Raw genomic sequence first — 57390 nt, 5'->3', positions numbered from 1 at the left:
GCAGTAAATACCCGTAGGAAAACACCCACTGTGGGCCGCTTGCGCTTCAGGGTTCTGCACCGGCGGTGTCCCGTTCTGGTTGGGTTTGTCAAACCAGATAATCGCCCCAAAAAACCGGGTTCAAACCGTGAACAAAATCTGACATGGTGCGGCCATGCCTATCATCTCACCTCTACCCCTTAACCCGCTGATCGACGGTCGCCAGTCGGAGCGTGCCATGCTGGTCAGGCGTGGCGTGCAGCGGCTGCTCAAGCAGATGGGCGCGCATGTCTTGCCCGAACTGTCGCTGGCCACCGGGCGCCGCGCCGATCTCGTAGCGCTGACCCGCCAGGGCGATATCTGGATCATCGAGATCAAATCCTCGATCGAGGATTTCAGGGTCGACCGCAAATGGCCGGACTACCGGCTGCATTCCGACCGCTTCTTCTTCGCCACCCATCCCGGCGTGCCCGCGGAGATCTTTCCGGAAGAGTGCGGCTTCATTCTCTCCGACGGCTATGGTGCCGAGGTCCTGCGCGATGCGCCCGAGCACCGGATGGCGGCGGCGACGCGCAAGGCGCTGATGCTGAGGATCGCGCGCGCCGGTGCCGCGCGGTTGCTGGCGGCGGAGCTTGCCGGGGTGTCGGTGCCGGCGCTGGAGGGTGAGAGTGAGTAGGGGGTTTCCCTCTCCGTAGTCATGGAGGCTTGCGCTGCCCCGGCTGCCGCCACCTTGCATAAGAGACGATGTATGACTGCGGTGTTCCGCAAGGAACGCCAACAGCCGGCTGTAGCCTTCGTCTTCCCAGTGCAGGTCGAGATTGGAAATGAAACCCGGCACGAAGACGAGATCGAGCGATCCCTGGCCGACCACCTGATAGGCGATCCGCACGTCGCCGCTGAGCGCGTAGCGAGTTTCGATCGGCCTCACGAGGTTTGTCCGCCCGACCCGACGATTTCTTATCGCCGGATCATAGCAGAGCCGCGAGACTTGCGGCAGATGAAACCTTAGAGGGTGTGAATGTAGGCCCGCGGCGCCTACTTCTGTGACGCAGCCGTAGTCTCGGTGCTCGCTCCGCCGACGCTAAAACCTGCGCCCTCCGGCGCGCCCGGCCGCTTGATGTGTGGGGCGGCCGCGACGACAAGCTCGTTGAAGCCTTCGCCGCCGCTGTCGAGCATCTCGAACAATTGCCGGCGCATCCTCGGCTCCCAGAACTTGTTGATGTGCTCGGCGACGCCGGCAATGCCTTGCTCGCGCGGCTTGGAGTGGAAAAAGGCAGCGATCTGGTTGGCCATGCGAACCAGCTTTTCGCTGGTGCTCATGAGGTGGCCTTCGTCATGCGACATGCTTGGCAACTCCGGAAACCACGCGGTCAGGATGGGTGAAAATATCGAAATCATCGCCGCGCACCAGCGCCACCAGCGTCATGCCGGCGTCGTCTGCGGTGCGGATGGCAAGTGCCGTCGGCGCCGAGACGGCGATGATGAAGGCAGCACCGATCGCCGCGGTCTTCTGCACCATCTCGACCGAAACGCGCGACGTCACGACGACGGCCCCCGACCTGCCGTCGATACCGGCTTTGGCCAGCGCGCCGGCCAGCTTGTCCAGCGCATTGTGACGGCCGACATCCTCGCGCGCCATGACGATGCCCTTGCCGGGGAGGTAAAAACCGGCGGCGTGGACCGCGCCGGTCTCGGCGTGCAGCGGCTGCACCTTCGACAAAAGCTTGACCGAGCGGACGATGTCATCGGCCTGAAGTGTAAGTTTCGACGCACCGACCGGATCGACCGAGCGCATCGCTTCCTCGATCGATTCGATGCCGCACAGCCCGCAGCCGACCGGGCCGGCGAGCCGTCTGCGACGCGCCTCGAAACGGGTGTTGGCCTGGTCCTTCAGCCGGATCTGGATATCGATGCCGGCGCCGTGATCCTCGACCTCGATGGCTTCGATTTCGTCTGGCGAGGCAATGATGCCTTCGGTCAGCGAGAAGCCGAGCGCGAAATCCTCGAAATCGGCCGGGCTTGCCATCATCACCGCATGCGTGGTGCCGGCAAAGGAGAATGCTACCGGCGTCTCTTCCGGCACCATGCGGTTGGCGGCCGCGGTGCCGCCGGCGCGGCGCGCGAGGCGGCTGATCTGGGTGACAGCACGACGTTTGGGCATCACGCGGCACCCCCCTCTGGCCTACCGGCCATCTCCCCCTCAAGGGGGGAGATTGGCAGTTCAGACGTAAGGCACCCTTCGACGCTGGTGATTGGCGAAAGCCGAGATGACATCCAATCTCCTCCCTTGAGGGGGAGATGGCCGGTAGGCCAGAGGGGGGTGCTCCGGCACGACGCCAAAACGCTACTCCGCTGCTTGCAGCGAGGCGATGCGGCGGCTTTGCTTTGCCTGCTCGTCATAGTCGCGCTGCCATTCCGACGGGCCGTTGGATGCACCCACCTGCACCGCGGTCACCTTGTATTCCGGGCAGTTGGTCGCCCAGTCGGAGAAGTCGGTGGTGATGACGTTGGCCTGGGTATCGGGATGGTGGAAGGTCGTATAGACGACGCCCGGCGACACCCGGTCGGTGATCAGCGCGCGCAGCGTCGTCTCGCCCGAGCGGCTGGTCAGCCGCACCCAGTCGCCATCGCGCAGGCCGCGATTTTCGGCATCATGCGGATGGATCTCCAGCCGATCCTCGCTGTGCCACACGACGTTGTCGGTGCGCCTGGTCTGCGCGCCGACATTATACTGCGACAGGATGCGGCCGGTGGTCAGCAGCAGCGGGAAGCGCGGCCCGGTCCTCTCGTCGGTCGCGACATATTCGGTGCGGATGAACTTGCCCTTGCCGCGCACGAAGCCGCCAATATGCATGATCGGCGTGCCTTCCGGCGACTTCTCGTTGCAGGGCCACTGCACCGAGCCCACCCGGTCGAGAAGGTCGAAGGAAACGCCGGAGAAGCTCGGCGTCGTCTTGGCGATCTCGTCCATGATCTCGGAGGGATGCGTGTAGTTCCAGCCGAGGCCGAGCGCCTTGGCGAGCTCCTGCGTCGTCTCCCAGTCGGCATAGCCGCATTTCGGCTCCATCACCTTGCGCACCATGTTGATGCGGCGCTCGGCATTGGTGAAGGTGCCGTCCTTCTCGAGGAAGGTCGAGCCGGGCAGGAACACATGCGCGTAGTTGGCCGTCTCGTTGAGGAAGAGGTCGTGCACGACGACACATTCCATCGCGGCGAGACCCGCGGCGACATGCTTGGTGTCGGGGTCCGACTGCAGGATGTCCTCGCCCTGTACATAGAGCCCCTTGAACGAGCCGTCGACGGCCGCGTCCAGCATATTGGGGATGCGCAGGCCGGGCTCGTCGTCGAGCTTGACGCCCCACAGGCTCTCATAGATGGCGCGCACCGCGTCGCCCGAAATGTGGCGGTAGCCGGGAAGTTCGTGCGGGAACGAACCCATGTCGCAGGAGCCCTGCACATTGTTCTGGCCGCGCAGCGGATTCACGCCGACGCCCGGCCGGCCGATATTGCCGGTCGCCATGGCGAGGTTGGCAATGGCGATGACGGTGGTCGAGCCCTGGCTGTGCTCGGTCACGCCGAGGCCGTAATAGATCGCGCCGTTGCCGCCGCGCGCATAGAGCCGCGCCGCGCCGCGTATGTCGTCGGGATCGACATTGGCGAGCTGACCGACGACCTCCGGGCTGTTTTCCGGCAGTGCCACGAACGATGCCCAGTCCTGGAACTCGTCCCAGTCGCAGCGCTCGCGGATGAACGCCTCGTCGAACAGGCCTTCGGTGACGATGACATGGGCAAGTGCGGTCAGCATGGCGACGTTGGTGCCCGGCTTCAGCGGCAGATGGAACTGCGCTTCGACATGGGCCGAGCGCACGATATCGGTGCGGCGCGGATCGAGCACGATCAGCTTGGCGCCCTGGCGCATGCGCTTTTTCATACGCGAGGCGAACACCGGATGCGCATCGGTCGGATTGGCGCCGATCAGCAGGATGACGTCCGTCTGCTCGATCGAATCGAAATCCTGCGTGCCGGCGGAGGTACCGAAGGTCTGGCCCAGGCCATAGCCGGTCGGCGAATGGCAGACGCGGGCGCAGGTATCGACATTGTTGTTGCGGAAGCCCTGCCGGACCAGCTTCTGGACGAGGTAGGTCTCCTCGTTGGTGCAGCGCGACGAGGTGATGCCGCCGATCGACGTGCGGCCGTACTGGTACTGGATGCGGCGGAATTCATTCGCCGTATGGGTGAGCGCCTCTTCCCACGACACTTCGCGCCACGGATCGCTGACCCGCTCGCGGATCATCGGCTTCAGGATACGGTCCTTGTGTGTCGCATAGCCATAGGCGAAGCGGCCCTTGACGCAGGAGTGGCCGTGGTTGGCCTTGCCTGCCTTGTAGGGCATCATGCGAATGACCTCGTCGCCCTTGACCTCGGCCTTGAATGAGCAGCCGACGCCGCAATAGGCGCAGGTGGTGACGGTCGAGCGCTCGGGCAGGCCTTTCGCCAGCACGGTTTTCTCCCTCAGCGCATCGGTCGGGCAGGCCTGCACGCAGGCCCCGCACGACACGCATTCGGAATCGACGAACGCCTCGTGCATGCCGGCCGAGACCCTGGATTCGAAGCCGCGGCCCTCGATGGTCAGCGCGAACGTGCCTTGCACCTCTTCGCAGGCGCGCACGCAGCGCGAGCAGACGATGCATTGCGCCGGATCATAGGTGAAATAGGGGTTCGATTCATCGCGGGCGATGTAGTCGATGGTCAGCGAGCCATGGCCGGGCGCCACGCCGTTTTCTTGCTCGACGTGGTTGCGGCCGTCCACGCCATAGCGGTTCTCGGTCAGGCCGACCGTCCTGACGACCTTGTCGAACTCGCTGGCGCCGGTGCCGGCCGTCTCGCCCCACGCAGCCGGATGGTCAGAGACATAGAGCTCCATCACGCCGCGACGAATGGCGTTCAGCCGGTCGCTCTGGGTATGCACGACCATGCCTTCGCCAACCGGCGTCGTGCACGAGGCCGGCGTGCCGCCGCGCCCGTCGATCTCGACGAGGCAGACCCGGCAGGAGCCGAACGAGTCCAGCATGTCGGTTGCGCACAGTTTCGGGATTTCGACGCCCGCTTCCATCGAAGCGCGCATGATCGACGTACCCGCCGGCACCGTCACCGGCTTGCCGTCGACGGTCAGCGTCACCTGCTGTTCCGCTTCGGAGGCGGGTGTGCCGTAGTCGATTTCCTGGACCAGCGATTTGATGTCTAATGCCGCGTTCATGCCTGTCCGCTCCTATTCCGCTGCTTCGGCGACCGGCGTCGGCCGAAAGTCGTCCGGAAAATGGTTGAGTGCACTCATCACCGGATATGGGGTGAAGCCGCCGAGAGCGCAAAGCGAGCCGAACTTCATCGTGTTGCAAAGGTCGGTGACCAGCGCGATCTGCTTTTCCGGTTCGATGTTCTCAGCGAGCCGGTCCAGCACCTCGACGCCGCGCGTCGAGCCGATGCGGCAGGGCGTGCACTTGCCGCAGCTCTCGATGGCGCAGAATTCCATGGCGAAGCGCGCCTGCTTCAGCATGTCGGCGCTGTCGTCGAAAACGACGATGCCGGCGTGGCCGATCAGCCCGTCCTTGGCCGCGAACGCCTCGTAGTCGAACGGCGTGTCGAACAGGGCGCGCGGGAAATAGGCGCCGAGTGGGCCACCCACCTGCACCGCTTTGACTGGGCGACCCGTTGCCGTGCCGCCACCGATATCGTCGACGATCTCGCCCACAGTCATGCCGAACGCCGCCTCGTAGAGACCAGCATATTTGACGTTGCCGGCGATCTGGATCGGGATGGTGCCGCGCGAACGGCCCATGCCGAAATCCTTGTAGAAGGCGGCACCCTTGTCCATGATCACCGGTACCGAGGCCAGCGAAATGACGTTGTTGATCACCGTCGGCTTGCCGAACAGGCCCTTATGCGCCGGCAGCGGCGGCTTGGCCCGCACCTGTCCGCGCTTGCCTTCGAGGCTGTCGAGCAGGGCGGTCTCCTCGCCGCAGACATAGGCGCCGGCGCCGACGCGCACTTCCATGTCGAATGAATTGGGTGACCCGAGCACATTGACGCCGAGCACGCCGGCCCTGCGGGCGATCTCGACGGCCTTCTGCATCACCGCCACCGCATGCGGATATTCCGAGCGGATATAGATGAAGCCCTTGGTCGCGCCGGTGGCGATGCCGGCGATCGCCATGCCTTCGATCAGCACGAAGGGGTCGCCTTCCATGATCATGCGGTCGGCGAACGTACCGGAATCGCCTTCATCGGCATTGCAGACGATGTATTTGCGGTCGGCCGACGTATCGAGGACCGTCTTCCATTTGATGCCGGTCGGGAAGCCGGCGCCGCCACGACCGCGCAGCCCGGACTCGGTCACCTGCTTGACGATGTCGGCCGGTGTCATCGCCACCGCATTCTGCAGGCCGTTCAGCCCGCCATGCGCCTTGTAGTGATCGAGCGACAGCGGATCGGTGACGCCGCAACGTGCAAAGGTCAGCCGCGTCTGTTTGGCCAGGAACGGGATCTTGTCCGGTGCGCCCAGCCAGCGCTTGTGATGGCCACCGGTGAGGAAGCCGCAGTCGAACAGGCTTTTGACGTCGGATGGCTTCACCGGCCCATAGGCGACGCGGCCATTGGCCGTCGCCACTTCGACCATCGGCTCGAGGAAATAGGCGCCGCGCGAGCCGTTGCGCACGATCTTGGCCTCGATGCCGCGCTCGGCCAACTCCGCCCGAACCGCCTTGGCGACCCTTTCCGCACCCAGCGCCAGCGCGCCGGAATCGCCGGGAATATAGATACGCGGGATCATGAGCGCACCTCGGCAACGATTTCATTGAGCTTTTCGTCGTCGAGCCGCCCGATCACCTCGCCGTCCAGCATCGCCGATGGCGAGCAGGCGCAAAGGCCAAGGCAATAGACCGGCTCCAGCGTCACCGAACCGTCGCGGCTTGTCTCGTGGAAACCGATGCCCAGCATTGATTTGAGCTTGGCGGCAATCGCATCCGAGCCCATCGACTGGCAGGCTTCCGCCTGGCAGAGCTTCAGCACATGCCGGCCGGCCGGCTGGCTGCGATAATCGTGATAGAAGGTGACGACGCCATGCACCTCGGCCCTGGAGATGTTCAGCGCCTCGGCAATCACCGGCAGCGCGTCCTGCGGCACATAGCCGAACTCTTCCTGTATGCCGTGCAGGATCGGCAGCAGCGGGCCTTCGAGGCCTTTCAGCTCGTGGATGATCGCCGCCGTGCGCGATGCGATCTCGGTACTTGCAGGCTGCATCGTCATGCAGCGCCCTCCCTGGTCGTGGCGGTCTTCCGCTAAGTGCTTAGGAAATCAGAGGAAACCCGCTAAATCAATAAAGCCGATCCGTTGCTCGATAGAAATTTTCTATCGATCTCGATCACCAGCATTGTCTAGCCTAGCGGCGGGCGCGGAAATCGTCCGCCAGCGCCATTGCCTCGTCCAACAGCGCCGAGACCAGCGGCGTGTGCGGTTCGCGCGGCGCCGCCACCAGCCCGACGGTGTGGCTGGCATCCGGCTCGACGATCGGGATAGCCCGGATCGGCTCGGAAAAGCCGAACGTTTCCGCAAGGTTAAGCGGCATGATCGACGACCATTTGCCGGTGCGGATATGCGAGAACAGCACGATCATCGAGTTGGATTCCAGTGTCGGCCGCACCTGCACGCCGGCTTCGGCCAGATGCTGGTCGATGATGCGGCGGTTCTGCATGTCCGGCGTCAGCAGGCAGAGCGGCAGCTGGGAGAGTTCCGCCCATGTCACTTTGTCGCGGTCGAAATAGGGGTTCCCGACAGCGGTGATCAACTGGTAGCGCTCGTCGTAGAGCGGCACGCTGGTGACGCGTCCGAGCGGCTCGTTGTCGAGATAGGTGATGCCGGCGTCGATGTCGAAATTGCCGAGCAGCGACAGCACCTCGATCGATGTCCGCGACAGCACCGAGAAGGTGACGCCGGGATGCTTTGCCCGAAACGGCGTCGTCAATCGCGCCACCATGGCGAGGGCCGTCGGGATCGCGGCGATGCGGATGCGTCCTGACAGGCCGTGGCGTGCCGCCCGCATCTCCTCGCGCATGGTCCTGCTATCGCCGACGATGCGGCGCGCCCACACCAGCACCTGCTTGCCTTCCGGCGTCAGCCCCTGGAAGCGCGAGCCGCGCAGCACCAGCATCACGCCGAGCTGGCCCTCCAGCTGCTTGATGCCGGCCGAAAGCGTCGGTTGGGTGACGCCGCACACCTCCGCCGCGCGGCCGAAATGTTCTTCCCTGGCGAGTGCTATGAAGAATTCCAGCTTGTCGATCATGCCGTCGGGAGCCTGTCACGGACGCTATGTCCGATCTTAGCGCGCAAGGTCGGGGAAATCGCCTTCGGCCGCAAGCCGCCTGTGCAAATCGCCCGCATCCACATCTTTCAGCCGGCTTACTGTTTCCCGCGATGGAACGCGGCGCTATGTGGATGGGACGGGGTCGTGGACTGGACACGACGGGAGACCGAAACATGCTGGGCTGGTTCCGCAAGCTTTTGCCGCGCGAAGATCGCTTCTTCGACCTGTTCGAGCGGCATTCCCGCACTGTGGTCGGCGGCGCTGAGGCACTGCAGCAGCTTTTGCAGGGCAACGACATCGACCGCTGGTGTCAGACGATCATCGATCTCGAGGACGAAGCCGATCAGATCACCGCGGAAGTTCTGCTGGCCGTGCGCCGCTCCTTCATCACGCCCTTCGATCGCGGCGACATCAAGGACCTGATCCAGTCGATGGATGATGCCATCGACATGATGCACAAGACCGTCAAGACGGTAAGGTTGTTCGAAAAGAAGGAATTCGACCCGCTGATGCAGGAAATGGGGGCCGTCATCGTCGAGGCCGCCAAGTTGGTGGCCGAGGCGATCCCACTGCTCGGCAAGGTCGGGGCGCATACGGTGCGCCTCAACGCCATCGCCGAGGAGGTCATGCGCGCCGAAGGCCGGGCCGACGACCTGCACGAACAGGGCCTGAAGGACCTGTTCAAGCGGCACGGCCGCAGCGATCCGATGGCCTATCTGATCGGCAGCGAGATCTACGGCCAGCTGGAAAAGGTGGTCGACCGCTTCGAGGACGTCGCCAACGAAATCAGCGGCATCGTCATCGAGAACGTATAGTGGAAGCCGCGATAGCCTTTCCGGTGCTGGTCGGCCTTGTCGCCGTCGCACTGTTCTTCGATTTCCTCAACGGCCTGCACGATGCCGCCAACTCCATCGCGACAATCGTCTCCACCCGGGTGCTGAGGCCGCATTATGCGGTTTTCTGGGCGGCTTTCTTCAATTTCATCGCCTTCATGTTCTTCGGTCTTCACGTGGCGGAGACGCTGGGAACCGGCATCATCGACGCCAGCATCGTCACGCCGGCAGTGATCTTCGCAGCACTTGTCGGCGCCATCGTCTGGAATATCGTCACCTGGCTCGTCGGTATCCCGTCCAGCAGCTCGCACGCGCTGATCGGCGGTTTGGTCGGCGCCGGCGTTGCCAAGGCCGGCACCGGCGCCATCGTCTGGGCCGGATTGGGCAAGACGACGGCGGCCATCGTGCTGTCGCCGGCGGCAGGCTTTCTGCTGGCGCTCGTCTTGATCCTCGCGGTCTCCTGGCTGTTCGTGCGGCAGACGCCGTTCGCCGTCGACAGCACCTTCCGCGTCATGCAGTTCTTTTCCGCCTCGCTCTATTCGCTCGGCCATGGCGGCAACGACGCGCAGAAGACCATGGGCATCATCGCCGTGCTGCTCTATTCGCAAGGCATGCTCGGCGCGAATTTTTACGTGCCGCTGTGGGTCGTCATCACCTGTCAGTCGGCGCTGGCGCTGGGCACGTTGCTCGGCGGCTGGCGCATCGTCCACACAATGGGATCGAAGATCACCCGGCTGAACCCGATGCAGGGTTTCTGCGCCGAGACCGGCGGTGCGATCACCCTGTTCGCCGCCACCTGGCTCGGTATTCCCGTATCGACCACGCACACGATCACCGGCGCCATCATTGGCGTCGGCGCCGCCCGCCGCGTCTCAGCCGTTCGCTGGGGCATTGCCGGCAACATCGTGGTTGCCTGGATTATCACCCTGCCGGCGACCGCGGCGATTGCGGCTCTCACCTACCTCGCGGTCGGCCTGGCAAGGTGACAGCACCGCTGCGCGGCGGTGCGTGAACGCCGTATCTACCTGTCCACAAGGTTCAGGATGTTGCCGTCCGGATCCTTGAACCATGCGACCTTCATGCCCTGACCGACATGAACGTCACCCTCCAGCGTCAGGCCGGGCATGTCGTAATGCTCGAAGGCCACGCCCTTCGATTTCAACGCCTCAACGATTTTGCCGAGCTCGTCGCCGACCGTCCAGGTCACTGCCGTCGCCTTGTTGGTCCCAGCGAAATTCGAACGGTACACGTTGATGCTGGTATCGCCGCTTTTATAGACGATCAGTTCGCCACCTTCATTGTGCACCTCTTTCAGGCCGAGCGTCCCTTCGTAGAAAGCCCTGGCCCTGGCCAGGTCCTTCACTGCGAGATTGGCCGTTGCGTTGCTGTTTGCGAGCATGATCGTCTCCTTCCCTTGATGTCGTGCTCATGCTGCTCCCTCAGATAGGTCGTAACGGATGGTTGGCGACCGTCGATCAGGCAAATCCGACTGCGTCGGTCCGTTTTCCGGGGCACACCAGGCCGGCTGTTGCTCCACGACTTGGTTCTCTCCGGAAACTGCACTATCTCAGGCGCGAGCTTGCATAAGGAAGATCTGATGTCCGTCACCAAGGAAATCGTCATCGAACGCCTGAAGACGGTCAACGGGCCGGATTTCACCGGCAATATCGTCGACCTCGGCATGGTTTCCGAGATTTTCATTGCCGATGCCAAGGTGTTCTTCTCGATCACCGTTCCCGCCGCCCGTGCCCAGGAGATGGAGCCGCTGCGTGCGGCCGCCGAGCGTGTCGTCAAGGCGATCCCCGGTGTCGCCGGCGCCGTGGTCGCGCTGACGGCGGAAAAGAAGGGCGGCGGCATGGAGGCGCCGGTTCCGCAAAGACCGGCTCAGAGGCCCGCTCCGCCGGCCGCACCTGCTCGTCCCGCGCCGCAGGCGCCCGCCTCGCACAGCCATGGCAAGCGCGGCGTACCAGGCATCGACGCCATCATCGCTGTTGCTTCCGGCAAGGGCGGCGTCGGCAAGTCGACCACCGCCGTCAATATCGCCCTTGGCCTGGCCGCCAACGGGTTGCGGGTCGGCGTGCTCGATGCCGATATTTATGGCCCGTCCATGCCACGTCTGCTCAACATTCATGGCCGGCCGCAGACCGTCGACGGCAAGATCCTGAAGCCGATGCAGAACTATGGCCTCAAGGTCATGTCGATGGGCTTCCTCGTCGATGAGGAGACGCCGATGATCTGGCGCGGGCCGATGGTGATGTCGGCATTGACGCAAATGCTGCGCGAGGTCGAATGGGGACCGCTCGACGTGCTCGTCGTCGACATGCCGCCCGGCACCGGCGACGCCCAGCTGACCATGGCCCAACAGGTGCCGCTGGCCGGCGCCGTCATCGTCTCGACGCCACAGGACCTGGCCCTGATCGATGCGCGCAAAGGCCTCAACATGTTCAGAAAGGTCGACGTGCCGCTTTTGGGCATCGTCGAAAACATGAGCTATTTTCTCGCCCCCGATACGGGGAAACGCTACGACATCTTCGGCCATGGCGGCGCGCGCCGTGAGGCAGAGCGCCTCGGCGTCACCTTCCTTGGCGAAGTGCCGCTCGAGATGGGCATCCGCGAAAGCTCCGATGCCGGCACGCCGGTGGTGGTCTCCAAGCCCGATAGCGCCGAGGCGAAAATCTATCGCGACATCGCCGCCAAGGTCTGGCACCGCGTCAATGAAGAGCGCGGCGCGGCCGAGGCTGCAGTGCCGAGCATCGTGTTCGAGTGATGCGGATATCCCTCCCCTTTGAGCGGAGGGTGGCCCGAAGGACCGGGCGGGGTCCGCGGCGACACGCTCCAACTTTTCCGGGATAGCGGACTGACAAACCACGATCCCGTCTAGCGCGGAGGCAGATGTGTGTCTATCGCACCAAAGTGCGGATTCGGATGGCGCGTGCCCCTTGCCTGCTCCCGCGCGTTGTCATATCGATTTGTCATACAAATACGGAGACCACGATGGCAGGCGCCCCCACCAGCAAGAAAAAATTTCGCTCGCAAGAGTGGTTCGACAATCCCGACAATCCGGGCATGACAGCACTTTATCTGGAGCGCTACCTGAATTACGGGCTGACGCGGGCCGAACTGATGTCCGGCAAGCCGCTGATCGGCATCGCCCAGACCGGCTCGGACCTGTCGCCCTGCAACCGCCATCACATCGAACTGGCCAAGCGCGTGCGCGAGGGCATCGTCTCGATGGGCGGCATTCCTTTCGAGTTTCCTTGCCACCCGATCCAGGAAACCGGCAAGCGGCCGACAGCTGCGCTCGACCGCAACCTTGCCTATCTCAGCCTGGTCGAGGTGCTCTACGGCTATCCGCTCGACGGCGTGGTGCTCACCATCGGCTGCGACAAGACGACGCCGGCCATGCTGATGGCCGCGGCTACCGTCAACATTCCGGCTATCGCGCTTTCGGTCGGCCCGATGCTCAACGGCTGGCACAAGGGCAAGCGCACCGGCTCCGGCACCATCGTCTGGGAATCGCGCCAGCGCCTGTCGGCCGGCGAGATCGGCTATGACGAGTTCATGGACATCGTCGCCTCCTCGGCGCCGTCGACCGGCTATTGCAACACGATGGGCACCGCTACCACGATGAATTCGCTGGCCGAGGCGCTCGGCATGCAATTGCCGGGCTCGGCCGCAATCCCCGCCCCCTATCGCGAACGCGGCCAGATCGCCTATGACACTGGAAAGCGCATCGTCGACATGGTGCATGAGGATCTGAAGCCCTCCGACATCATGACCCGCAAGGCCTTCGAGAACGCCATCGTCGTCAATTCGGCGATCGGCGGGTCGACCAATGCGCCGATCCACCTCAACGCCATCGCCCGCCACCTCGGCGTGCCGCTCGACAACAACGATTGGCAGAAGGTTGGCCTCAACATTCCGCTCATCGTCAATCTGCAGCCGACCGGCGAATATCTCGGCGAGGACTATCACCATGCCGGCGGCGTGCCGGCTGTGATCGCCGAACTGATGAAGGGCGGCATGCTGCCCTATCCGGAAGCCATGACCGCTAACGGCAAGACCATCGGCCACAATTGCGGCGGCGCCGTGAACGAGAACCTCGACGTCATCCGCACGGTTGCCGAGCCGCTGAAAGCCAATGCCGGCTTCATCAACCTCAAGGGCAATCTGTTCGATTCGGCGATCATGAAGACCAGCGGCATCTCGCCTGAATTCCGCGAACGCTATCTGTCGAACCCGAAGGACCCGGAAGCGTTCGAGGGCAACGCCATGGTCTTCGACGGCCCCGAGGATTATCACGCCCGTATCGACGACCCGGCACAGGGCATCGACGAGCACACCATCCTGTTCATGCGCGGCGCCGGCCCGATCGGCTATCCCGGCGGCGCCGAAGTCGTCAACATGCAGCCGCCTGCCTATCTGATCAAAAAGGGCATCCACGCGCTGGCCTGTATCGGCGACGGGCGTCAGTCAGGCACGTCGGGCTCGCCGTCGATCCTCAACGCCTCGCCGGAAGCCGCCATCGGCGGCGGCTTGGCGCTGCTGAAGACCGGCGATCGCGTCCGCATCGACCTGCGCAAGGGTACCGCCGACATCCTCGTCAGCGACGACGAGATCACGCGGCGCCGCGCCGAGCTGCAGAACAATGGCGGCTATCATTATCCGAAGCACCAGACGCCGTGGCAGGAAATCCAGCGCGGCATGGTCGACCAGTTTTCCGAAGGCATGGTGCTGAAGCCGGCGGTGAAGTACCAGGATGTGGCTCATACAAGCGGCGTGCCGAGGGACAATCACTGACCAGGGTCCGTCGCACGAGCCGTCAGGTCGCCAGCGTTACGGTCACCTCATTTCTCCCCGTTAACAGCCCGCTAACGGGGAGAAATGCCCGCCACAGAGTTGGACGCGGTCATTTGTCAAAAGCGATTGCTCCCGCGAGAACGGGAATGCTTGACAAGCGGGCGTGACAAATCCACGATCATCGTAAGGGGTGCATCGCGACGACCCCGTGAGGCGTCAGCCCAACGTTCGCGTCCAAGCTTCTCTTTCAAGGAGGTGGACGCCATGCCGTCAACAACCGCTATCACTGTATCGCAACTGTCTCGTCTGATTGGGCTGCCGGGTGCGCCCGCAATCATCGATGTCCGCATCAATGATGACTACAACGCCGATCCGCGCCTGTTGCCGGGCTCAATCCGGTGTGACTTCAAGACTGTGGCCACCTGGGCTGGCGAATTCACTGGCCAGCAAGTGACGGTGGTCTGCCAACAGGGAAAAAAGCTCTCGCAAGGCGTGGCCGCATGGCTGCGGCACGAGGGCATTGCCGCCGAATCGCTCGAAGGCGGGTTTGAGGCATGGCGCGATGCCAAGGGGCTTTTGGTTCACACCGGCAAGATACCGCCCGCCGATGCCAAGGGCCGCACCGTTTGGGTGACGCGTACGCGCCCGAAGGTCGACCGCATCGCCTGCCCCTGGCTGATTCGGCGCTTCATCGATCCTCACGCGGTCTTTCTCTTCGTCGAGCCGGCCGAAGTGGCGGCGGTCGCCGATCGCTTTCAGGCCGTGCCTTTCGACATCGAGAACGTGTTCTGGAGCCACCGCGGCGAACGCTGCACCTTCGACACCATGATCGAGGAGTTCGGACTAAAATCCGAAGCGCTCGATCGTCTCGCCACGATCATACGCGCCGCCGATACTGCGAGCCTCGATCTTGTCCCACAGGCGGCCGGGTTCCTGGCCGCCTCGCTTGGCCTGTCGCGGATGTTTCGCGACGACCTGGAACAGCTCGAGGCCGGCATGCTGCTCTACGATGCGTTCTTCCGCTGGTGCCGCGATGCCACCGAGGAGACGCATAACTGGCCGGCCGCCGGTACGGGCAATCTCGGCGCGGGCAAACCTTCGTGAGCGCCGTCCTTTCGAAAAAGCCGCCGGAGATCCAAGAGCCGGTTGTGCCGAGCTTCCGGCAGGCCGTGAAAGTCTGGGCGAAAATCGGCGTGCTCAGCTTTGGCGGCCCGGCCGGGCAGATCGCACTCATGCACAAGGAATTGGTCGAGGAACGGCGCTGGATCGGCGAACAGCGTTTCCTGCATGCGTTGAACTACTGCATGCTGCTGCCTGGCCCCGAGGCCCAGCAACTTGCCATCTATATCGGCTGGTTGCTGCACAAAACGGTCGGCGGCCTTGTTGCCGGCATTCTCTTCGTCGTGCCGGGCGCGCTTGTCATGCTCGTCCTGAGCAGCCTCTATGCGCTCTATGGCGATGTACCACTCGTCGCGGCGCTGTTTTTCGGGGTGAAGGCGACCGTGCTCGCCATTGTCATCGAGGCGGTGATCCGGATCGGCAGACGCGCGCTGAAAAACCCCGTCATGGTGTCGATCGCACTCGCCGCCTTCATCGCCATCTACGCGTTGAACGTGCCGTTTCCGCTGATCGTCCTGCTTGCCGGCCTGGCAGGCTGGATCGGCAACCGTAGTGCGCCGGCATTTTTTTCCGGCGCTTCGCATGGCAAGGGCGATGTTCCCGAGATCAAGGGCGCGGTCGATCTGATGTTCGAGCGCGGTGAACTGACCCACGTCAGGCCGACGCGATGGCACGCGCCGCGCATCTTGGCGATCTGGCTGCCGATCTGGCTCGGGCCTGTTCTGCTGGTCTGGGCTGTCACCGGCTCGGCCAGCGTCTGGACGCAAATCGGTGGCTTCTTCAGTGTCATGGCGGTCGTTACCTTCGGCGGCGCCTACGCGGCCCTTGCCTATGTGGCGCAGGCAGCGGTCGAGTACTTCGGCTGGCTGGCACCCGGTGAAATGGTCGACGGCCTCGGACTTGCCGAAACCACGCCGGGCCCGCTCATCCTGGTCTTGCAGTTCGTCGGCTTCGTCGCCGCCTTCCGCCAGTCGGGCTCGCTGGCGCCGCTGCTTGCCGGGTTGTTTGGCGGGCTGTTCACGCTGTGGGCGACGTTTACCCCATGTTTCCTGTGGATATTCCTTGGCGCGCCTTACATCGAAGCGCTGCGCGGCAACAAGGCGCTGTCGGCGGCGCTCGGCGCAATCACCGCCGCCGTCGTCGGCGTCATCATGAATCTCGCTCTATGGTTCGGCTTGCACGTCATCTTCGGCGAAGTGCGCAATGTCGGGCTTGGAATGGACGTGCCGGTGCTTTCATCGATAGACTGGCGCGCGGCGCTGCTTTCCTGTGCCTCGATGATCGCCATTCTGAAGCTGAAAATCGGCATGCTGCCGACGCTTGCCGGATCGGCGCTGGCCGGCGTCTTGTTGCTGGCGGCGAGCGGCTAACGCTCAGCCGCCCATTCTGCCGCGCGGCAGCTTGATCATATCGCCGAAACGGGCGCGCAATTTGTCGTCGACGGGCTTCGGCACATGGCGCGGGAAGCGTTCGGCAAGCACGCGTTTCTTCTCGATGATCGCCCGCTGCAAGATGTCGGGCCTGCCTTTCTCATTCCATTCCTTCGGCGAAAAGCGGTCGCCGACGGCCGGATAGAAATATTCGGTCTGCATCAGCCGCAGCGTCTGCTCGTTGCCGAGATAATGGCCCGGGCCCTTCAGGCAGACATCGGCGATGGTGTCGATGGACAGCGACTCGTCCGTCACCTCGATGCCGCGCACGCAGCGCAGGCAGTGGCCGAGCATGTCGTTGTCGATGATCAGGCTCTCAAGGCAAAAGCCGAGCAGCGAGGCGTGCATGCCGGCCGATTCGTAAACCAGGTTGAGGCCGGCAAGACCGGCCATCACGTCGGTTATGCCCTTTTCGTAGCCTGACTGAATGTCAGGCAGTTTCGAATCCGTCATGCCGGCGGCCGAACCGCCCGGCAGGTCGTAAAATTGTGCCATCTGCGCGCAGGCCGCGGTCAGCACCGCCTGCTCGGCCGAACCGCCCGACATGGCGCCGGTCCGGAGGTCCGAGACGAACGGCCAGGTGCCGAAGATTGCCGGGTGGCCCGGCTTGATGGCGTTGACATAGATTAGGCCGACCAGCACTTCGGCGACCGCCTGCACCACGGCACCGGCAATCGCCGCCGGTGCCGTCGCACCTGCCTGGCCTGCCGACAGCAGCAGGATCGGAATGCCGCCCTCGACACAGGCTTCGAGCACGCCGCAGGCGTCCTCGGCAAACTTCATCGGCGGCACGACGAAACAGTTCGAATTGGAGACGAAAGGCCGCGCGCGAAAATTCTCTTCGCCGCCGGCGATGGCATAGAGCATGTCGAGCGCCGGCTTGACGTTCTCACGCACGGTAAACGAGGTGCCGACATGCTTCGACGTGCCCATGACACAGGCGTAGAGCGTGTTGAAATCCATATCGAGCGGGTCGGGGATGTCGCGTGGCACCATCGGCCGCTGGAAGAAATGGATGTTGTCGAGCCCCTCGACCAGACGCGCCGCATCGTAAATGTCCTGCAGCAGCGACTCGCGATACTCACGCTTTTCGACATCGACAAGATGCACCGCAGCACCAGCCGTGCCGTAATGCACACGCTTGCCCTGGATCACCATGTCGTGCTTCGGATCCTGGCCGTGCAGGGTGAAATGCCGCGCCGCTTTCTTGATCGTTTCGACCACCAGACCGCGAGGAAAGCGCAGGCGGCCGTCCTCGCCAAGCGTTGCGCCGGCCTTGGTCAGTACCTCAATGCAAGAGGGGATGGCGTTGGCGAAACCGACCGTCTCCAAAAGGGTAAGCACGGCCTCGTGGATACGTTCGCAATCATTGCCGCTGAGCGGGCTGTAGCTTCCGCCTTCGAGGCCGGCGCGCACCGGCTTGACGTCGTCGGCGAGCGGTGCCGCCCGCATGGCGCGGCGCGCCTCGCGCCCGCCGGACCGCCGCGAACGCTGGTCTGCGGACACGTCCTGCTTCTCATGGGCCATTGGCATGAAGGCACTCCAACTTTAGCTGCGGAGCGGGCGCGGCGGTTGGTCCACCATCGGCCTGCTTCGTCCCCTTTATACAGCGACTATGCCGCCGGCATTGGCACAGCCTATGTGCCAGCCGGTCCCGTCGCATATGCCAAGGAGCTAAAGAACCGGAGCCGCACTACATGCGCCAGGCTCCGGTCGGGGAAGGGAGATCAGGCCGCTGCCGGCCTGCGTCCAGCTGCCGTCGCCAGTTCGCGGATGCCGGGTTCGATGTGCTGCAACGCGATCGAGGAAATGCCCAAGCGCATGAAACGCGATGGCTTTTCGGTGCGGTCGAAGAAGCGGTCGCCAGGCTCGATGATGACGCTGCGCGAGGCCGCGGCCTCCGCCAGCCCGCGCGAATCGGTGCCGCGCGGTCCCTCGAGCCAGAGCGACGTGCCGCCGGCCGAATCGGTCGAGCGCCACTCCGGCAGGAAGGCGGAAATCGCATGGACCAGACGCTTGCGCCTCTCGTCGAAGGCGCTCGACAGCCGCCGCACCAGCGCCTCGTGATGGCCGAGCGACAGGAACAATGCGACGGCGCGCTGGTTGTTTGCCGGCGGGTGGCGCAGCATGAAGCGGCGCAGCGCCCGAAGCTCGGAGATCAGCCCGGCCGAGGCGACGATGTAGCCGAGCCTGAGGCCGGGAGCCAGCGTCTTCGACATCGAGCCGACATAGACGACGCGGCCGGACCGATCGAGGCTCTTCAGCGCCTGCTGCGGCGCCTCGTCCAGGAGCTGGCTGTCATATCCGTCCTCGATGATGATCTGGTTGTAGCGGTTGGCGCGCGCCAAAAGATCCTGCCGCCGCTCTGCCGACAGCGGCACCATGGTCGGGCAATGGTGGCTGGGCGTGACGAAGACGAAGCCGGAATCATTGGGAATGGCCGAGGTTACGATGCCGGAGTGGTCGACCGGAACCGGCTGGATGTCGGCGCCGGCCAGCCGGAAGATCGAACGTGCATCGGGATAGCCCGGGTCCTCCATCGCCACCTTCGAGCCCTTGGTCATCAACAGCGTCGCCAGCATGTAAAGCGCGTTCTGCGCGCCCAGCGTCACGATGATCTCGTCCGGATTGGCGAAGATGCCGCGCCGCGGCAACAGCCGTGCCTGGATCTGCTCGATCAGGAGGGGATCGTCGCGGTCGACCATGTCGGACGCCCAGTTGCGGATTTCGAGCACCGCCAGCGCCATGCGGTTGCACTCGCGCCATTCGGCGGTCGGGAACAGCGCCGGGTCGAACTGGCCATAGACGAAGGGGTAGGACGATTTGATCCAGTTGTCGTGCTTGGCCGGCGGTGGCATGTCGCTCGCCGCGATCTGCCGGCGGGCCTTCCAGTCGATCTCGTTGGCTTGGTCGGGCGCCTTCTGGTGCGGTTTGGCCGGCGTCGCCAGCACTTCGGGATTGACGAAGTGGCCGCGGCGCTCGCGCGCCACCAGGAAGCCCTGGTCGACCAGCTGCTGGAAGGCCAGCACCACGGTGCCACGCGCTACGCCGAGTTTTTCGGCGAGAATCCGGCAGGACGGAAGCGGCATGGAAGCCGCGATCTGCCGGTCGAGGATGGCGGCGACGATCGCCTGACGGATCTGCGCCTGCAGGGTCTGACCGGATTCCGCCGAAATCCGGAACAGGCCGGACCATATGGCCGTGTCGTTTCTCTGTGGCATGGGAGATGTTCCTCGATGGCCAGCTTTTTTCACTTGGCTGGACCAGTCGAATGTACCGGTGGCACAAGGTGTTGCGCCAATCAATTTTTCTGATCGCTGGGATTTATGCCAGTGATCCTTTGCGCCGGCCCACGCTGCTCTGCGGCATCGCTGCGCATTGAAACGGATGGAATTCGACCCGATAGTTTGCCGCGACGACACGCGCCGGAAACATCCGGCCTGATAAGATGCATCTCAAGAGACCGGAGCGAAGCAGTGGATCAATCGTCCTTTCAAAAGCAGCTCGACTTGTTGCGCGATCATCGTGCGGCCAAATCGGGCTCGATGCGCGAGGCTTTCGCTGCCGATCCGCAGCGCTTCGAGAAATTCTCCGCCAGCGACGGCGACCTGCTGCTCGACTGGTCGAAATGCGCGGTCGATGCGCGGACGATGGAGTTGCTGGAGAACCTAGCTGAGGCCGCCGACCTCGAAGGCCGGCGCGACGCGATGTTTGCTGGCAAGAAGATCAACGTCACCGAAGGCCGCGCCGTGCTGCATACCGCGCTGCGTAACCTTACCGGCAAAGGCATCGTGCTCGACGAGGGCCAGGACGTGAAGGCGGAAGTCCTCGGCGTACTCGACGCGATGGGCGCCTTCGCCGACGCGGTGCGTTCCGGTAAGGCGGCCGGCGCGACCGGCAAGAAGATCACCGACATCGTCAACATCGGCATCGGCGGCTCCGATCTCGGCCCGGCCATGGCGACCTTGGCGCTGGCGCCCTATCATGACGGGCCGCGCGCGCATTACGTGTCCAATATCGACGGTGCCCATATCCACGACACGTTGAAGGGTCTTTCCGCCGAAACCACCCTGTTCATCATCGCCTCCAAGACCTTCACCACGGTTGAGACGATGACCAATGCCGAGACGGCACGCAGATGGGTCGAGAAGGCGCTCGGCAAGGAAGCGGTCGGCAAGCATTTCGCCGCCGTCTCGACGGCGCTCGACCTGGTCGCCAAATTCGGCATCGCAGCCGACCGCGTCTTCGGCTTCTGGGACTGGGTCGGCGGCCGCTATTCCGTCTGGGGTGCGATCGGCCTGCCGGTGATGATCGCCATTGGCCCGAAGGATTTTCGCGCCTTTCTCGACGGCGCCCATGAGATGGACGAGCATTTCCGCACCGCGCCGCTGGCGAAGAACCTGCCGGCGCTGATGGGGCTGATCGGCTGGTGGCATCGCGTGATCTGCAAATATCCGGCTCGCGCCGTCATCCCCTACGATCAGCGTCTGTCCAGGCTGCCGGCCTATCTGCAGCAGCTCGACATGGAATCGAACGGCAAGAGCGTCACCCTGGATGGCGGCGCTGTAACGACGCCGACCGGCCCGCTGGTCTGGGGCGAGCCCGGCACCAACGGCCAGCACGCCTTCTTCCAGCTTCTGCATCAGGGCACCGATTTCATTCCGGTCGAATTCCTCGCCGCTGCCGTCGGCCACGAGCCGGAACTGAAGCATCACCACGACCTTCTGCTTGCCAATTGCCTGGCGCAGTCGGAAGCCTTCATGAAGGGCCGCACGCTGGAGGAAGCCCGCGCGCAGATGCTGGCGAAAGGCATGAAGCCCGCCGATGTCGACAGGATTGCTCCGCACCGCGTCTTCTCCGGCGACCGCCCCTCAGTGACGATCCTCTACAGGAAGCTCGACCCACATACATTCGGACGGCTGATTGCGCTTTACGAACATCGCGTCTTCGTCGAAGGCACGCTGTTCAACATCAACTCCTTCGACCAGTGGGGCGTCGAGCTCGGCAAGGAACTGGCGACCGGGCTGCTGCCCGTCGTTGAAGGCAAGGAGAATGCCGCAAAGCGGGATGCCTCGACTGCCGGACTGGTGGAATACATTCACCGCTTGCGCGGCCCGGAGTGAAAAGCTTGGCGGACATCAAGGGAATATTGTTCGACAAGGACGGCACGCTCGTGGATTTCAACGCGACATGGCTGGGCATCGCCGACTTCATGGCGATGGATGCGGCCGAAGGCGATCGCTGGAAGGCAGACAGGCTGCTTGCGGCGGCGGGCTTCGACTTCGCCACCAGGCGCTTCAAGCCGGATTCTATCTTTGCCTCCGGGACCAACATGGACGTCGTCGAACTGTGGTTTCCGCGGCTGTCCGACGAGGACCAGATGCTTGCCGTCGCCCGCTTCAATGCCATCACCTCGGCGCAAGGATCGGCGATGGCCGTGGCGCTGCCGGGTGTGGTCGAGACGCTTGGGCTGCTTCACAGAAAATCCTACCGGCTTGGCGTCGCCACCAACGACTCGACCAGCGGCGCGGAAAAGACCTTGGTCACGCTGGGCGTCGCGCAGCTTTTCGAAGCCGCCTATGGTTACGACGCGGTGGCCAATCCAAAACCGGCGCCGGATACGATCCTTGCCTTTTCGGATCTGACAGGGCTCAGGCCGGCGACGATCGCAATGGTCGGCGACAATCGTCACGATCTGGAGATGGCGCGCGCCGGCGGCTGCGGCCTGGCGATCGGCGTGCTGTCCGGCACCGGCACACGTGAATCGCTGTCACAGATCGCCGACGTCATCCTGGATTCGGTGGCTGATCTGCCCGATTTTCTTGCGGCCCGGGTCAGCGAGACGGTCTAGACTCGTAGTTATCTGGTCCGAACGAGAACACGCCGCTCGGTTTCATCGCCGCATTCCTGCCCTCGCCGACATCCGGCACCTCGTATTCGGCCAGCAGGCGAAGCCGCGAGCGCGGCAGATAGGCGCGGCCCGGATCGCCGATCAGCACGGCGATGCCGGCAGCAAGGCAGCGGTCGAGGAAGGGAACGACCCGGCCGGCAAGATCGCGGGCGTAAAACAGGTCGCCGACCACCACGATGTCCACCGGTGGCGGCGGACCGCCGGTGATGTCGTCGCCAACGATCATGATAGCGACGCCGTTCGCAGTCGCATTGAGGCTGAGCGCAACCACACCATTACGATCGATCTCGGCCGCGACGACCGCGCTGGCTCCGGCTTTCGCCGCAGCGATGCCGACGAGGCCCGAGCCGGCGCCGAGGTCGAGCACGCGACGCCCGGCCACGGTCTCCGGCCGGTCGATTATGTAGCGGGCAAGCACCGCGCCGCCGGCCCAGACATAGGCCCAGTACGGTGGCTCCGGTTCAGGTTCGTCTTCTTCGGTCCCATGTTGGTTCCATTCGAGAAGCCGCCTGAGGCCGCTTCCCGGATGGGCGGTGTAAAGCCGGATTTCGGGAAGCGCGGGCACGGGGGCGATCCGCATGTGCGCCCGGATGAACTCTGCCGGGTCTGGCCGCGAACCTATATCCACGGCGTTAGAGCCGACGATGCAATCGCTCAAGCTGCGCCTAGCCCCGCAACGCTCGTCGCAGGATCTTGCCGACCGGTGTCTTCGGCAGTTCGGTGCGGAACTCGATATATCTGGGGCGCTTGTAGCCGGTCAGGTTCTCGCGGCAATAAGCCGTCAGCATCTCGGCGGTCAGTGCCGGGTCCTTTTTGACGACGAACAGCTTTGGCACTTCACCCGAATGCTCGTCCGGCACGCCGATCGCCGCCACCTCGAGTACGCCCGGATGCTGCGCCACCACCTCCTCGAGTTCGTTCGGGTAGACGTTGAAGCCGGAAACCAGGATCATGTCCTTCTTGCGGTCGACGATCTTGGTGTAGCCGCGCTCGTCCATGAAGCCCATGTCGCCCGATTTGAAGAAGCCGTCCTCGGTCATCACCTTGGCGGTCTCGTCCGGCCGGTTCCAGTAGCCGGCCATCACCTGCGGTCCGCGGATGCAGATTTCGCCGACCTCGCCGAGCGGCAAATTGTTGCCATCGTCGTCGCGGATGGCGATCTCGGTCGAGGGCAGCGGCAGCCCGATCGTGCCGGTGTAGACTCCGTCGCTGAATTTGTTGGCGGTCGCCCCCGGCGAGGTTTCGGAGAGTCCGTAGGCCTCGCTGATCGGGCAGCCGGTCAGCGCCTTCCAGCGCTCTGCGATGCCCTTCTGCACTGCCATGCCGCCACCCAGCGTCAGGATCAGCGGCTTGAAGTCGAGCCTGCGAAAATCCTCATTATTGAGCAGCGCATTGAACAGCGTGTTGAGGCCAGGAAAGATGTGGATCGGGTATTTCTGCAGCTCCTTGACGAAGCCGGGAATGTCGCGCGGATTGGGGATGAGCACGTTCTGCGCGCCCTGCTGCATTCCCATCATCGCGTTCACTGTGAGCGCAAAGATATGATAGAGGGGCAGCGCGCAGAGGAAGTTCATATGCGCCGGTTTCGGCTTGACCGTGTAGGCGTCTTCGACCCAGAGCGCGTTCTGCGCGACGTTCGCCAAGACATTGCTGTGCAAAAGCATCGCGCCCTTGGAGATGCCGGTCGTACCGCCCGTATATTGCAGGAAGGCGATGTCGCCGGCCACGACCTCGGCGGATTTGAAGGTCACGCCGGCGCCGGCCTTCAATGCGGCGTTGAATTTGACATGGCCGGGCAGCGACCATGCCGGCACCATCTTCTTGACGCGGCGCACGACGAAGTTGACGATCGTTCCCTTGAGCCCGCCGAGCATGTCGCCCATCGTGGCGACCACGACATGCTTGACCGCGGTCCTGGCGATCACCGCCTGCAAGGTGCAGGCGAAATTTTCGAGGATGACAATGGCTTGAGCGCCGGAATCCTTGAGCTGGTGCTCAAGCTCGCGCGGCGTGTAGAGCGGATTGATGTTCACCACGACATAGCCGGCGCGAAGCACCGCCATCATCGCCACCGGATATTGCAGCACGTTCGGCATCATCAGCGCGACACGTGCACCCTTCTGCAACCCCTTTGATTGCAGATAGGCGCCAAACGCAGCCGACTGTCGCTCGAGATCGGCATAGGTGATCGATTTGCCCATGCAGACGAAGGCCGGCCGGTTCGCAAACTGCTTGCAGGCGGCGACGAGAAAGTCACCGATCGAGCTGGAGGGCAGGGCGCCGATCTCGGCCGGCACGATCTTTGGGTAACTCTGGAGCCACGGTTTTTCGGGCAGGCCGGCGGTCAGCGAGGTGATCGCCTTCGGCAATCTTCTGGCTGAAGCTGCCGCCTGTTTGGGCGCTGGCACTGCCTTCGCCGCCGGCTTGACGGTGGGGTACTTTGCGGCAGGCGCCGCCTTGCCGGCTGCCGGCTTGGCAGTCTTTCCAGCCGTGATCTTCGTCGCCGGCTTCGCACTTGCCTTCGCGGTAGTCTTCGGCTTGGCGGCGGCCGCTTTTGGCTTGACCGCTTTCGATATTGCCTCGGCCTTTGCTTTCGCCGCGGTTGTTGTCTTTGCCGGTTTCGCCACCTGTCGCTCCCTCAATCATTCTTATTGTTCGGCACGCTTGAGTGCCACCGCCGCCCCTGACAAACAAAGGTATCCCACGCTTGCCGCAATGTCCGGAGCCTGGGGAATCCACCACGCTGTCCATCTATCTATGTATTGCCACTAGCAGCGGCCGTGCAAGCCTCGCCCACCTGGCAGTGCGGGAAGACTTGCCATCAAAGCTCTCGGCCGCGACCGGTTTTCGGACGCGCATCTCTTGAACCGAACGGCTCGATTCCCCGAATTGGCGGCATCGCCGATCAACAAAAAATTGAAGTCGCTAATCATGTCGTGATCTGCGGATTTGGCTCGTTTTTTCCACAATTCGCCGCATGCCGGATTTTTTTTCTGCTTCCCGTGGGTTAGGCAAACAAGCAGTTCCAAAGCCAGAAAAACGGTGCTTATATGCGGCCTTCGCGAGCCTGATAGAGGGGCTTGGAAGAACATCAGGGAGTGCTCAATGAAAAAGAAACTGACTTTTGCAGCCGCGTTGCTGGCTGCAAGCGTCCTCGGCGGCATGGCCAATGCAAAACAACTGGTCTATTGCTCGGAGGCATCGCCGGCCGGCTTCGACCCGTCGCCATGGAGCGGCGGCAACGACTTCGACGCTTCGTCGCGCACCATCTATTCGCGCCTGGTCGAGTTCGAGCATGGCAAGACCACCATCTCGCCCGGCCTGGCGGAGAGCTGGACGGTTTCCGACGACGGTCTCGAATACACCTTCAAGCTTCGCCCGGGTGTGAAATTCCAGACGACGGATTATTTCACGCCCACGCGCGACCTCAACGCCGACGACGTGATCTTTTCCTTCGAACGCCAGTGGAAGAAAGAAAGCCCATGGTACAGCTACCTGGAAGGCACCGGCTGGGAGTATTTCACCGGCATGGGCTTCCCCGATCTGCTGAAGGAAATCGTCAAGGTCGACGATCTGACGGTGAAGTTCGTGCTGAACAAGCCTGAAGTCGCCTTCCTGCCGGACCTCGGCATGGATTTCGCTTCGATCGTTTCCAAGGAATATGCCGACCAGCTCGACAAGGCCGGCACCAGGCAGCAGTTCACCCAGAAGCCGGTCGGCACTGGTCCGTTCCAATTTGTCGACTATCAGGTCGATGCGGTCGTACGCTATGCGGCATGGGACGGCTACTTTGGCGGCCGCCAGAAGATCGACGATCTGATCTTCGCCATCACGCCCGATCCGGCCGTGCGCGCGCAGAAGCTGAAGGCAGGCGAGTGCGATATCATGTCATACCCGGCGCCGGCCGACATTGCCGGGCTGCAGGGTGACGCGAACCTGAAAGTCGACGAGCAGGAAGGCCTGAACATCGGCTATCTCGCCTACAACACGACGCTGCCGCCCTTCGACAAAGTCGAGGTCCGCAAGGCCCTCAACATGGCGGTAAACAAGAAGGCGATCATCGACGCGGTCTATCAGGGCGCCGGCGCGCCGGCCATCAACCCGATCCCGCCGACCATGTGGTCCTATAACAAGGACATCAAGGACGATCCCTACGATCCGGAGGCGGCCAAGAAGATGCTGGCCGATGCAGGCGTCAAGGATCTGTCGATGAAGATCTGGGCTATGCCGGTCAGCCGCCCCTACAACCCGAACGCCCAGCGCGTCGCCGAGTTGATCCAGGCCGACTATGCCGCCGTCGACGTCAAGGCGGAGATCGTCAGCTACGAATGGACGGAGTATCGCCAGCGCGGCAAAGCTAAGGATCGCGACGGCGCCTTCCAACTGGGCTGGACCGGGGACAATGGCGATCCGGACAACTTCTTTTTCCTGCTCGGTTGCGATGCCATCGGCCAGTCCAATTATGCGATCTGGTGCAACCAGGAATTCGAAGCCCTGCTGAAAAAAGGCAAGGCGACGACGGACGTCGCCGAGCGCACCAAGATCTACGAGGAAGCTCAGGTGGTGTTCAAGCGTGAGGCTCCGTGGCTGACCATCGCCCACTCCAAGGTCTTCATGCCGATGAACAAGAAGGTGTCGGGCTTCGTTATGGACCCGCTCGGCATTCATCGGTTTGACGGCGTCGACGTCACCGAATAAGTCCTGAGAAATTGAACGGCGGCGCTGGACTTCCTGCGCCGCCGTTCTATGAAGCAAGATGCTCCGTTATCTCCTCCACAAGCTCGCTTTGATCATCCCGACCGTGTTCGGCATATCGCTGGCGGCGTTCGCTTTCGTCCGGCTTCTGCCCGGCGATCCCATTCTGGCCCTGGCCGGCGAGCGCGGCGTCAGCCCCGAACGCTACGCCCAGCTCATCGAGCAGTTTGGCTACAACCGGCCTTATGTCATCCAGTACCTGGAATATATCGGCAGGGTCCTGACCGGCGATTTCGGCATATCGATTGCCACCAAGCGGCCAGTGCTCGGCGAATTCCAGGCGCTGTTTCCAGCCACGCTGGAACTGGCGACGGTGGCGTTGATCATCGCCGTCCTGCTCGGCATTCCTGCCGGTATCTTCGCGGCGGTCAAGCGCGGCTCGTGGTTCGACCAGGCGACGATGGGTGTCGCGCTGACCGGCTATTCGATGCCGATCTTCTGGTGGGGGTTGCTGCTCATCATCTTCTTCTCCGGTTATCTCGGCTGGACGCCGGTTTCCGGCCGCATCGGCCTGCAGTATTTCTTCAGGCCGACGACCGGGTTCATGCTCATCGACAGCCTGATCTCCGGCAGGAGCGGCGCTTTCAAATCCGCCGTCAGCCATTTGATCCTGCCGTCCATCGTGCTGGCGACGATCCCGCTTGCCGTCATAGCGCGCCAGACTCGCTCGGCGATGCTCGAGGTGCTGGGCGAGGACTATGTCCGCACCGCGCGCGCCAAGGGCCTGGCGCCGCGCCGTGTCATCGGGCTGCACGCTTTTCGCAACGCGCTGATTCCGGTGGTCACCACCATCGGACTGCAGGTCGGCACGTTGATGGCGGGCGCCATTCTTACCGAAACCATTTTTTCCTGGCCCGGCATCGGCAAATGGATGATCGACGCCATCGGCAAGCGCGACTATGTCGTCGTTCAGAGCGGATTGCTGATCATCGCGCTGATCGTCATGGCGGTGAACCTGATCGTCGACGTGCTCTACGCCGTCATCAATCCGCGCATCCGGGTGCAGTGAGATGACCGACGAATCCGCCGCCGAAGCCACCGCTGCCTCCATCCCGACAGGCGGCAGGCAACGCGCCTTCGCCGAGTTCTGGCACTACTTCTCGATGAACACCGGCGCGGTCATCGGCCTTGTCGTGTTTTCGGCGTTGGTGCTGGTGGCGGTCTTTGCGCCGTTCGTCGCGCCGCATTCGCCCGACGAGCAGTTTCGCGATGCGCTGCTGGCGCCCCCTGCCTGGCAGCAAGGCGGCAAATCGATGTTCCTGCTCGGCACCGACGCGGTCGGCCGCGACATGCTTTCGCGGTTGATTTTCGGGGCGCGTTTCTCGCTGTTCATCGGCCTGGTGGTGGTCGTCTTCTCGCTCACCAGCGGCATCGTGCTTGGCGTGCTCGCCGGCTATTTCCGCGGCTGGGTCGACACGCTGATCATGCGCATCATGGATATTATCCTGGCCTTCCCGTCGCTGCTTCTGGCGCTGGTGCTGGTGGCGATCCTCGGCCCCGGGCTGTTCAACGCCATGCTGGCGATCGCGCTGGTGCTGCAGCCGCATTTTGCGCGTCTCACCCGCGCCGCCGTGATGGCCGAAAAGAACCGCGAATATGTCATCTCCGCCAAGGTGGCTGGTGCCGGTCATCTTCGCTTGATGGTGAGGACGATCTTGCCGAACTGCCTGGCACCGCTGATCGTGCAGGCCACCCTGTCCTTCTCCAACGCCATTCTCGAGGCTGCGGCGCTCGGCTTCCTCGGTGTCGGTGCGCAGCCGCCGACGCCGGAATGGGGCACGATGCTCGCCTCGGCGCGCGAGTTCATCCTGCGCGCGCCTTGGGTAGTGACCTTCCCCGGCCTTGCCATTCTGATCACTGTGCTTGCCATCAATCTGATCGGCGACGGCCTGCGCGATGCCTTCGATCCCAAGCTGAAGAGGTCATAATCCAATGCCTCTTCTCGAGATCAAGAACCTGACCGTTTCCTTCGACACCGCCGCTGGACCATTCATGGCGGTACAAGGCATCGACCTGTCGGTCGAACCGCGCGAGGTGTTGGCGATCGTCGGCGAATCCGGTTCCGGAAAATCAGTGGCAATGCTGGCAGTGATGGGGCTTTTGCCCAACACGGCGACGGTGAGGGCGGACCGCATGGCCTTCGACGGCATCGACCTGCTTAAGCTCGGCCCGTCCGAGCGGCGCAAGATTGTCGGCAAGGACATCTCGATGATCTTCCAGGAGCCGGTCGCCAGCCTCAACCCGTGCTTTACCGTCGGCTTCCAGATTGAGGAGGTGCTGCGCTTTCACATGGGCATGGACCGCGCCCAGCGACGGGCACGCGCCATCGAACTGATGAAGTTGGTCGGCATCGCCGACCCTGAGGAACGGCTGGGCTCCTTCCCGCACCAGATGTCGGGCGGCCAGTGCCAGCGCGTCATGATCGCCATCGCCATCGCCTGCAATCCCAAGCTTTTGATCGCCGACGAGCCAACCACGGCCCTCGACGTCACCATCCAGAAGCAGATCCTCGATCTGCTGGTCGGCCTGCAGGCCAAATACGGCATGGGCCTGATCATGATCACCCATAATATGGGGGTGGTTGCCGAGACCGCCGACCGTGTCATCGTCCAATACAAGGGCCGCAAGATGGAAGAGGCCGACGTGCTGTCGCTGTTCGAATCCCCCAAGAGCAATTACACGCGCGCGCTTCTGTCGGCGCTGCCGGAAAACGCCGTCGGCGACCGGTTGCCTACTGTTTCCGACATGCTGTTCGAGCCGGCCCCATCTGTAGTCGCAGCCCGATCCGCGGGAGGAACCGCCACATGAGCGTGACGGTAGTCGAAGGCAAGAACATCGTGCGCGACTATCATGTCGGCGGCGGGCTTTTCCGCCCCTCCCGTACGGTTCACGCGGTCAAGGGTGTTTCGTTCAGCGTCGACAAGGGCAAGACGCTGGCCATCGTCGGCGAGAGCGGCTGCGGCAAGTCAACGCTCGCCCGCATCATCACTCTGATCGACCCGGCGACCTCCGGCGAGCTTTTCATCGACGGCAAGAAGGTAGACATCGCGAGGGACGGCCTGTCGAAGGAAATGCGCCGCAAGGTGCAGATTGTCTTCCAGAACCCCTATGGTTCGCTCAATCCACGCCAGAAGATCGGCGACGTGCTTGGCGAACCGCTGCTCATCAACACCGACAGCACGGCCGGCGAGCGGCGCGATCTCGCCATGAAGATGCTGAAAAAGGTCGGTCTCGGCCCCGAGCACTACAATCGCTACCCGCATATGTTTTCGGGCGGCCAGCGCCAGCGCATCGCCATTGCCCGCGCGCTGATGCTCAACCCCAGCCTCCTGGTGCTGGACGAGCCGGTCTCGGCACTTGATCTTTCGGTGCAGGCGCAGGTTCTGAATCTGCTCGCCGACCTGCAGGATGAGTTTCAACTGACCTATGTTTTCATCAGCCACGACCTGTCGGTGGTGCGCTATATCGCCGACGATGTGATGGTGATGTATTTCGGCGAAGCGGTCGAATACGGCTCGCGCGACGAGGTCTTCGCCGACCCCAAGCACAGCTATACCAGGACGCTGTTCGCGGCGACGCCGCGTGCCGACGTCGCCAGCATCAAGGCAAGATTGGCGAAAAAGAAGGCCGCCTGATCCGGCGAGGTTTGCCGGCCGGCTACCGCTTCTCGATCCCCGGAATGCCGGAGATCTGCTCGGCGAGAAAGTCGACCAGCAGCCGCACCCGGGCAATGCCCGCACGCTCCGGAACGATCAGCATGCTCAGCGGGACGGGAGGCGGAAAATAGCCCGGCAGGATAATTTCCAGCCGGCCGGCCGCCAGAAGATCGTCGACAAGCCAGTGGTGGGCGGGTGCGATACCGCGTCCGGCGACAAGGGCTTTGCGCGCAGCAAGCCCATGGTCGACCCGAAATCGGCCGCCAAAGGGCACCGCAAAGCGCTCGCCGCCCGGCCCCTGCAGGGCGAGCGTGTCGCTTCCCGCGATGTTCGACATCCGAATGCCTTCATGGCCAGGCAGATCCTGCGGGACAGCCGGTCTGCCCCGGGCCGCCAGATAGGCCGGCGCCGCCACCAGCAGACGCCGGGACTGACCGAGCGCCCGCAGCTTCATCGAGCTGTCGGTGAGCGGACCGAGGCGAAGCGCGATGTCGACGCCCTCCCGCACAAGGTCGATGCGCTCGTCGGTTAGGCTGAGATCGATGCCGATGTCGGGATAACGGTCCTGAAAGGCGAAGATCAGCCGGCTGACGTGCAAGACGCCGAGCGCCGCCGTGCAGGATATCCGGATCGTGCCAGCCGATGCGCCGCGCGTGCCTCGCGCCTCATCGCCGGCCTGCTCAACGAGGCGCAGGATCTGGACGCTGTCGGCATAGTAACGGCTGCCTTCATCGGTCATCGTGACACGCCGGGTGGTCCTGCTGAGCAAGGGCACGCCGACGGCCTCCTCGAGCTCCCGCAGATGCCGCGTGACCGTCGACTGACCAACTCCGAGCTCGCGCGCCACCGCCGAGAGGCTGCCGCGCTCGGCGACGCGAACGAAGGTGCGCATGCGCTCGAGGGTGACGTCCGATTTATCCATTATTCGGCATTATCTTATACATTTCCTACATATAGTGGATTAGCCGACGGCTGGCTACCTTTGGTGTCTATCGTCCTTCTTCGGAGTAGACCCATGAAAGTCCTGCTTGTTTTTGCTCATCCTGAACCGAATTCGCTCAACGGCGCACTGCGTGACGTCGCCATCAGGGAGCTCGAGACCCAAGGCCACGAGGTGCGGGTGTCTGACCTCTATGCCGATGGCTGGAAATCCGAGGTGGACCGTGCCGACTTTCCGTCGTGGCCGCCCGAAGCACGCTTCCTGCCGGCCGGCGCCTCCAAAAAAGCTTTTGCGAGCGGCACTCTGACCGATGACGTCAAAGCGGAGATCGACAAGCTGCTATGGGCCGACACCCTGATCCTCCAGTTTCCCCTGTGGTGGTACGCCATGCCGGCGATCCTCAAGGGCTGGGTCGATCGGGTGTATGCCTACGGCTTCGCCTATGGCGTCGGCGAGCACAGCGATAAGAGGTGGGGTGACCGCTTTGGCGAGGGAACGCTCGCCGGCAAGCGCGCGATGCTAATCGTTACCACCGGCGGCTGGGAGGAGCATTATTCCGCCCGCGGCGTCAACGGCCCGATCGACGACCTGCTGTTCCCGATCAACCACGGGATTCTATACTATCCGGGCTACGACGTGCTTCCGCCGTTCGTGGTCTACAGGGTGGACCGTTTCGGGGAGGCCGATTTCGAGCCTGTCGCGGAGCGACTGCGCGAAAGGATGCGGACGCTCGAGACAATCCAGCCCATTCCTTATCGGCAGCAGAATGGCGGCGATTACCTGATCCCAAGCATGCAGTTGCGCCTCGGCTTGGAGAACCCGGGTGCGACCGCCTTCGCCCTTCACGAGGATCGCGCCGGCGCCGCCGGCCAGTCCGATCAGGACAGCCGGGCAATGATGGTGCGAAGCGCCTCGCCGAAGCGCCGGACTTCCTCGATCGTATTGTAATGCACCAGCGAGGCGCGGACGGCGCCGCTGTCCATGCTGAGGTTGAGCCGCTTCATCAGGCGCGGCGCATACATGTGGCCGTCGCGAATGCCGATCTGCATCTCGGCCATCTCCTCGACGATCCTCTGCGGCGACAGCGTGCCGATGTTGAAGCAGAAGGTCGGCACGCGCTCGCGGAGGCGTGCCTCTTCGGCCACGCCGTAGATCATCGCGCCGCAATCTTTGAGCACCGCCAGCATTTCGCGCGCCAGCACCTGCTCGTAATCGCGAATGGCATTCATACCGGCGACGATGTTGTCGCGGCGCGATCGGTTATTGGCTGGAGCGAAATTGCGGCCGATCGATTCGAGATAGCGCACCGCGGCATCCATGCCGGAGACGTTCTCGTAGATGAAGGTGCCGGCCTCGATCTTATAGGGCGGCTCGTCGGGAATGAAGTCCTCGCGGAAGGTCGGCAGACGCTTCAGCGTTTCGAAGCGGCCCCACAGGAAGCCCATATGCGGCGAGAAATTCTTGTAGCCGGAGCAGACCAGATAGTCGCAGTCCCATGCCTGCACATCGATCAGCCCGTGCGGGCCGTAATGCACGCAGTCGAGGAACACTTCGGCGCCTGCCGCATGCGCGATCCCAGCCACTGAAGCAACGTCGACGATCGAGCCGATCGAATGCGCCGTCACCGTGCAGGCCACGAGGCGGGTGCGCTCGGAGACCAGCGGGCGCAAATCGTCGACATGCAGATTGCCGTCCTCGCGCATCCGCCACCATTTGAACTTGGCGCCGGCGGGTGCCAGCGCCAGCCACGTCGCGATATTGGCATCGTGATCCATGTCGGTGATGACGATCTCGTCACGCTCCCCGTTTGGTCGCTCAGAAAGCATCTGGCCGATGCCGAGGCTGACCAGGCGGATGAACGAAGTGGCGTTCATGCCGAAACAGATCTCCGCCGGGTTGGTGGCGTTGATCAGCAAGGCCACGCTTTCGCGCGCGCCGGCGACGGCTTGATCGACGGTGACGCTGCGGCCGTAGCGGCCGCCGCGCTGCACATTATGCGCGACCAAATGGTTGGTGACCGCGTCGAGCACACTTTGCGGGATCTGCGCGCCGGCGGCATTGTCCATGAAGATGAAGTCGCCGGCCTGCTGCAAGGCGGGAAACATGGCGCGGATCGTCTCGACCGGGAAAGCTGCGGCATCGCCCGTTTTCGAAATCTGATGCTGGTTCAAGGTCGTCTCCTGCGAAGTGCGCTGACAGATTCAGCGGGTCTTTTCGGTTTGAAATCGGCGTTCAAGGAGGCTGACGAGACGGACCATCGGCCAGAGAAAGATGAGATAGACCAGCGCGGCGCCAATCAGCGGTGAGGGGTTGGCATAGAGCGATTGCGCGTTGGTCGCTTCCTTCAGCAGTTCGGGCAGCGCCACGGTGGAGGCGAGCGAGGTGTCCTTGAACATCGAAACGCAGTTGCTGGTCATCGGTGGAATGACGACGCGGATCGCCTGCGGCAGCACTACCTTGCGCAAGGTCAGCAAGAACGGCAGGCCGAGCGCCTGCGCCGCCTCGAACTGGCCGCGCGGAATGCTTTCTATGCCGGAGCGGAACACCTCGGCCGAATAGGCCGCCATGATGATGGCGAACGCCATCACCGCGGAAGTCCAAGACGACAGGCGTATGCCGAGAAACGGCAGCGCATAGTAGATCAGGATCAGCACGACCAGCACCGGCATCGCCCGGAAAATGTCGATGTAGCCGACAGCCAGCAGCCGAAGCGGCTTTGGCGCATAGAGCCGCACCAGGCTGATCGCGAGGCCGACGGGAATACCGATGCCGATGCTCATGATTCCGAGCAGCAGCGTGTTCAGGAAGCCGCGCAGCAGTGCCGGCAGGCTGGAGATCATGACGTCGGCGTTGAAGAAGGTGTCCAGCAGCGACATCGCAGCATTCCCGAAACGTTTGGCGTCCCGCGACGCTCGAGCCCGAGCCCGAAATCCGAAATCGTGCCGGCATCGAAAGCCGGCACGACATTTAAGCGCGAACTGCCGCTCAGGCCTTCGGCATAGGCATTTCCTTGACGGTCGAGGAATCGGCCGGTGCGTCGCTGCCGAACCACTTCTTGTGGATCGCGGCCAGCGTGCCATCCGTCTTCATCGCGGTCAGCGCGTCGTTCAGCTTGCCGAGCAACGGGTGGTCCTTGGTCATCATCAGGCCGTACTGCTCGCCGGTCTTGATGCGCTCTTTTACGGCGAGATCCTTCATCCTGGTGAAAGAATATTCCAGGCCCGGAATATCGCTGACCGCCGCATCGACGCGGCCGGAGCTGAGATCGAGCAGCAAATTCTGCTGCGTGTCGTAGCCCTTGACGTCACTGAACCCGTCCGCTTCCTGGTGCGCCTTGACCCAGGTTTCGCCGGTCGAGCCGGACAGCACGCCGACGATCTTGCCCTTGAGGTCGGCCTCGGCCTTGATTGGGCTGTCGGCCTTCGCGGCGATGCCCATGTCGGAATCATAGTAGGGTTGCGTGAACGACTGCGACTTCAGCCGCTCCGGCGTGATGGTGATCGACGAAATGGCGACGTCGATGCGCTTAGAGGTGGTGGCGGCGAACAGCGCCTGGAAACCGAGGTCGGCGATGTCAGTGGTCATGCCGATACGCTTTGCCGCTTCGTTGATGATGTCGACTTCGAAACCCTCGAATGTACCGCTCTCGTTCTTGTATTCAAAAGGCGGATTGGTCGGATAGGCGCCGACATTCAGCGTGCCTTCGGCATAGGCCGGGCCGCCGGCGATGCCGATGGCGGCAGCAACAAGAAGCAGGTTGCGACGGGTGAAGTTCATTTTCGTTCCCTCTGGTTGTGATCGGACGGGTTGGCCCCGCACGGTTTTGATACGCCAAGTAACCGGACTGCCGGAAAGCCCTCCCGGCACGGCAGTCGTAAGACATCGGATGCTATCCAAAGTACCGCGCTTTTCAAGGCGAAAGTTTTAAGCTTAAAAAATTGCCGCGTGTTGCCATCAGTCCGGAATAACCGCCGTGGCCTGGATCTCAACCTTGGCGCGATCCTCGACCAACGCCATCACCTGCATGGCGGCCATCGCCGGAAAATGCCGGCCGATCACCTCGCGATAGACCTCGCCGATCCCCTTGAGATTGGCCAAATATTCCGCCTTGTCGGTAAAGTACCAGGTCATCGAGGTGATATGCTGCGGCTTGGCGCCGGCCTCGGCGAGCACGGCGACAATATTGGCCAGCGTCTGCTTCACCTGGCCGACAAGATCGTCGGTCTCGAAGCGGCCCTGCCCGTTCCAGCCGACCTGCCCGCCGACGAAGACAAGCTGCCCACGCGCGGCGACGCCATTGGCGTAGCCGACGGGTTTCGCCCAGCCTTCCGGCTGCAGGATGGTGTGCATATCAAAGCCTCCCAATGCTCAAATCCGGTCGCTCAAAACTCAAAGACAATCAATTCTTCCACACAAACTCCGGTCTCAGGCCGCTCCCATCACTTGCCGTGCAATCACCACCTTCTGCACGTCCGACGCTCCCTCGTAGATGCGCAGTGCCCGGATCTCGCGATACAGTCTTTCGACGATATGGCCCCTGCGGACGCCGTCGCCGCCATGCAGCTGCACAGCCCTGTCGATCACCTCCTGCGCCTTGTCGGTGGCGAACAGCTTGGCCATCGCCGCTTCGCGGGTGACACGGGCGGTCCCCATGTCCTTGGTCCAGGCGGCGCGGTAGACCAACAAGGCGGCGGCATCGACATCCAGCGCCATCTCGGCGATGTGGCCCTGCACCATCTGCAGCTCGGCCATCGCTGCACCGAACAGCCTGCGCTCGGCCACTCTTTTGATGCTTTCGTCCAGCGCGCGCCGGGCAAAGCCGAGCGCAGCTGCCCCGACCGTCGAACGGAACACGTCGAGCACCGACATGGCGATGCGAAAACCATCACCGGGTTTGCCGATCAGCGCCGAGGCTGGAACGCGGGCATTGTCGAAAGACAGCCGGGCGAGCGGGTGCGGCGCGATCACCTCCAGCCGCTCGGCGATGGTCAGGCCCTTTGTCTCGGCCGGCACGATGAACGCCGAAAGCCCCTTGGCACCGGGCGCTTCGCCAGTACGGACAAAGACAACATAAAAGTCAGCGATACCGCCGTTGGAGATCCAGGTTTTTTCGCCGGATAGGATATAGCTATCGCCGTCACGCGTGGCCGTCATTTCCATATTGGCAACGTCCGAGCCCGAACGCGCCTCCGACAGTGCGAAAGCCGAAATCGCCTTGCCGGCCCGTGTCTTCCCCAGCCAGTGCTGCTGGTCTGGCGTGCCGAACAGGCTGAGCGCGCCGGTGCCGAGCCCTTGCATGGCGAAGGCGAAATCGGCCAGCCCGTCATGCCGGGCCAGCGTTTCGCGCGTGAGGCACAATGTGCGCACGTCGAGTGCTGCAGGGTTTTCGGTGTCGAGCGCTGTCGGTTTCAGCCAGCCATCCCGGCCGAGCTTGGCCACCAGCTCGCGGCAAGCTGCGTCGACATTGTCATGCGCGACCGGCAGGTTCTTGGCGCACCATGCCTCCAGCCGCTCTGCCAACTCGCGGTGATGGTCCTCGAAAAACGGCCAGGTGAGGAAGGAACGGTCAGGCATTTCTGCCTCCACAGTTCTCCGGCCCTGGCGCTCCACGGCGCCCCCCTCTGTCCTGCCGGACATCGCCCCCTCTAGGGGGGAGATTGGCGGCTTCGCTGCCACTGCTCTCCCGGCGATGTTGGAGATTGGCGAAAGCGGGCCTGACATCCAATCTCCCCCCTTGAGGGGGAGATGGCCGGCAGGCCAGAGGGGGGTGCTGTCTTGCCAGCGTGCCCATGGAAGCGATCATCCTCAATCCCCCTCGAACACCGGCTTCTCCTTGGCGACGAAAGCCTTGTAGGCCCGTTCGAAATCGCGGGTCTGCATGCAGATCGCCTGCGCCTGCGCTTCCGCTTCGATAGCCTGGTTGAGGCCCATCGACCACTCCTGGTTCAGCTGCGTCTTGGTCATGCCATGGGCGAAGGTTGGGCCGGAAACGATGCGCGCGGCCATGTCGAGCGCGTCGGCCTCGAGCGTTGCGGCATCGACCAGCCGATTGTAGAAGCCCCAGCGCTCGCCTTCCTCGGCGCTCATCGTGCGGCCGGTATAGAGCAGTTCGGCGGCGCGACCCTGGCCAATGATGCGCGGCAGGATCGCGCAGGCGCCCATGTCGCAGCCGGCAAGGCCGACGCGGCTGAACAGGAAAGCCGTTTTTGCCTGTGGCGTGGCGATGCGGATGTCGGAGGCCATGGCGATAATCGCGCCGGCGCCGACCGCCACGCCGTCGACCGCCGCAATAATCGGCTTGCCGCAATTCAGCATCGCCTTGACGAAATCGCCGGTCATGCGAGTGAAGGCGAGCAGCGCCTTCATGTCCAACTTGACCAGTGGGCCGATGATTTCGTGGACATCGCCGCCCGAGCAGAAATTGCCGCCATTGGGAAGGAACACCACCGCATCGACGTCGTCGGCGTAGACAAGGTCGCGAAAAGTGTCGCGCAATTCGGCATAGCTGTCGAAGGTCAGCGGGTTCTTTCGCTCCGGCCGGTCAAGCCGGATCTTTGCGATTTTGCCTTCGACCTGCCAGAGGAAATGCTTCGGCTTGCGGCCGGCTATCTTTGCCATTCCCGTCCCTCCCAATTGCTGCGGAAGGAGGTCAGCATGCCGGTCAGCCGGCGCGCCTCGTCCTCGCTCACATTGCCCAGCAATTCGCCGACCCATTTTTCATGCGCGGCGGCGATCACGCCGAAAGTCTTCGATCCCTCTTCCGTCAGCCGTACCATCGAGGTGCGGCGGTCGCCATTGCGTCGGGCTCGCATCACCAGCCCTTCCGAGACCAGCCGGTCGATGATGCCCGTGACATTGCCGTTGGACACTAGCAGGAAGCGCGACAGGTCGCTCATCAGCATGCCCTCGGGCGCCCTGTAGAGCGCGGCCATCACGTCGAAGCGTGGCAGCGTTGTGTTGAATTCTTGCCGCAAGCGTTCGCGCAGCTCGGCCTCGATGGTGCGCGAGGCGCGCAGCAAGCGTATCCACAGCCGCAGGCGGTCCTTGCCGGGTCCGGACGGGGCGGGCAGGGGACCGGCTACCATGTCTCACCTCCGGAGATCGAAATCGTTTGTCCGGTGATCGACCCGGCGGCGTCGCTACACAGATAGAGCACGGCGGCTGCAATTTCCTCTGGCTGGATGAAGCGGCCTTGCGGGTTGGTCTCGGCAAGGCTTGTCCGCGCCTGCTCGGCCGAGCGGCCGGTCGTTTCGACGATGCGCCGAACGGCGCCTTCCAGCATTTCGGTTTCGACGAAACCCGGGCACACCGCATTTACGGTCACGCCGGACTTCGCGGTCTCGACGGCGAGTGCCCGCATCAGACCGACGACGCCATGCTTGGCTGCGACATAAGCTGCAACATAGGGATAGCCTTTCAGTCCGGCGGTGGAAGCGATGAAGATGATACGGCCCGTCTTGCGCGCGGCCATGCCGGCCAGCGCCGGCTTCACCGTCAGGAACACACCGGTCAAGTTGACGTCGAGCGTGCGCTGCCAGTCTGCCAGCGAGGTCCGCTGCGCCGAGGCGCTGCCGGACATGCCGGCATTGGCAACGACGACGTCTAACGGTCCGCGCGCCGCTTCCGCGTCCTCGTAGAGCGACGCCATCGATGCCTCGTCGGTGACGTCGGCGGCAATGGCGAAGATGCGCTTGTTCTGAGCGGCGACCTCGGCAAGCGGCTCCACGCGCCGGCCACAGATGGTCACATCGATGCCTGCGCCGGCCAGCGCCAGCGCGATCGCCCGGCCGACGCCGGAGCCGCCGCCGGTGACCAGCGCATGTCGCCCTGAAATCGCTGCGGCGGAACTCATACTTTCAACCCCGCCGCCGCTTCGCGCTCGGCCAGCCGGTAGAGTTGGTCGCGGCCGGGCAGATAGGGATCCGGCCATTTGACGCCGCGATCGCCAAGCGTGACCGCCGCATGCAGCGTCCAATAGGGATCGGCAAGATGCGGCCTTGCCAGTGCGACGAGGTCGGCGCGGCCGGCCATCAGGATCGAGTTGACATGGTCCGGCTCGTAGATATTGCCGACCGCCATGGTCGCCATGCCGACTTCGTTGCGGATGCGGTCGGAAAATGGCGTCTGGAACATGCGGCCATAGACCGGTCTTGCCACGGCCGAAGTCTGGCCGGCCGACACGTCGCAGATGTCGACTCCGGCTTCATGCAGCTGCCGCGCGATCTCGACCGCATCGGCCGGCGTCACGCCCTCGATGCCGAGCCAGTCATTGGCGGAGATGCGCATCGAGATCGGCTTTTCAGCCGGCCATACGGCGCGCACCGCATGAAAGATTTCCAAGGGATAGCGCATGCGGTTTTCCAACGAGCCGCCATAGGAGTCGGTGCGCCGGTTGGTCAAGGGTGTGATGAAGGAGGACAGGAGATAACCGTGCGCGGCGTGGATTTCGAGCATGTCGAAGCCGCAGCGCGCCGCCATCTCGGCCGAAGCGACGAACTGCTCGCGCACCGTATCCATGTCGGCGCGGTTCATCGCCTTCGGCACCTGGTTCTGCGGCGACCACGGCACGGAAGATGCCGCCATGACGGGCCAATTGCCCGAGGTCAGCGGCACGTCGGTTCCCTGCCAGCCGAGCCGGGTCGATCCCTTGGCGCCGGAATGGCCGATCTGCGCACAGATTTTGGCTTCGGTTTCGGCATGAACGAACTCGACCAGCCGCTTCCAGGCGACCTCATGCTCGGGCGCATAGAAACCGGGGCAGCCTGGCGTGATGCGGCCTTCCGGGCTGACACAGGTCATCTCGATGTAGAGGAGAGCGGCGCCGCCCTTGGCCCGTTCGGCATAGTGGGCGAAATGCCAGTCGGTCGGACAGCCGTCGACCGCCTTGTACTGCGCCATCGGCGAGACGACGATACGGTTCTGCAGCGCCATGTCGCGCAGCCGGAACGGCGCAAACATCGGCGCGCGACGCAGACTGTTGCCGCCAGCACCGGCCTGACGTTGGAACCATTCCTCGGCGCCGGCCAGCCATTCGGCATCGCGCAGCCGCAAATTCTCGTGACTGATGCGCTGCGAACGCGTCAGCAGCGAATAATTGAACTGCACCGGATCGAGGCCGAGATAGCGCTCGACCTCCTCGAACCATTCGAGCGAATTGCGTGCCGCCGACTGCAGCTTCAGCACTTCGGTGCGGCGGGCGTCCTCATATTTGCTAAAGGCGGCCTCGAGGTCCGGCTCGGACTCGACATAGTCGGCCAGCGCCACCGCGCTTTCCAGCGCCAGCTTGGTGCCGGAACCGATCGAGAAATGCGCGCTCGCCGCCGCGTCGCCCATCAGCGCCAGGTTTTTGTAGGACCAGCGTTCGCACAAGACGCGCGGGAAATTGATCCAGGCCGAGCCGCGGATATGATTGGCGTTGGTCATCAGCGCGTGGCCGCCGAGATGGCGGGCAAAGATGCGCTCGCAGACGGCAATCGATTCCTGCTGAGACATCGCGCCGAAGCCGAAGCGTTGCCAGGTCTGCTCGCTGCATTCGACGATGAAGGTCGCGGTATCGCTGTCGAACTGGTAGCCATGCGCCCAGACCCAGCCATGTTCGGTTTTCTCGAAGATGAAGGTGAAGGCGTCGTCGAATTTCTGACGGGTGCCGAGCCAGACGAACTTGCATTTGCGGACATCGATATCAGGCTTGAACACGTCGACGAAGGCGCCCCGCGCTTTCGAGTTCAGCCCATCGGCGGCGACGACCAGATCGTGCGTCTCCATATATGGCTTGGGATCGGCGATGTCGGTCTCGAAGACCAGCTTGACGCCGAGTTCGCGCGCCCGCCGCTGCAGCAGCGTGAGCAGCCGCTTGCGGCCGATGCCGCAAAAGCCGTGACCGGTCGAGACCGTGCGCACGCCGTCATGGATAACGGCGATATCGTCCCAATAGGCAAAATGCTTGCGGATCCAGACGGCGCTGACCGGGTCGTTCCTGGTCAGGTTCTCCAGCGTTTCGGCCGACAGCACGACGCCCCAGCCGAACGTATCGTCGGCACGGTTGCGCTCGAACACCGTCACCTCATGCGCCGCATCCCGGAGCTTCATCGAGATGGCAAAGTAGAGGCCGGCTGGTCCGCCGCCGAGAACCGCAACTTTCATCGTGCGATCTCCTCTTCGCTTCTGTTTGTCGAGTTTACGCCTGAGGAAAATTAATTCAAGCTTGAAGTTTCAAGATTGAAACAATCCGCCCGGATAACTCGCCTTGCCGGCAGTCGGCTCCGCAGGCCAGGGACTCCCGGGCTATTTTTCCGGGTTCTTCGGACTCCACAGCACCGTTTCTGCATCCTTTTCATAGGCCATGCCATTGGGATAGCTGATCGCTTCCAACTGCAAGCCCCAAGGGGCCTGGAAGTAAAGGATGGCCTGGCCGGCGGCGGGGCCTTCGGTAACCGGCAGCGGTCCCATTCGCGTCTTGACGCCCTTGCCGTCAAGATAGGCTTTTGCGGCGGCGATGTCGTCGACATAGAAGGCGATATGGAAGCCGCCTATGTCGCTGTTGCGAGGCGTCAGGTCCTTCTGGTCCGGCGCGGTGTATTTGAACAGCTCGATGTTCGACCCGTGTCCGCAGCGGACTAGGGTGATCTCCTCGATCACCGCCTTGGGATCGACGCCCAGCAGATCCTGCATGAATGTGCCCTTGTCGTCGGCGAACGGGCCGAACGACATCGCCTTCTTGCAGCCAACCACTTCGGTGAAGAAATCGACCGCCTGCTGCATGTCGGGGACGGTGACGCCGGTGTGGTCGTGGCCACGCATGCCGGGTATGGAACTGGCGCAAGCGGTGCCGATGCTTCCCAGCACGGTGGCTGCAAGCGTCGCATATCGGATCGCATTCTTCATATCAGTCATCCTCCATAGCGGGACATTTTGCCGGGCGCACGCCCGAGGCCCGCTCTTCGGCGTGCGAATAGGATTGTGCTTCATGCCGGCGCCTTTGGGGCGGGAAGCAGCCAGGCGTCATCGATCTCGGGCAGGGGAATGGCGGCGAGGAGGTCGCGCGTGTAGGCCTGCCGCGGGTGCTCGAACAAAGTATCCGTCGCGCTGGCTTCGACGATCGCGCCTTCGCGCATGACGATCACTTGTCGGCAGAGCCTCCGGATCACCGACAGATCGTGGCTGATAAAGGCAACGGTCAGGCCCATTTCGGCGGCGAGTTTTTCCAGCAACGTCAGGATCTGCGCCTGGGTCGACACGTCGAGGCCGGAGACGATTTCGTCGGCCAGCACGAATTTCGGCGACAGCGCCAGTGCGCGGGCAATGCCGACGCGCTGGCGCTGGCCGCCCGACACTTCGTGACGGTAGCGGCCGGCAAAGCTCTGCGGCAGGCCGACGCGCTGCAGCGCCTCCGCGACGCGTGCCTTGAGATTGTCGCCAAGCCCGTTCTGCTTGAGGGGTGCTGCAATGATGCTGAAGATGGTGCGGCGCGGGTTGAGCGACGACATCGGATCCTGGAAGATCATCTGCAGATTGCGGCGCAGCGGCCGGAGCTCGGCCTCAGGCAGATGTGTGATGTCGCGGCCGTCGAACATGACGTTGCCGGCACTGGGCTCCAGCAGGCGCACCAAGGCACGGCCGAGCGTCGATTTGCCGGAGCCGGATTCGCCGACGATGCCGGTCACCGATCCCCTTGGCAGGTCGAAATCCAGGCCTTTCAGGATCTCGGCCAGCGGCGCCCGGCCGATCAGCGGTTTGCGCGTCATGTCGGGCAACGCAACCTTCAACCCGCGCACGGAAAACAGCGGCTCAACCATGCGGTCGCCTCCATGCCTGGTCGGCGGCGGCGATCTCCGCGGCCAGCCCGGCCAGCACCTTGTCGTCGACCGGCTTCAGCGAGGCGAACGGATCGGTGTAGCGCGGCGTCGCCGCCATCAGCGCCAGCGTATAAGGGTGCTGGGGTGCGGCGAACAGCGCTGCGGTATCGGCCTCTTCCACCACCTTGCCAGCATAGAGCACCGAAACTTTCTGGCTGATCTTGGCAACCACACCGAGATCGTGAGTAACGAACAGGATCGCCGTGCCGTGCTCGCGCTGTAATTGCGCGATCAGCCGCAAGATCTGTTTCTGCACGGTCACGTCGAGCGCGGTCGTCGGCTCGTCGGCGACGATCAGCCTTGGTTCGGCTGCAAACGCCGCGGCGATTAGCACGCGCTGCCGCATGCCGCCGGACAGCTCGTGCGGATAGCATTTGAGCACGCGCTCGGGGTCGCGGATCTGCACCTCGTCCAGCAATTGGCGGATGCGTGCATCGGCCTTCTCACCGCTCCAGCCGAGGATGCGCACCAGCCGGTCGGTCATTTGCGGGCCGATGCGCCGTGACGGATTGAGCGCCGTCAGCGGGTCTTGCGGGATCAGCGCCGTGCGCGCGCCGATCAGGGTGCGCCTTGCCTTGGGTGCCAGCCGGCCCAGATCCTCGCCTTCGAGCAGCATATTGCCTTCGACGATGCGCACGCTCGGTGGCAGCACGCCGAGCACGGCCTTGCCGATCATTGTCTTGCCGGCGCCGCTCTCGCCGACCAGCGCGCGGACTTCTCCGGGCTCGACGGCGAGCGACACCGAGCGCAGCACGCGCAAGCCATTAGGCAGCACCGCGCTAAGGTTGCGTATGTCCAGGCAGGGTTTCGCAGGCGCGTTCATCGCAGCACCGGATCGAAACGCGCCCTGAGGCCCTCGCCGAACTGGCTGAACGACAGCACCGTCAGGATCAGCGTGACCAGCGGGAACACCAGCACCCACCAGGCCTGATGGATCGACAGGCGGCCCTCGGCGATGATGCCGCCCCAGGTCGGGTCGTCTGTCGAGATCGACAGATTGACGAAGGACAGGATCGCCTCGACGATGACGGCAATGCCCATCTCCAGCGACAGCAGCGCCACGATCGACGGCACCACATTGGGCAGCACCTCGCGCAGCATGATGCCGATGCGGCCATAGCCGGCGATGCGGGCGTTCTCGACATAGTCCATGCGCGACTGACCCATGGTCTCGGCGCGGATCACCCGGCAGAAGCGCGTCCAGTCGATGACGGCGATGGCGATGATGACCGAGCTCAAGCCGGTGCCGAGCACGGCGACCAGAAGGATGGCAAACAGCACCGGCGGAAACGCCATCCAGACATCGACGATACGCGAGATGATGCGGTCGGCCCAGCCGCCGAAATAGCCGGCGATCAGGCCGAGCGTCGAGCCGACCAGGCAGGCGGCAAAGGCCGCCGCGAAGGCGACGATGAAGGCGATGCGCGCACCGAAGATCAGCCGTGACAACAGATCGCGACCGAGGCTGTCGGTGCCGAGCCAGTAGCCGGGCTCGGCACCGCCCAGCCAGAACGGCGGCAGGCGCTCCAGCATCAAATCCTGCGCCAGTGGGTCCTGCGGTGCGACCAGCGGCGCAAAAATTGCGGCCAACAGCGCAATCAGCAGCCAGCCGCCGGCCAGCCACAGGCGGGCGCGCGAGCCATGTCTTGAAATGCGGGCCTCATCCATGGCGCAGCCTCGGATTGAGCAACGCGTACATCATGTCGACGGCAAGGTTGATCAGCACGAACAACAGCGCGAAGACCAGCACGATGCCCTGGATCAGCGGCAGGTCGCGATTGATGACGGCATCGATCGCCATATTGCCGAGACCTTCATAGGAAAACAGCCGTTCGACGATGACCGTGCCGCCGATCAGGAAGGTAAACTGCACGCCGACCAGAGTGAGCGTCGGCAGCGCCGCGTTCTTCAACGCCTCGCGCAGGATGACCTGCGTTTCCGAAAAGCCCTTTACCCGCGCCAGCACGACATAGTCGAGGTCGAGCACTTCCTTCAGCGACTGTTTCAGCAGCTGCGAGATGATCGCGGCCAGCGGCAGCGCCAGCGCGATCGCCGGCATCAGCATGTGTGCCAGCAGGTCCCTGGTCAGGTCGAAGCGCAGTCGCACGATGCTTTCGAACAGATAGAATTGCGTGGCGAAGGGCAGGTCGAGTTGCGGCGACACTCGGCCGGAAATGTCGAACACCGGCACCAGCACGCCGAACAACAAGATCAGCACCAGACCCCACAGGAAATCGGGAATTGAGAGCGCCGCACCACTGGCAATGTCGATGCCGGCCTCGACCGCGGTGCCGCGCTCGCGCGCGCCGAGGATCGCCATCGTGCCGCCGATCGCCACCGCCATCACAAGCGCGACGGAGGCGAGCTCCAGCGTCGCCGGGAGGCGATTGAAGACCAGCCCCAGCACATCCTGCCGCAGTGAGATCGACGTGCCGAAATCGCCTCTGACTACGCCGGACAGCCAGATGAAGAATTGCTGGACGATCGTCTTGTCCAGCCCGTACAGCGCGCGCAGCCGCGCGATGTCGGCATCGGTGGCGCCGGGCGGCAGCATCATCGCGATCGGATCGCCGGGGGCGACGCGGATGACGATAAAGACGACGACGGCCACGCCGAACAGCGTGATCGCCATCGTCAGAAGACGGATCAGGAATCTTTGCAGCAGCATGGTCGCCTGTATGCCTGGCGGAAAAGGCGCGCCGTCGTTGCAGACGGCGCGCGTTAGTCCCGGGCCGATCTCAGGCCGGGCTCATCAGCGCCGGCAACAGCGCGCCCGACACATGCTGCACGACATTGACGCCCTTGGCATGCACGATCGGCTGCGCATACTGGATCAGCGGCAGCACATAGGCCTGCTCGGCGATGTATTTGTCGACGGCCTTCCAGCCGGCGATGCGCTTGGCCTCGTCCTTCTCGCCCCATAGCGGGTTGATCATGTCGATCAAGTCCTGGCTGTCCCACACCGAATGCGGGCTCGGGCCATACATGGCAAAGCCGGTCGAAGTGGTGGGGTCGCCGATGGCGTTGCCCCAATTGTAGAAGGCTGCCGGCGCCAGCTTGTCGGCGGCGCGCAGCTCGTAGTGCTTGGCGATTTCGTAGACCTCGATCGTCGCCTCGATGCCGACCTTGCGCCACATGCCGACGATCGCCTGGATCATCTCGTAATCCTTGGGCTTGAAGCCCTTGGTCGTCTGGATCGTGAACTTGACCGGCTTTTCCGGCGAATAGCCGGATGCGGCCAGCAATTCCTTGGCCTTTTCCGGATTGTGCTCGACCTTGATCGACGGATCGTAGGCGGCGTATTCCGGCGTCTCCAGCGTATCGATGGGCTGTCCGTAGCCGCGCAGCAGCCGGTCGACCAGCAGCTTCTTGTCGACCGCCATCACCGCCGCCTGGCGGATATTCTTGTCCAGCATCACGTCGATGTCGTTGAAAAAGATCATGCCGATGTCGGAAACGTTCTTGCACGAGCCGGCAAGCCCGTCCTTGGCGATCAGGCGGTCATATTCCTCATAGGGGATTTCGAGCGTAACCTGCGAGGAACCGGACTCGATCTCGGCGACGCGGCTCGCCGCATCGGTGACGAACTTGATGGTCACGTTTTCGAAGGCCGGCTTGCTGCCCCAGTAGTTCGGGTTGGCCTTGAGACGCAGGAAGGCGTTGCGCTCGAATTTGTCGACCATATAGGGCCCGGTGCCGATCGGAGCTTTCTCGAAGCCTTCGGCGCCGACCTTTTCGTAATAGGCCTTCGGCATGATGTAGCCGGTCAGGAACGACATCCATTTGAAATACACTGGGTCGAATTGCACGACATCGCCGGTGATCTTGTTGCCGTCGATCTTGAAATTGTTGACGTTCTTCCAGACGAACTGGATCGGGTTGCCGGTCTTTTCATCGCCCGCCCGCTGCAGCGACCAGACCACGTCTTCGGCCGTAAATGGCGAGCCGTCATGCCAGGTGACGCCCTCGCGCACCGTCATCGTGATCTTGCTGCGATCTTCGTTCCAGCCCCATTCGGTGAGCAGGCCGGGCGCGAAGGAAAGGTCCGGCTTCTGCGGGATGAACTGGTCGAACACCGATTGGTAAAGGCCCTGGATGGTCGGGTTGACTGCCGAAGGTCCGGTGGTCGGGTCCCAGGACGGCAGGTTGACATTGTAGGCGATGGTCAGTTCGCCGGCAGCCTTGGCGATTTGCGGCAGGCCGAGCGCCGTAGCGCCAAGCGCGGCCGCGCCATATCCGAGCAATTCTCGTCTGTTGATTGTCATGGTCGTTCCCCTGTTGCTTTTATGCGCGGTGTCGTTGTCAATCGGTGGGTTCAGGCTCCTTGGGCAACCGCGCCTTGTCCTCCTTCACCCGAGTTGAAAATTACGGCTTTACCTCCCGCCAAGTTGTTGTGCGAGCATGAAGCCCGAGCCCGCACCAGTGCCGGCGCCCGGCCATGTTGCCGCCCCGGTCAGATGCAGATTGCCGACCGGCGTGTTCCAGCCGGCGTAGCCGCGCGCCGGCCGGAACAGGAAATTCTGCGCCAGATGATGGCTGCCGCAGATCTGGTCGCCGCCGACAAGGTTGGGGTTCTCGCGTTCGAGGTCGATGGGCGAGAACACGGCGCGGCCGAGGATCTTCCGGCGAAGGCCGGGCGCATAGCGCTCGATAATGTCGAGGACGCGCTCGGCGTAGTGCTCCCTAGCCTCGTCCCAGTGAGCCGCCGCGATCGTGCCCGCCGCATCGCTCACAATCTCGGCCGGCAGCATGCGCACCTGCACCCACAGCACATGCTTGCCGTCCGGCGCACGCGAGGGATCGACCGCGGTCGGCTGACCGACGACCAGCACCGGTTCATCCGGCAGCATGCCGGACATCGCCTGCTGATAGGTTTGCGACATGGCATCAAGCGACGGCGACAGATGCACATAGGCGAACTGCCGAAGCTCGGCGCCGGCGCGCCAGTCCGGCAGATCGTCGAGCGCCAGATGGATCATCATCGTCCCCGGCGCATGGCGAAAGTTTTTCATGGCCGTGTCGAAAACGGCGTCGCCCGAACCGTCAGGCAACAGCTTCCCAGTCAGCGCCTTGGGCGCGACACTGGCGATGACGGCCCTGGTGGCGGTGTGGATCTCGCCGGAAGCGAGCCGCACGCCGGTCGCCTTGCCGGCGGACACCGTGATTTCGGCGACGTCAGCCCCAGTGACGATCTTGCCGCCGGCCGCCGTGAGCATGCCCGACAAAGCGCGGATGATGGTGTCGGCGCCGCGCTTGCCGAGCACCATGCCGAAGCACTGGTTGGCCATGGATTCGAGGTAAGGAAACACCGCGCCGCCGGCGATGTCGGGGGCGAAGTCGAGATGCATGCCCCAGGTGGCGAGCGTCGCCCTGACATGCGGCGACTGGAAAGTCTCCTCGAGCCACGCGCGGGGTGAGGAAAGCAGCAGCCGCCCGGTATCGAGCGCGCCGGCAAAACCCTTCTTGCGCCACAGGTTCCAGGCAGTGCCGGCGAGCGCTCGACCGCTCATCGGCGAGCCCAGCAGCCGGAACAGATGCTCGGCCTCGGCCGGGAATGCCGCAACCAAGCGGCGCCATGTGGCGACGTCGATTGCGGAGAAGGCGGCCATTCGTGCAGCGGTCGTTTCCAGATCGCTGCTGACACCGAACCAGCGGCCGTCGGGGAACGCACTGGCAAAACAGTCGGCCACCGGCACGAATTCCAGCCCGTGGGTTTTCAATTCATTTGCATATTTCTTGTGAAAGGCCGAGCCGGCAAAAAGGCTCAGATTCATCGCGCCGAAATCGTGCCGGAAACCCGGCAGCGTGAATTCACGCGTCTGGACGGCGCCGCCAATCGTTGCATCGCGCTCGAAAACGGCAGTTTTCCAGCCTTTGAGCGCCAGATGCGCGGCGCATGCCAGACTGTTGTGGCCTGCCCCGACAAATATGGCGTCGAACTCGCTCACATCCCACCCAACCCATTTCCTTTATGCTTAAAGATAATTGCAGATGCATATGTTTTCGTCTAGTAGGATATTAAGGGCCGCAACGAGCCTTCAGAGCCATCCAAGAAGAGGGAACACAGACCATGGATACGCAACAACTCCTCGGCGAAGTCGCCGGCCAGCTTCTTTCAGGCGCCATCCAGGTGGTCGACCTGACGGCGCCGCTCGGGCCGGACACACCGCTGATCAAGCTGCCGCCGGAACTGGCGGTAGACACGCCGAAGATCGAGATCCACGCCATCTCCGCCTATGACAGGAACGGACCTTGGTGGGCGTGGAACTGGCTCAAACTCGGCGAGCATTCAGGCACGCATTTTGATGCGCCCAATCACTGGATCACCGGTAAGGATTATCCGGACGGCGCCACCGACACCATTCCGGCGCAGAATTTTGTCGGACCCGTCAATGTCATCGACTGTTCGAAGGAAGCGGCCGCCGATCACGATTTCCTGCTCGCCGTCGATCACATCAAGGCATGGGAAGCCGAACATGGCGTTATCAACGCGGGCGAGTGGGTGGTGATGCGCACCGACTGGTATAAGCGCAACGGCTCGGAAGCCGAGTTCCTCAACGCCAATGAGACCGGTCCTCACACGCCCGGCCCGACCGCGGAAGCCATCCAGTATCTGATCGGCAAGGACATCAAGGGCTGGGGCAGCGAGACGATCGGCACCGATGCCGGCAAGGCCGGCGGCATGGAGCCGCCATTCCCGGCGCACAGCCTGATGCACAAGGCCAATCGCTACGGCCTCGCCAGCCTGTGCAACCTCGACCGGCTGCCGCCGAAAGGCGCGATCCTGATCGCCGCACCACTCAAAATCGAGCACGGCACCGGCAGCCCGATCCGCGCGTTGGCGTTGGTGCCAAGGCAATAGGGTAGCTGCGGTCTTCGGGAGAAGATCATGTGCGCAGGCAGCGTTGTAGTGACGAATTGGGAGCGGCAGCCTTGCAAAGCTGGGGCTCTACGGCGCCCCCCTCTGTCCTGCCGGACATCTCCCCCACTTGGGGGGAGATTGGCAGTTTCGGCGCCCCGCTCATTCCTGCGACGTTGGAGAGTGGCGAAGGCCGCGGTGACAGCCGATCTCCCCCAAGTGGGGGAGATGTCCGGCAGGACAGAGGGGGGCGCGAAGGAACGCCAACCCGCGCAAATGAATTCCACCTTCCGCTCACCGGGAGCACGCATCGATGAGCGCTCCTGATCACATCATCGTCGGCAGCGGCATCAACGCGCTGGTCTGCGCCGCGATGCTTGGCGGCAAGGGGGCGAAGGTGCTGGTGCTCGAGCGCAACGACCGCATCGGCGGCTGCATGCGCACAGAAGAAATCACCGCGCCCGGCTTCATCCACGACGTGATGGCGACGACCTTCGTTCTGTTCATCACCTCGCCGGCCTATGCGGCGCTGGGCAAGGATCTGGCGCGGCACGGGCTGGAGTTCTGCAACACCTCCACGCCGACCGGCGTGCTGCGTCCGGATGGCAGCCATGCCATCCTGCGCACCGATCGCGCCGCCAATGTCGCGGCGGCCAATGCGCTTGCCGCGGGCGACGGCGACCGGCACGGCAGCGATGTCGGCGAGATCGAGCGCAATGCCGGCCTCCTGTTCGGGCTGCTCGGCGGCAGCCTGTGGTCTTACCCGACGGCAAAGCTGCTGGCGGGCGAGGCATGGCGGCGCGGCCCGCGTGGCCTTGCCGCCTTTGTCGGCGACGCGCTGGTGCCGGCGCGCGGCTGGCTGGAAAGCGCCTACCAGTCGGAAACCATGCGCGCGCTGTGGGCGCCCTGGGTGCTGCATGCCGGCCTCGGGCCCGAAGATGCGTTTTCGGGACAGATCGCCAAGGTCATCGCCTTCGCGCTTGAGGCGGCCGGCGCGCCGATCGTCAAGGGCGGTGCCAGGAACCTGCTGTCCGCCTTCGAAGCCCTGATCAGGGAACGTGGCGGCGAAATCCGCACCGGCGCCGACGTCGCGGCCATCGTCCAGAGCGGAGGCCGTGCAACCGGCGTGCGGCTGGCTTCCGGCGAGATCGTGACCGCCAAGAAGAGCGTGATCTGCTCGGTCACGCCGACCCAGCTTTACGACCGGCTGCTCGGCAGGGATGCTGCAAAGGACGACGCCGAAGCAGCGCAAAAATACCGCTACGGCAAGGGCAATTTCCAGATCCACTATGCCTTGGACAGACCGCCGGCATGGCGCGGCGAGGGCCTGGACAAGGTCGCGCTGCTGCATCTGACACCCGGGCTCGACGGCGTGTCGAAGGCCTGCAACGAGGCGGTGCGCGGCATGCTACCGGAGGTGCCGACCATCTGCGTCGGCCAGCCGCATGCGCTCGATCCTTCGCGCTGTCCGGATGGCAAGGCGATCCTGTGGTTGCAACTGCCCGAGGCGCCACGGCATATCAAGGGCGATGCCGCCGGCAAACTGCAGACACCTGCGGACGGCCGCTGGACCGAGGCGCTGCGCGAAACCTATGCCGACCGCGCCGAAGCCATCCTTGCCAGTCATATCGAAGGATTCAAGGAGAGCGTCATCGCACGCCGCGCCTATTCGCCCGCCGATCTGGAAGCGATGAACATCAACTTGGTCGGCGGCGATCCCTATGGCGGCTCCTCGGCTATCGACCAGTCGTTTCTGTGGCGGCCGTTCAAGACGAGCCGCAATCACGATACCGGCGTCAAGGGCCTCTATCATATCGGCGCCTCGACCCATCCGGGGGCTGGCTTGGGTGGCGGCTCCGGCTTCCTCCTGGCGGGGAGGCTGTGATGGAACAGAAGGTTGTGCGCCAGCGCATCTCGACACTGGGCCAAATCGGCCTGCAGCAATTCGCGCCCTATCTGATGAACCGCATCATGGGCCGCTACAATGCCACCTTGCGAGATAATTTCCGCAAGCAGGGCCTGACCATTCCGCAGGTGAGGACGCTGGCCGTGTTGTCGGTCACCGAGGGCGTCACCGTCAACGATCTGTCGGTCTATACTGTCATCGAGCAGTCGACCTTGAGCCGGACGCTCGACACGCTGGAGGGGCAAGGGTTTGTCCGGCGCGAGCAGGGGGTCACCGACAGCCGTATCCGCCACGTGTTCCTGACCGACGATGGCCGCGCCGAATTCGCGCGCGCCTGGCCGGCCATGCATGACGCGTTCGAGGTCATGTTCGACGACATCGACGATGCCGAATACGCGGCGCTGATCGCGACACTGCAGAAGATGCTGAAGAACATTCGCAAGCACGACATCTGATCTTACGCGCCGCCAGATTCCTGGCGGCAACGGAAGGAGCTCAAAATGGCCGAACGATCTTTTGCCAAGGAAGTCGAAAAGCTCAGGCTCGGTGCCGGCGAGGAGTTTTCCGGCGAGGGCATCCTCGCCATCACCAAGGCGCTGCTGCAATGCGGCGTCGGTTATGTCGGCGGCTATCAGGGCGCGCCGATCAGCCATTTGATGGACGTGCTGGCCGACGCGCAGGATATCCTGGGCGAGCTTGGCGTGCATTTCGAGGCAAGCGCCTCGGAAGCCACCGCCACCGCCATGCTGGCGGCATCGGTGCACTATCCGATCCGCGGCGCGGCGACCTTCAAGTCGACGGTCGGCACCAATGTCGCGTCTGACGCGCTGGCCAACCTGGCGTCCGGCGGCGTCACCGGCGGCGCACTGATCATCGTCGGCGAGGATTACGGCGAAGGCTCCTCGATCATGCAGGAACGCAGCCACGCCTTTGCCATGAAAAGCCAGGTCTGGTTGCTCGACCCGCGGCCGAACCTGCCGTCGATCGTCAAGGCGGTAGAGGACGGCTTCGAGCTGTCGGAAATATCCAACACGCCGGTCATGCTGCAGGTCCGTATCCGCTGCTGCCATGTGCACGGCCATTTCATCGCCAAGGACAACAAGCGCCCGGCGATGACGGTGGCCGATGCGCTCGACGCGCCGCGCCGCGACACCGGCCGCATCGTGCTACCGCCCGCGTCCTTCCTGCATGAGAAGGAGAAGGTGCAGAAGCGCTGGCCGGCAGCGGTGGATTTCATCCGCACCAACAAGATCAACGAGTTCTTCGGCCCGGAGCACGGCGCGGTCGGCATCGTCATGCAGGGCGGCATGTACAATTCCGTCATCCGGGCGCTGCAGCGGCTCGGCCTCGCCGACACCTATGGCGACACCGACGTGCCGCTCTATGTGCTGAACGCCGTCTACCCGCTGGTCGATGACGAGTTCCTGTCCTTCTGCGAAGGCAAGGACGCCGTCCTCGTCGTCGAGGAAGGCCAGCCCAATTACATCGAGCAAGCCTTTGCCGCGATGCTGCACAAGGCCGGGCGCGGCACCAAGCTCGTCGGCAAGGAACATCTGCCGATGGCCGGCGAATACACCGGCCAGGTGATGCTCGATGGCATCGGATCATTCCTGCGCGCCACCATCCCGCATCTGCTGCCAAGCGAGGTCCGCGCGCCGAACAAGATCGGCGACGGGCTCGACACCGCCGACCTGATCAACGTCGTCCCGGGCCGCCCGCCCGGCTTCTGCGTCGGCTGCCCGGAGCGGCCGATCTTCGCCGCCACCAAGCTGGTCGAACAGGAGTTGGGCAAGCACCACATCGCCTCCGACATTGGCTGTCATCTGTTTTCGATCATGCCGCCCTTCGAGCTCGGCGCCACCACCATGGGCTACGGATTGGGGCCGGCCTCGGCCTCGGCGTTCAATTCGCCCGATGCCAGGCGCCGCTCGATCTCCTTCGTCGGCGATGGCGGCTTCTGGCATAACGGCCTGACCTCATCGATCGGCAATGCGGTGTTCAACAAGAATGACGGCGTCATCGTCATCGTCGACAATTTCTATTCGGCCGCGACCGGAGGACAGGACATCCTGTCGTCCCGCGCCGGCAACAAGACGAAGTCGACCAAGCATCCGATCACCGAGGCGGTGAAGGGGATGGGCGTCAAATGGCTGCGCCACATCGACCGCACCTACGACGTAACCAAGATGCAAGACGCGCTGCGCGAAGCGCTGACGACGGACGAAAAGGGCCCAAAAGTCATCGTCGCCTCGTCCGAATGCATGCTCAACCGGCAGCGCCGCGAAAAGCCTCTGGTCGACAAGGCGATCAAGGGCGGTAAGCGGACGGTCAAGCCGAAATTCGGCGTCGACGAGGATATCTGCACTGGCGATCACGCCTGTATGCGGCTTTCCGGCTGCCCGTCGCTATCGGTGAAGTCGCTGGACGACCCGCTGCGCGACGATCCGGTGGCGCATATCGACGAGAGCTGCGTCGGCTGTGGCAATTGCGGCGAGGTTGCCGACGCGGCGGTGCTCTGCCCGTCCTTTTACCGCGCCGACGTGGTGCACAATCCGAGCCGCCGGGACCGTTTCCTGGAAGCGGCGCGCCGCGCCATGATCGGCCTCTTGCAGCGGCGCCGTGAAAGCCGGCGCCTGACATTCGCCGATGCTTGACGCTGTCCCATCAGCCCGTTCCAAGGCCGGCGCGCCGGACGACGAGCGCGTCATCAAGCTTGCCGTGCTGGCGGTCGGCGGCCAGGGCGGCGGCGTGCTGGCCGACTGGATCACCGACGTTGCCGAGCGCAACGGCTATGTCGCGCAATCGACCTCGGTCGCCGGCGTCGCCCAGCGCACCGGCGCCACCATCTATTACGTCGAGATGTGCCGCGACAGCGGCCGGCTGCCGGTCTTCGCGCTGTCGCCGTCGCAGGGCGACGTCGATATATTGATCGCCGCCGAACTGATGGAGGCCGGCCGCGCCATCATCCGCGGCTTCGTCACGCCGGAGCGCACGACACTGATCGCCTCGTCGCACCGCATCGCAGCTGTCTCGGAAAAGATCGAGCCTGGCGACGGCCGCGCCTCGTCCGCCAAGGTGCATGCCACGGCGGAAGCCGCGGCCAAGCGCTTCATAGCCTTCGACATGGAGAAGATCGCCGCCGACAACGGCTCGATGATCTCGGCCAGCCTGCTCGGCGCGCTGGCCGGCTCCGATGCCTTGCCGTTCACACGCGAGAGCTACGAGCAGGCGGTCAGTGCCGGCGGCCGCGGTGTGAAGGCCAGCCTCGCCGCCTTCGGCGCCGCCTACGATCGGGCGCGCGGCATCGCGAGTGCGCCTTCGGGCGACAAGACTGAACAGCCGGCGGCCGCTGAAACCGGCTCGGGCGCGGCGACAGAAGTCAGCGGCCCGGAAAGGCTGTTGAAGGGCTGGCAACAATTGGCGGCGCGCGTCGCTGCGCTGCCTGTGCCACTGCACGACATGGCGCTTCGCGGTCTGAAAAAGGTTGTCGACTATCAGGACATCGCCTATGGCGGCGAGTATCTCGACCGGCTAGACCGGGCCGTCGTCCTGGACAATGCCGAACATGACTACGCGCTGTCGATCGCCGCGGCAAAGCATTTGGCCAATGCGATGTGCTACGACGACATGATCCGCGTCGCCGACCTGAAGACGCGCTCGAGCCGCGACCGACGCGTACGCCGCGAGGTCGGCGTCAAGGACGGCTCGGTCCTGCAGGTGACCGAATATTTCCATCCGCGCATCGAGGAATTCTGCGGCACGCTGCCGGCCGGGCTCGGCAGCTATATCGAAAGCCGGCCGAAGCTCGCCGCATTCCTCGACCGCCGCATCAACCGCGGCCGCCACATCCGCACCGACAGTTTTGCCGGCTTTGCCGCATTGTGGTTCATCGGCGGCCTGCGCCGCTGGCGCCGCCGCCTGCTGCGCCACAAGGTCGAGACCGCCCATCTCGAGCGCTGGTATGCGCTGGCGCTCGGCCAAGTCGGCCAGGACTACGCGCTTGGCACGGAGATCCTCAACTGCCGCCGGCTGATCAAAGGCTACAGCGATACCCATGCCCGCGCGCAGTCGAAGTTCGACCGCGTGCTGTCGGCGCTCGACGTGGTCAAGGGCCGCCCGGACGCCGCCGACTGGATCAGGCGCCTGCGCGAAGCCGCGCTGAAGGACGAGAAGGGCGACATGCTTGACGGCGCGCTGAAAACCGTGGCGTCGCTGGGTGACACCTCGCCGAGCTGAGGCGCTCGTTCAACCCCGGCTGCAACTCAGTCTGTTGCCCATGTCGCCTTCGACGCGGCAGTCTGCAGGGCAATTCTGAGGCCAATGATCTCGGCGATCGCAGCCTCCAGCACCAGGACGATCGTTTCCTTTGCCACATCATCGAAATTTTCGGCGACATAGCTCAGGTCGCTTAGGACATCGTCTTCCTCTTCCATGATTTTCACCCCCTGTTGAACGTCAGGCCGGAACGGCCGACGATGAGATAGGCTTTGGGCTGGATCGATGGAACGCGTTTCTTTCACGCTATCATCACGGACGTGAGGCTATCCAGCCCGCTTCGCTAGGTCTTGTCGCCGCCTTGGTTGTCTGCCTGTTTTGTAGTCTTCATGCCTATGGCAGCAGCAAACATATCGGCTCCGGGACAAAATAACGCCCGCTTCCCAGGGGTGATTTGCCAAATCGCCGCGGTCATGTGAGGTCATGTGAAATGAGCGTGTTGCACTCATTGCCTACTGTTGTACCTTCAATATTCTGGAGGCGCGGGTTTGATGCTGCTTGAGCGAGAGGACCCACTTGGAGCTTTGTTGGCCGCGGCCGAGAGAGCTGCTGCCGGACATGGTGGGACCGTGCTGGTGCATGGCGAGGCGGGCCTAGGCAAGACCTCTCTGCTGCGCGAATTCGCGGAAAACGCCGACCGGGACTGCCGGGTGCTGTGGGGCTGGTGCGAGGCGCTCTTCACGCCGCGTCCATTGGGCCCTCTCCAGGACATGGCG

At 63.6% G+C, this 57390-nt stretch carries 52 protein-coding genes (1 of these 52 cut by a window edge); 23 read left to right on the top strand and 29 right to left on the bottom strand.

Annotated elements, in window-relative coordinates; genetic code table 11:
• Positions 1-154 precede the first annotated feature (154 nt).
• Together NKH89_RS09405 and NKH89_RS09400 are read left to right on the top strand one after the other, a co-directional pair.
• Complete coding sequence (locus tag NKH89_RS09405) at positions 155-655, top strand: MmcB family DNA repair protein (protein WP_352908634.1); 501 nt, start codon at positions 155-157, stop codon at positions 653-655.
• A gap of 72 nt (positions 656-727) precedes the next feature.
• Positions 728-988 carry a hypothetical protein gene (locus NKH89_RS09400; protein WP_198030469.1) on the top strand — a complete coding sequence of 87 codons (261 nt, stop codon included), beginning with the start codon at positions 728-730 and terminating at the stop codon, positions 986-988.
• A 26-nt stretch (positions 989-1014) separates the two neighbouring features.
• Here the strand turns inward: NKH89_RS09400 and NKH89_RS09395 are convergent, their stop codons facing one another.
• From NKH89_RS09395 to NKH89_RS09370, 6 genes are all read right to left on the bottom strand, one after another.
• A complete protein-coding gene (locus NKH89_RS09395; RefSeq protein ID WP_352483304.1) occupies positions 1015-1323 on the bottom strand; it encodes a formate dehydrogenase subunit delta in 309 nt (102 codons plus the stop codon).
• The gene (fdhD, locus tag NKH89_RS09390) at positions 1313-2140 is read right to left on the bottom strand and encodes a formate dehydrogenase accessory sulfurtransferase FdhD (protein WP_023717901.1); all 828 of its coding nucleotides are present in this window, start codon (positions 2138-2140) and stop codon (positions 1313-1315) included. The genes NKH89_RS09395 and fdhD overlap by 11 nt, the downstream gene beginning before the upstream one ends.
• Before the next feature lie 183 nt (positions 2141-2323).
• Positions 2324-5236 carry a formate dehydrogenase subunit alpha gene (gene fdhF, locus NKH89_RS09385; protein ID WP_352908632.1) on the bottom strand — a complete coding sequence of 971 codons (2913 nt, stop codon included), beginning with the start codon at positions 5234-5236 and terminating at the stop codon, positions 2324-2326.
• Positions 5237-5248: 12 nt separating this feature from the next.
• Entirely contained in the window at positions 5249-6805 is a 1557-nt protein-coding gene (locus NKH89_RS09380) for a formate dehydrogenase beta subunit (protein ID WP_352493732.1), read from the bottom strand.
• Entirely contained in the window at positions 6802-7281 is a 480-nt protein-coding gene (locus NKH89_RS09375) for a formate dehydrogenase subunit gamma (RefSeq protein ID WP_352908631.1), read from the bottom strand. Before NKH89_RS09375 ends, NKH89_RS09380 begins: the two co-directional genes overlap by 4 nt.
• 133 nt (positions 7282-7414) lie before the next feature.
• A complete protein-coding gene (locus NKH89_RS09370) occupies positions 7415-8314 on the bottom strand; it encodes a LysR family transcriptional regulator (RefSeq protein WP_023717897.1) in 900 nt (299 codons plus the stop codon).
• 194 nt (positions 8315-8508) lie between these two features.
• On the opposite strand from NKH89_RS09370, the gene NKH89_RS09365 reads away from it, so the two are divergent.
• On the top strand, positions 8509-9150 hold the full coding sequence (locus NKH89_RS09365) for a DUF47 domain-containing protein (RefSeq protein ID WP_023717896.1): 642 nt from the start codon (positions 8509-8511) through the stop codon (positions 9148-9150).
• On the top strand, positions 9150-10154 hold the full coding sequence (locus tag NKH89_RS09360; RefSeq protein WP_352483300.1) for an inorganic phosphate transporter: 1005 nt from the start codon (positions 9150-9152) through the stop codon (positions 10152-10154). The genes NKH89_RS09365 and NKH89_RS09360 overlap by 1 nt, the downstream gene beginning before the upstream one ends.
• Positions 10155-10189: 35 nt before the next feature.
• On the opposite strand, the gene NKH89_RS09355 is transcribed toward NKH89_RS09360, so the two are convergent.
• A complete protein-coding gene (locus NKH89_RS09355) occupies positions 10190-10567 on the bottom strand; it encodes a VOC family protein (protein WP_352483299.1) in 378 nt (125 codons plus the stop codon).
• Between the two features lie 195 nt (positions 10568-10762).
• Between NKH89_RS09355 and NKH89_RS09350 the strand changes: the two genes are divergently transcribed.
• The 4 genes from NKH89_RS09350 to chrA all read left to right on the top strand — a co-directional run bounded on the left by NKH89_RS09350 (position 10763) and on the right by chrA (position 16457).
• Positions 10763-11935, top strand: coding sequence for an Mrp/NBP35 family ATP-binding protein (locus NKH89_RS09350; RefSeq protein ID WP_352483316.1), 1173 nt, complete (start codon positions 10763-10765; stop codon positions 11933-11935).
• 227 nt (positions 11936-12162) lie between these two features.
• Entirely contained in the window at positions 12163-13968 is a 1806-nt protein-coding gene (locus tag NKH89_RS09345) for an IlvD/Edd family dehydratase (protein WP_352908630.1), read from the top strand.
• Positions 13969-14232: 264 nt separating this feature from the next.
• Complete coding sequence (locus NKH89_RS09340; protein ID WP_352815817.1) at positions 14233-15072, top strand: chromate resistance protein ChrB domain-containing protein; 840 nt, start codon at positions 14233-14235, stop codon at positions 15070-15072.
• Positions 15069-16457, top strand: a complete 1389-nt coding sequence (chrA, locus tag NKH89_RS09335) for a chromate efflux transporter (protein WP_352590780.1) — start codon at positions 15069-15071, stop codon at positions 16455-16457. Before NKH89_RS09340 ends, chrA begins: the two co-directional genes overlap by 4 nt.
• Before the next feature lie 3 nt (positions 16458-16460).
• On the opposite strand, the gene NKH89_RS09330 is transcribed toward chrA, so the two are convergent.
• Together NKH89_RS09330 and pdxR are read right to left on the bottom strand one after the other, a co-directional pair.
• Positions 16461-18050: a trimethylamine methyltransferase family protein gene (locus NKH89_RS09330; RefSeq protein ID WP_352483296.1), complete on the bottom strand. Its 1590-nt coding sequence runs from the start codon at positions 18048-18050 to the stop codon at positions 16461-16463.
• A gap of 194 nt (positions 18051-18244) precedes the next feature.
• Positions 18245-19738: a MocR-like pyridoxine biosynthesis transcription factor PdxR gene (pdxR, locus tag NKH89_RS09325; protein WP_352467513.1), complete on the bottom strand. Its 1494-nt coding sequence runs from the start codon at positions 19736-19738 to the stop codon at positions 18245-18247.
• Between the two features lie 5 nt (positions 19739-19743).
• Between pdxR and NKH89_RS09320 the strand changes: the two genes are divergently transcribed.
• The 3 genes from NKH89_RS09320 to NKH89_RS09310 all read left to right on the top strand — a co-directional run bounded on the left by NKH89_RS09320 (position 19744) and on the right by NKH89_RS09310 (position 22368).
• Positions 19744-19899, top strand: coding sequence for a hypothetical protein (locus tag NKH89_RS09320; RefSeq protein ID WP_352908629.1), 156 nt, complete (start codon positions 19744-19746; stop codon positions 19897-19899).
• A gap of 94 nt (positions 19900-19993) precedes the next feature.
• Complete coding sequence (pgi, locus tag NKH89_RS09315; RefSeq protein WP_352493739.1) at positions 19994-21640, top strand: glucose-6-phosphate isomerase; 1647 nt, start codon at positions 19994-19996, stop codon at positions 21638-21640.
• Positions 21641-21645: 5 nt separating this feature from the next.
• Positions 21646-22368: an HAD family hydrolase gene (locus NKH89_RS09310; protein WP_023717885.1), complete on the top strand. Its 723-nt coding sequence runs from the start codon at positions 21646-21648 to the stop codon at positions 22366-22368.
• Here the strand turns inward: NKH89_RS09310 and NKH89_RS09305 are convergent.
• Both NKH89_RS09305 and NKH89_RS09300 read right to left on the bottom strand, forming a co-directional pair.
• Positions 22352-23008: a class I SAM-dependent methyltransferase gene (locus tag NKH89_RS09305; RefSeq protein WP_084642516.1), complete on the bottom strand. Its 657-nt coding sequence runs from the start codon at positions 23006-23008 to the stop codon at positions 22352-22354. The genes NKH89_RS09310 and NKH89_RS09305 overlap by 17 nt on opposite strands.
• Before the next feature lie 85 nt (positions 23009-23093).
• Positions 23094-25055, bottom strand: a complete 1962-nt coding sequence (locus tag NKH89_RS09300) for a long-chain fatty acid--CoA ligase (protein WP_023717883.1) — start codon at positions 25053-25055, stop codon at positions 23094-23096.
• Between the two features lie 478 nt (positions 25056-25533).
• On the opposite strand from NKH89_RS09300, the gene NKH89_RS09295 reads away from it, so the two are divergent.
• Genes NKH89_RS09295 through NKH89_RS09275 form a run of 5 tightly spaced genes read left to right on the top strand, consistent with a single transcriptional unit; the run spans position 25534 to position 30818 of the window.
• Positions 25534-27126, top strand: a complete 1593-nt coding sequence (locus NKH89_RS09295) for an ABC transporter substrate-binding protein (RefSeq protein WP_352908628.1) — start codon at positions 25534-25536, stop codon at positions 27124-27126.
• Between the two features lie 58 nt (positions 27127-27184).
• Positions 27185-28192 carry an ABC transporter permease subunit gene (locus NKH89_RS09290; protein ID WP_023676822.1) on the top strand — a complete coding sequence of 336 codons (1008 nt, stop codon included), beginning with the start codon at positions 27185-27187 and terminating at the stop codon, positions 28190-28192.
• 1 nt (position 28193) lies between these two features.
• Positions 28194-29111 (top strand): ABC transporter permease subunit, encoded by a 918-nt coding sequence (locus NKH89_RS09285; protein WP_023717881.1) that lies wholly within the window; start codon positions 28194-28196, stop codon positions 29109-29111.
• A gap of 4 nt (positions 29112-29115) precedes the next feature.
• Positions 29116-29991 (top strand): ABC transporter ATP-binding protein, encoded by an 876-nt coding sequence (locus tag NKH89_RS09280; RefSeq protein WP_352493740.1) that lies wholly within the window; start codon positions 29116-29118, stop codon positions 29989-29991.
• Positions 29988-30818, top strand: coding sequence for a dipeptide ABC transporter ATP-binding protein (locus NKH89_RS09275; RefSeq protein WP_352483289.1), 831 nt, complete (start codon positions 29988-29990; stop codon positions 30816-30818). Before NKH89_RS09280 ends, NKH89_RS09275 begins: the two co-directional genes overlap by 4 nt.
• A gap of 22 nt (positions 30819-30840) precedes the next feature.
• On the opposite strand, the gene NKH89_RS09270 is transcribed toward NKH89_RS09275, so the two are convergent.
• The gene (locus NKH89_RS09270; protein WP_023717878.1) at positions 30841-31761 is read right to left on the bottom strand and encodes a LysR family transcriptional regulator; all 921 of its coding nucleotides are present in this window, start codon (positions 31759-31761) and stop codon (positions 30841-30843) included.
• Positions 31762-31854: 93 nt separating this feature from the next.
• Here NKH89_RS09270 and NKH89_RS09265 point away from each other — a divergent pair, with 93 nt between their 5' ends.
• Complete coding sequence (locus NKH89_RS09265; RefSeq protein ID WP_352908627.1) at positions 31855-32727, top strand: NAD(P)H-dependent oxidoreductase; 873 nt, start codon at positions 31855-31857, stop codon at positions 32725-32727.
• On the opposite strand, the gene NKH89_RS09260 is transcribed toward NKH89_RS09265, so the two are convergent.
• The 16 genes from NKH89_RS09260 to NKH89_RS09185 form a co-directional block, all read right to left on the bottom strand.
• On the bottom strand, positions 32658-33950 hold the full coding sequence (locus NKH89_RS09260) for a cysteine desulfurase-like protein (RefSeq protein WP_352548809.1): 1293 nt from the start codon (positions 33948-33950) through the stop codon (positions 32658-32660). The two genes, NKH89_RS09265 and NKH89_RS09260, sit on opposite strands and share 70 nt — an antisense overlap.
• Before the next feature lie 30 nt (positions 33951-33980).
• Positions 33981-34655 (bottom strand): amino acid ABC transporter permease, encoded by a 675-nt coding sequence (locus NKH89_RS09255; protein ID WP_023717875.1) that lies wholly within the window; start codon positions 34653-34655, stop codon positions 33981-33983.
• A 109-nt stretch (positions 34656-34764) separates the two neighbouring features.
• Positions 34765-35556: an ABC transporter substrate-binding protein gene (locus NKH89_RS09250; protein ID WP_023717874.1), complete on the bottom strand. Its 792-nt coding sequence runs from the start codon at positions 35554-35556 to the stop codon at positions 34765-34767.
• Positions 35557-35733: 177 nt separating this feature from the next.
• Positions 35734-36129 (bottom strand): RidA family protein, encoded by a 396-nt coding sequence (locus NKH89_RS09245; protein ID WP_352483286.1) that lies wholly within the window; start codon positions 36127-36129, stop codon positions 35734-35736.
• Between the two features lie 75 nt (positions 36130-36204).
• Complete coding sequence (locus NKH89_RS09240; protein WP_352908626.1) at positions 36205-37353, bottom strand: acyl-CoA dehydrogenase family protein; 1149 nt, start codon at positions 37351-37353, stop codon at positions 36205-36207.
• Positions 37354-37584: 231 nt separating this feature from the next.
• Positions 37585-38397 (bottom strand): enoyl-CoA hydratase family protein, encoded by an 813-nt coding sequence (locus NKH89_RS09235; RefSeq protein ID WP_352908625.1) that lies wholly within the window; start codon positions 38395-38397, stop codon positions 37585-37587.
• Positions 38385-38864, bottom strand: coding sequence for a MarR family winged helix-turn-helix transcriptional regulator (locus tag NKH89_RS09230; protein ID WP_023717870.1), 480 nt, complete (start codon positions 38862-38864; stop codon positions 38385-38387). Before NKH89_RS09230 ends, NKH89_RS09235 begins: the two co-directional genes overlap by 13 nt.
• Complete coding sequence (locus NKH89_RS09225; RefSeq protein ID WP_023717869.1) at positions 38858-39631, bottom strand: SDR family NAD(P)-dependent oxidoreductase; 774 nt, start codon at positions 39629-39631, stop codon at positions 38858-38860. Before NKH89_RS09225 ends, NKH89_RS09230 begins: the two co-directional genes overlap by 7 nt.
• On the bottom strand, positions 39628-41922 hold the full coding sequence (locus NKH89_RS09220; RefSeq protein WP_352483282.1) for a bifunctional salicylyl-CoA 5-hydroxylase/oxidoreductase: 2295 nt from the start codon (positions 41920-41922) through the stop codon (positions 39628-39630). The genes NKH89_RS09225 and NKH89_RS09220 overlap by 4 nt, the downstream gene beginning before the upstream one ends.
• A gap of 141 nt (positions 41923-42063) precedes the next feature.
• Entirely contained in the window at positions 42064-42663 is a 600-nt protein-coding gene (locus NKH89_RS09215) for a VOC family protein (RefSeq protein WP_352483281.1), read from the bottom strand.
• Positions 42664-42743: 80 nt separating this feature from the next.
• Positions 42744-43574 carry an ATP-binding cassette domain-containing protein gene (locus tag NKH89_RS09210; RefSeq protein WP_023717868.1) on the bottom strand — a complete coding sequence of 277 codons (831 nt, stop codon included), beginning with the start codon at positions 43572-43574 and terminating at the stop codon, positions 42744-42746.
• Complete coding sequence (locus NKH89_RS09205) at positions 43567-44457, bottom strand: ABC transporter ATP-binding protein (RefSeq protein ID WP_031193635.1); 891 nt, start codon at positions 44455-44457, stop codon at positions 43567-43569. Before NKH89_RS09205 ends, NKH89_RS09210 begins: the two co-directional genes overlap by 8 nt.
• Entirely contained in the window at positions 44454-45302 is an 849-nt protein-coding gene (locus NKH89_RS09200) for an ABC transporter permease (protein WP_023717866.1), read from the bottom strand. Before NKH89_RS09200 ends, NKH89_RS09205 begins: the two co-directional genes overlap by 4 nt.
• Positions 45295-46302: an ABC transporter permease gene (locus NKH89_RS09195; protein ID WP_023717865.1), complete on the bottom strand. Its 1008-nt coding sequence runs from the start codon at positions 46300-46302 to the stop codon at positions 45295-45297. The genes NKH89_RS09200 and NKH89_RS09195 overlap by 8 nt, the downstream gene beginning before the upstream one ends.
• Before the next feature lie 70 nt (positions 46303-46372).
• Positions 46373-47899 carry an ABC transporter substrate-binding protein gene (locus NKH89_RS09190; protein WP_352483280.1) on the bottom strand — a complete coding sequence of 509 codons (1527 nt, stop codon included), beginning with the start codon at positions 47897-47899 and terminating at the stop codon, positions 46373-46375.
• Positions 47900-48007: 108 nt separating this feature from the next.
• On the bottom strand, positions 48008-49582 hold the full coding sequence (locus tag NKH89_RS09185) for a phytoene desaturase family protein (RefSeq protein WP_352483279.1): 1575 nt from the start codon (positions 49580-49582) through the stop codon (positions 48008-48010).
• A gap of 122 nt (positions 49583-49704) precedes the next feature.
• Between NKH89_RS09185 and NKH89_RS09180 the strand changes: the two genes are divergently transcribed.
• The 5 genes from NKH89_RS09180 (at position 49705) to NKH89_RS09160 (ending at position 56635) form a co-directional block, all read left to right on the top strand.
• Positions 49705-50496: a cyclase family protein gene (locus NKH89_RS09180; protein WP_352483278.1), complete on the top strand. Its 792-nt coding sequence runs from the start codon at positions 49705-49707 to the stop codon at positions 50494-50496.
• 310 nt (positions 50497-50806) lie between these two features.
• Positions 50807-52378 carry a phytoene desaturase family protein gene (locus NKH89_RS09175; RefSeq protein WP_352483277.1) on the top strand — a complete coding sequence of 524 codons (1572 nt, stop codon included), beginning with the start codon at positions 50807-50809 and terminating at the stop codon, positions 52376-52378.
• Positions 52378-52854, top strand: coding sequence for a MarR family winged helix-turn-helix transcriptional regulator (locus NKH89_RS09170; RefSeq protein ID WP_352483276.1), 477 nt, complete (start codon positions 52378-52380; stop codon positions 52852-52854). The genes NKH89_RS09175 and NKH89_RS09170 overlap by 1 nt, the downstream gene beginning before the upstream one ends.
• 45 nt (positions 52855-52899) lie before the next feature.
• Complete coding sequence (locus NKH89_RS09165) at positions 52900-55053, top strand: thiamine pyrophosphate-dependent enzyme (RefSeq protein ID WP_352857850.1); 2154 nt, start codon at positions 52900-52902, stop codon at positions 55051-55053.
• Positions 55046-56635 carry an indolepyruvate oxidoreductase subunit beta family protein gene (locus tag NKH89_RS09160; protein WP_352908624.1) on the top strand — a complete coding sequence of 530 codons (1590 nt, stop codon included), beginning with the start codon at positions 55046-55048 and terminating at the stop codon, positions 56633-56635. Before NKH89_RS09165 ends, NKH89_RS09160 begins: the two co-directional genes overlap by 8 nt.
• Before the next feature lie 26 nt (positions 56636-56661).
• Here NKH89_RS09160 and NKH89_RS09155 read toward each other — a convergent pair whose 3' ends face one another.
• Positions 56662-56832 (bottom strand): hypothetical protein, encoded by a 171-nt coding sequence (locus NKH89_RS09155; RefSeq protein ID WP_023717857.1) that lies wholly within the window; start codon positions 56830-56832, stop codon positions 56662-56664.
• A 333-nt stretch (positions 56833-57165) separates the two neighbouring features.
• On the opposite strand from NKH89_RS09155, the gene NKH89_RS09150 reads away from it, so the two are divergent.
• Positions 57166-57390 carry the 5' end (the start) of an ATP-binding protein gene (locus tag NKH89_RS09150; RefSeq protein ID WP_352908623.1) on the top strand. The gene runs 1854 nt beyond the window's last position, so the window shows 225 of its 2079 coding nt (coding positions 1-225); its start codon is at positions 57166-57168; the stop codon falls past the right edge of the window.

The sequence above is a fragment of the Mesorhizobium sp. M0923 genome (assembly GCF_040319365.1).
Lineage (GTDB): Bacteria > Pseudomonadota > Alphaproteobacteria > Rhizobiales > Rhizobiaceae > Mesorhizobium.
Note: the sequence above shows the minus strand (reverse complement) of the source record. Positions and strands in the feature narration are given on the sequence as shown.

Coding starts and splice junctions, on each gene's coding strand:
- NKH89_RS09405 (WP_352908634.1), top strand. CDS start 155: ATGCCTATCATCTCACCTCTACCCCTTAACCCGCTGATCGACGGTCGC.
- NKH89_RS09400 (WP_198030469.1), top strand. CDS start 728: ATGACTGCGGTGTTCCGCAAGGAACGCCAACAGCCGGCTGTAGCCTTC.
- NKH89_RS09395 (WP_352483304.1), bottom strand. CDS start 1,323: ATGTCGCATGACGAAGGCCACCTCATGAGCACCAGCGAAAAGCTGGTT.
- fdhD (WP_023717901.1), bottom strand. CDS start 2,140: ATGCCCAAACGTCGTGCTGTCACCCAGATCAGCCGCCTCGCGCGCCGC.
- fdhF (WP_352908632.1), bottom strand. CDS start 5,236: ATGAACGCGGCATTAGACATCAAATCGCTGGTCCAGGAAATCGACTAC.
- NKH89_RS09380 (WP_352493732.1), bottom strand. CDS start 6,805: ATGATCCCGCGTATCTATATTCCCGGCGATTCCGGCGCGCTGGCGCTG.
- NKH89_RS09375 (WP_352908631.1), bottom strand. CDS start 7,281: ATGACGATGCAGCCTGCAAGTACCGAGATCGCATCGCGCACGGCGGCG.
- NKH89_RS09370 (WP_023717897.1), bottom strand. CDS start 8,314: ATGATCGACAAGCTGGAATTCTTCATAGCACTCGCCAGGGAAGAACAT.
- NKH89_RS09365 (WP_023717896.1), top strand. CDS start 8,509: ATGCTGGGCTGGTTCCGCAAGCTTTTGCCGCGCGAAGATCGCTTCTTC.
- NKH89_RS09355 (WP_352483299.1), bottom strand. CDS start 10,567: ATGCTCGCAAACAGCAACGCAACGGCCAATCTCGCAGTGAAGGACCTG.
- NKH89_RS09345 (WP_352908630.1), top strand. CDS start 12,163: ATGGCAGGCGCCCCCACCAGCAAGAAAAAATTTCGCTCGCAAGAGTGG.
- NKH89_RS09340 (WP_352815817.1), top strand. CDS start 14,233: ATGCCGTCAACAACCGCTATCACTGTATCGCAACTGTCTCGTCTGATT.
- NKH89_RS09330 (WP_352483296.1), bottom strand. CDS start 18,050: ATGCCAATGGCCCATGAGAAGCAGGACGTGTCCGCAGACCAGCGTTCG.
- pdxR (WP_352467513.1), bottom strand. CDS start 19,738: ATGCCACAGAGAAACGACACGGCCATATGGTCCGGCCTGTTCCGGATT.
- NKH89_RS09320 (WP_352908629.1), top strand. CDS start 19,744: ATGTTCCTCGATGGCCAGCTTTTTTCACTTGGCTGGACCAGTCGAATG.
- NKH89_RS09305 (WP_084642516.1), bottom strand. CDS start 23,008: ATGCGGATCGCCCCCGTGCCCGCGCTTCCCGAAATCCGGCTTTACACC.
- NKH89_RS09295 (WP_352908628.1), top strand. CDS start 25,534: ATGAAAAAGAAACTGACTTTTGCAGCCGCGTTGCTGGCTGCAAGCGTC.
- NKH89_RS09290 (WP_023676822.1), top strand. CDS start 27,185: ATGCTCCGTTATCTCCTCCACAAGCTCGCTTTGATCATCCCGACCGTG.
- NKH89_RS09285 (WP_023717881.1), top strand. CDS start 28,194: ATGACCGACGAATCCGCCGCCGAAGCCACCGCTGCCTCCATCCCGACA.
- NKH89_RS09280 (WP_352493740.1), top strand. CDS start 29,116: ATGCCTCTTCTCGAGATCAAGAACCTGACCGTTTCCTTCGACACCGCC.
- NKH89_RS09275 (WP_352483289.1), top strand. CDS start 29,988: ATGAGCGTGACGGTAGTCGAAGGCAAGAACATCGTGCGCGACTATCAT.
- NKH89_RS09270 (WP_023717878.1), bottom strand. CDS start 31,761: ATGGATAAATCGGACGTCACCCTCGAGCGCATGCGCACCTTCGTTCGC.
- NKH89_RS09265 (WP_352908627.1), top strand. CDS start 31,855: ATGAAAGTCCTGCTTGTTTTTGCTCATCCTGAACCGAATTCGCTCAAC.
- NKH89_RS09255 (WP_023717875.1), bottom strand. CDS start 34,655: ATGTCGCTGCTGGACACCTTCTTCAACGCCGACGTCATGATCTCCAGC.
- NKH89_RS09250 (WP_023717874.1), bottom strand. CDS start 35,556: ATGAACTTCACCCGTCGCAACCTGCTTCTTGTTGCTGCCGCCATCGGC.
- NKH89_RS09245 (WP_352483286.1), bottom strand. CDS start 36,129: ATGCACACCATCCTGCAGCCGGAAGGCTGGGCGAAACCCGTCGGCTAC.
- NKH89_RS09240 (WP_352908626.1), bottom strand. CDS start 37,353: ATGCCTGACCGTTCCTTCCTCACCTGGCCGTTTTTCGAGGACCATCAC.
- NKH89_RS09235 (WP_352908625.1), bottom strand. CDS start 38,397: ATGGCAAAGATAGCCGGCCGCAAGCCGAAGCATTTCCTCTGGCAGGTC.
- NKH89_RS09230 (WP_023717870.1), bottom strand. CDS start 38,864: ATGGTAGCCGGTCCCCTGCCCGCCCCGTCCGGACCCGGCAAGGACCGC.
- NKH89_RS09225 (WP_023717869.1), bottom strand. CDS start 39,631: ATGAGTTCCGCCGCAGCGATTTCAGGGCGACATGCGCTGGTCACCGGC.
- NKH89_RS09220 (WP_352483282.1), bottom strand. CDS start 41,922: ATGAAAGTTGCGGTTCTCGGCGGCGGACCAGCCGGCCTCTACTTTGCC.
- NKH89_RS09215 (WP_352483281.1), bottom strand. CDS start 42,663: ATGAAGAATGCGATCCGATATGCGACGCTTGCAGCCACCGTGCTGGGA.
- NKH89_RS09210 (WP_023717868.1), bottom strand. CDS start 43,574: ATGGTTGAGCCGCTGTTTTCCGTGCGCGGGTTGAAGGTTGCGTTGCCC.
- NKH89_RS09205 (WP_031193635.1), bottom strand. CDS start 44,457: ATGAACGCGCCTGCGAAACCCTGCCTGGACATACGCAACCTTAGCGCG.
- NKH89_RS09200 (WP_023717866.1), bottom strand. CDS start 45,302: ATGGATGAGGCCCGCATTTCAAGACATGGCTCGCGCGCCCGCCTGTGG.
- NKH89_RS09195 (WP_023717865.1), bottom strand. CDS start 46,302: ATGCTGCTGCAAAGATTCCTGATCCGTCTTCTGACGATGGCGATCACG.
- NKH89_RS09190 (WP_352483280.1), bottom strand. CDS start 47,899: ATGACAATCAACAGACGAGAATTGCTCGGATATGGCGCGGCCGCGCTT.
- NKH89_RS09180 (WP_352483278.1), top strand. CDS start 49,705: ATGGATACGCAACAACTCCTCGGCGAAGTCGCCGGCCAGCTTCTTTCA.
- NKH89_RS09175 (WP_352483277.1), top strand. CDS start 50,807: ATGAGCGCTCCTGATCACATCATCGTCGGCAGCGGCATCAACGCGCTG.
- NKH89_RS09170 (WP_352483276.1), top strand. CDS start 52,378: ATGGAACAGAAGGTTGTGCGCCAGCGCATCTCGACACTGGGCCAAATC.
- NKH89_RS09165 (WP_352857850.1), top strand. CDS start 52,900: ATGGCCGAACGATCTTTTGCCAAGGAAGTCGAAAAGCTCAGGCTCGGT.
- NKH89_RS09160 (WP_352908624.1), top strand. CDS start 55,046: ATGCTTGACGCTGTCCCATCAGCCCGTTCCAAGGCCGGCGCGCCGGAC.
- NKH89_RS09155 (WP_023717857.1), bottom strand. CDS start 56,832: ATGGAAGAGGAAGACGATGTCCTAAGCGACCTGAGCTATGTCGCCGAA.